Annotated in this window: 51 protein-coding genes and 1 pseudogene (2 of these 52 cut by a window edge); 28 read left to right on the top strand and 24 right to left on the bottom strand. The window is 46.9% G+C overall.

Features of this window, described 5'->3' with window-relative positions; translation table 11 throughout:
- The 6 genes from AC0KH7_RS12190 to AC0KH7_RS12165 form a co-directional block, all read left to right on the top strand.
- Positions 1-655, top strand: partial view of a FecR domain-containing protein gene (locus AC0KH7_RS12190; RefSeq protein ID WP_472373733.1) — the 3' portion only. Its footprint begins 314 nt before the window's first position; the window shows 655 of its 969 coding nt (coding positions 315-969); its start codon lies beyond the left edge, outside the window; its stop codon occupies positions 653-655.
- Positions 656-954: 299 nt separating this feature from the next.
- Positions 955-3,363 (top strand): PepSY domain-containing protein, encoded by a 2,409-nt coding sequence (locus AC0KH7_RS12185; RefSeq protein ID WP_472373732.1) that lies wholly within the window; start codon positions 955-957, stop codon positions 3,361-3,363.
- Positions 3,364-3,519: 156 nt separating this feature from the next.
- The gene (locus tag AC0KH7_RS12180; protein WP_472373731.1) at positions 3,520-5,826 is read left to right on the top strand and encodes a TonB-dependent receptor; all 2,307 of its coding nucleotides are present in this window, start codon (positions 3,520-3,522) and stop codon (positions 5,824-5,826) included.
- 239 nt (positions 5,827-6,065) lie between these two features.
- The gene (locus tag AC0KH7_RS12175) at positions 6,066-7,106 is read left to right on the top strand and encodes a cytochrome-c peroxidase (RefSeq protein WP_472373730.1); all 1,041 of its coding nucleotides are present in this window, start codon (positions 6,066-6,068) and stop codon (positions 7,104-7,106) included.
- A 38-nt stretch (positions 7,107-7,144) separates the two neighbouring features.
- Complete coding sequence (locus tag AC0KH7_RS12170) at positions 7,145-7,909, top strand: DAHL domain-containing protein (RefSeq protein ID WP_472373729.1); 765 nt, start codon at positions 7,145-7,147, stop codon at positions 7,907-7,909.
- 76 nt (positions 7,910-7,985) lie between these two features.
- On the top strand, positions 7,986-8,438 hold the full coding sequence (locus AC0KH7_RS12165) for a cupin domain-containing protein (protein WP_472373728.1): 453 nt from the start codon (positions 7,986-7,988) through the stop codon (positions 8,436-8,438).
- A 54-nt stretch (positions 8,439-8,492) separates the two neighbouring features.
- On the opposite strand, the gene AC0KH7_RS12160 is transcribed toward AC0KH7_RS12165, so the two are convergent.
- Positions 8,493-10,532 carry a M3 family metallopeptidase gene (locus AC0KH7_RS12160; RefSeq protein WP_472373727.1) on the bottom strand — a complete coding sequence of 680 codons (2,040 nt, stop codon included), beginning with the start codon at positions 10,530-10,532 and terminating at the stop codon, positions 8,493-8,495.
- 167 nt (positions 10,533-10,699) lie between these two features.
- Here AC0KH7_RS12160 and AC0KH7_RS12155 point away from each other — a divergent pair, with 167 nt between their 5' ends.
- Positions 10,700-11,137, top strand: a complete 438-nt coding sequence (locus AC0KH7_RS12155; RefSeq protein ID WP_472373726.1) for a secondary thiamine-phosphate synthase enzyme YjbQ — start codon at positions 10,700-10,702, stop codon at positions 11,135-11,137.
- Positions 11,138-11,142: 5 nt separating this feature from the next.
- The gene (locus AC0KH7_RS12150) at positions 11,143-11,379 is read left to right on the top strand and encodes a hypothetical protein (protein ID WP_472373725.1); all 237 of its coding nucleotides are present in this window, start codon (positions 11,143-11,145) and stop codon (positions 11,377-11,379) included.
- A 7-nt stretch (positions 11,380-11,386) separates the two neighbouring features.
- Here AC0KH7_RS12150 and AC0KH7_RS12145 read toward each other — a convergent pair whose 3' ends face one another.
- Positions 11,387-11,635, bottom strand: coding sequence for a hypothetical protein (locus tag AC0KH7_RS12145; protein WP_472373724.1), 249 nt, complete (start codon positions 11,633-11,635; stop codon positions 11,387-11,389).
- A 195-nt stretch (positions 11,636-11,830) separates the two neighbouring features.
- Positions 11,831-13,621, bottom strand: a complete 1,791-nt coding sequence (locus AC0KH7_RS12140) for a Na/Pi cotransporter family protein (RefSeq protein WP_472373723.1) — start codon at positions 13,619-13,621, stop codon at positions 11,831-11,833.
- A 196-nt stretch (positions 13,622-13,817) separates the two neighbouring features.
- Here AC0KH7_RS12140 and AC0KH7_RS12135 point away from each other — a divergent pair, with 196 nt between their 5' ends.
- From AC0KH7_RS12135 to AC0KH7_RS12110, 6 genes are read left to right on the top strand one after another with little or no spacing between them, the layout of a single operon-like run.
- On the top strand, positions 13,818-16,658 hold the full coding sequence (locus AC0KH7_RS12135) for a monovalent cation/H+ antiporter subunit A (protein ID WP_472373722.1): 2,841 nt from the start codon (positions 13,818-13,820) through the stop codon (positions 16,656-16,658).
- Entirely contained in the window at positions 16,658-17,074 is a 417-nt protein-coding gene (locus AC0KH7_RS12130) for a Na+/H+ antiporter subunit C (RefSeq protein ID WP_472373721.1), read from the top strand. Before AC0KH7_RS12135 ends, AC0KH7_RS12130 begins: the two co-directional genes overlap by 1 nt.
- Positions 17,071-18,588: a monovalent cation/H+ antiporter subunit D gene (locus tag AC0KH7_RS12125; RefSeq protein ID WP_472373720.1), complete on the top strand. Its 1,518-nt coding sequence runs from the start codon at positions 17,071-17,073 to the stop codon at positions 18,586-18,588. Before AC0KH7_RS12130 ends, AC0KH7_RS12125 begins: the two co-directional genes overlap by 4 nt.
- A 12-nt stretch (positions 18,589-18,600) precedes the next feature.
- Positions 18,601-19,098: a Na+/H+ antiporter subunit E gene (locus tag AC0KH7_RS12120; protein ID WP_472373719.1), complete on the top strand. Its 498-nt coding sequence runs from the start codon at positions 18,601-18,603 to the stop codon at positions 19,096-19,098.
- On the top strand, positions 19,092-19,361 hold the full coding sequence (locus AC0KH7_RS12115; protein ID WP_029939302.1) for a K+/H+ antiporter subunit F: 270 nt from the start codon (positions 19,092-19,094) through the stop codon (positions 19,359-19,361). The genes AC0KH7_RS12120 and AC0KH7_RS12115 overlap by 7 nt, the downstream gene beginning before the upstream one ends.
- A 10-nt stretch (positions 19,362-19,371) precedes the next feature.
- The gene (locus tag AC0KH7_RS12110; RefSeq protein WP_472373718.1) at positions 19,372-19,689 is read left to right on the top strand and encodes a Na+/H+ antiporter subunit G; all 318 of its coding nucleotides are present in this window, start codon (positions 19,372-19,374) and stop codon (positions 19,687-19,689) included.
- Between the two features lie 312 nt (positions 19,690-20,001).
- Here the strand turns inward: AC0KH7_RS12110 and AC0KH7_RS12105 are convergent, their stop codons facing one another.
- Both AC0KH7_RS12105 and AC0KH7_RS12100 read right to left on the bottom strand, forming a co-directional pair.
- The gene (locus AC0KH7_RS12105; protein ID WP_472373717.1) at positions 20,002-20,721 is read right to left on the bottom strand and encodes an MlaA family lipoprotein; all 720 of its coding nucleotides are present in this window, start codon (positions 20,719-20,721) and stop codon (positions 20,002-20,004) included.
- A gap of 50 nt (positions 20,722-20,771) precedes the next feature.
- Positions 20,772-21,698 carry a hydrogen peroxide-inducible genes activator gene (locus tag AC0KH7_RS12100; protein WP_472373716.1) on the bottom strand — a complete coding sequence of 309 codons (927 nt, stop codon included), beginning with the start codon at positions 21,696-21,698 and terminating at the stop codon, positions 20,772-20,774.
- A 269-nt stretch (positions 21,699-21,967) separates the two neighbouring features.
- Between AC0KH7_RS12100 and AC0KH7_RS12095 the strand changes: the two are divergent.
- Positions 21,968-22,066: pseudogene (locus AC0KH7_RS12095) on the top strand (hypothetical protein); the annotation flags it as partial.
- A 71-nt stretch (positions 22,067-22,137) separates the two neighbouring features.
- The gene (locus AC0KH7_RS12090) at positions 22,138-22,545 is read left to right on the top strand and encodes a nitroreductase family protein (protein ID WP_472373715.1); all 408 of its coding nucleotides are present in this window, start codon (positions 22,138-22,140) and stop codon (positions 22,543-22,545) included.
- 20 nt (positions 22,546-22,565) lie between these two features.
- Here the strand turns inward: AC0KH7_RS12090 and AC0KH7_RS12085 are convergent, their stop codons facing one another.
- The 5 genes from AC0KH7_RS12085 to AC0KH7_RS12065 form a co-directional block, all read right to left on the bottom strand.
- The gene (locus AC0KH7_RS12085) at positions 22,566-22,904 is read right to left on the bottom strand and encodes a hypothetical protein (RefSeq protein ID WP_029939295.1); all 339 of its coding nucleotides are present in this window, start codon (positions 22,902-22,904) and stop codon (positions 22,566-22,568) included.
- 93 nt (positions 22,905-22,997) lie between these two features.
- The gene (locus AC0KH7_RS12080) at positions 22,998-24,641 is read right to left on the bottom strand and encodes an acetolactate synthase large subunit (protein ID WP_472373714.1); all 1,644 of its coding nucleotides are present in this window, start codon (positions 24,639-24,641) and stop codon (positions 22,998-23,000) included.
- Positions 24,642-24,800: 159 nt separating this feature from the next.
- Positions 24,801-25,424, bottom strand: coding sequence for a thiol:disulfide interchange protein DsbA/DsbL (locus tag AC0KH7_RS12075; RefSeq protein WP_472373713.1), 624 nt, complete (start codon positions 25,422-25,424; stop codon positions 24,801-24,803).
- Between the two features lie 12 nt (positions 25,425-25,436).
- Positions 25,437-26,612 (bottom strand): c-type cytochrome biogenesis protein CcsB, encoded by a 1,176-nt coding sequence (gene ccsB, locus AC0KH7_RS12070; RefSeq protein ID WP_472373712.1) that lies wholly within the window; start codon positions 26,610-26,612, stop codon positions 25,437-25,439.
- A complete protein-coding gene (locus AC0KH7_RS12065) occupies positions 26,609-28,603 on the bottom strand; it encodes a cytochrome c biogenesis protein ResB (RefSeq protein WP_472373711.1) in 1,995 nt (664 codons plus the stop codon). The genes ccsB and AC0KH7_RS12065 overlap by 4 nt, the downstream gene beginning before the upstream one ends.
- Before the next feature lie 107 nt (positions 28,604-28,710).
- Between AC0KH7_RS12065 and yihA the strand changes: the two genes are divergently transcribed.
- Positions 28,711-29,343, top strand: coding sequence for a ribosome biogenesis GTP-binding protein YihA/YsxC (yihA, locus tag AC0KH7_RS12060; RefSeq protein ID WP_472373710.1), 633 nt, complete (start codon positions 28,711-28,713; stop codon positions 29,341-29,343).
- A 71-nt stretch (positions 29,344-29,414) separates the two neighbouring features.
- Here the strand turns inward: yihA and AC0KH7_RS12055 are convergent, their stop codons facing one another.
- The 4 genes from AC0KH7_RS12055 to polA all read right to left on the bottom strand — a co-directional run bounded on the left by AC0KH7_RS12055 (position 29,415) and on the right by polA (position 37,158).
- Complete coding sequence (locus AC0KH7_RS12055; protein WP_472373709.1) at positions 29,415-30,143, bottom strand: hypothetical protein; 729 nt, start codon at positions 30,141-30,143, stop codon at positions 29,415-29,417.
- Positions 30,144-30,238: 95 nt separating this feature from the next.
- Positions 30,239-31,519: a conjugal transfer protein TraF gene (gene traF / locus AC0KH7_RS12050; protein WP_472373708.1), complete on the bottom strand. Its 1,281-nt coding sequence runs from the start codon at positions 31,517-31,519 to the stop codon at positions 30,239-30,241.
- Between the two features lie 164 nt (positions 31,520-31,683).
- Positions 31,684-34,131, bottom strand: a complete 2,448-nt coding sequence (locus AC0KH7_RS12045; protein WP_472373707.1) for a methyl-accepting chemotaxis protein — start codon at positions 34,129-34,131, stop codon at positions 31,684-31,686.
- A 150-nt stretch (positions 34,132-34,281) separates the two neighbouring features.
- On the bottom strand, positions 34,282-37,158 hold the full coding sequence (gene polA, locus AC0KH7_RS12040) for a DNA polymerase I (protein ID WP_472373706.1): 2,877 nt from the start codon (positions 37,156-37,158) through the stop codon (positions 34,282-34,284).
- Between the two features lie 109 nt (positions 37,159-37,267).
- On the opposite strand from polA, the gene AC0KH7_RS12035 reads away from it, so the two are divergent.
- Both AC0KH7_RS12035 and AC0KH7_RS12030 read left to right on the top strand, forming a co-directional pair.
- A complete protein-coding gene (locus AC0KH7_RS12035) occupies positions 37,268-38,191 on the top strand; it encodes a homoserine kinase (protein WP_472373705.1) in 924 nt (307 codons plus the stop codon).
- Between the two features lie 218 nt (positions 38,192-38,409).
- The gene (locus AC0KH7_RS12030) at positions 38,410-39,159 is read left to right on the top strand and encodes a DUF4395 domain-containing protein (RefSeq protein ID WP_472373704.1); all 750 of its coding nucleotides are present in this window, start codon (positions 38,410-38,412) and stop codon (positions 39,157-39,159) included.
- An 86-nt stretch (positions 39,160-39,245) separates the two neighbouring features.
- On the opposite strand, the gene AC0KH7_RS12025 is transcribed toward AC0KH7_RS12030, so the two are convergent.
- Both AC0KH7_RS12025 and cynS read right to left on the bottom strand, forming a co-directional pair.
- Positions 39,246-39,890: a 2OG-Fe(II) oxygenase gene (locus AC0KH7_RS12025; RefSeq protein ID WP_472373703.1), complete on the bottom strand. Its 645-nt coding sequence runs from the start codon at positions 39,888-39,890 to the stop codon at positions 39,246-39,248.
- A gap of 148 nt (positions 39,891-40,038) precedes the next feature.
- Positions 40,039-40,482, bottom strand: coding sequence for a cyanase (gene cynS, locus AC0KH7_RS12020; protein WP_472373702.1), 444 nt, complete (start codon positions 40,480-40,482; stop codon positions 40,039-40,041).
- A gap of 387 nt (positions 40,483-40,869) precedes the next feature.
- Here cynS and AC0KH7_RS12015 point away from each other — a divergent pair, with 387 nt between their 5' ends.
- The 5 genes from AC0KH7_RS12015 (at position 40,870) to rsgA (ending at position 46,050) form a co-directional block, all read left to right on the top strand.
- Positions 40,870-41,409, top strand: coding sequence for an OsmC family protein (locus AC0KH7_RS12015; protein ID WP_472373701.1), 540 nt, complete (start codon positions 40,870-40,872; stop codon positions 41,407-41,409).
- A gap of 59 nt (positions 41,410-41,468) precedes the next feature.
- On the top strand, positions 41,469-42,551 hold the full coding sequence (locus AC0KH7_RS12010; RefSeq protein ID WP_472373700.1) for an acyl-CoA dehydrogenase family protein: 1,083 nt from the start codon (positions 41,469-41,471) through the stop codon (positions 42,549-42,551).
- A gap of 9 nt (positions 42,552-42,560) precedes the next feature.
- The gene (locus AC0KH7_RS12005) at positions 42,561-43,928 is read left to right on the top strand and encodes an FAD-dependent oxidoreductase (RefSeq protein ID WP_472373699.1); all 1,368 of its coding nucleotides are present in this window, start codon (positions 42,561-42,563) and stop codon (positions 43,926-43,928) included.
- Between the two features lie 213 nt (positions 43,929-44,141).
- Positions 44,142-44,807: a hypothetical protein gene (locus AC0KH7_RS12000; RefSeq protein WP_472373698.1), complete on the top strand. Its 666-nt coding sequence runs from the start codon at positions 44,142-44,144 to the stop codon at positions 44,805-44,807.
- A gap of 211 nt (positions 44,808-45,018) precedes the next feature.
- A complete protein-coding gene (rsgA, locus tag AC0KH7_RS11995) occupies positions 45,019-46,050 on the top strand; it encodes a ribosome small subunit-dependent GTPase A (protein ID WP_472373697.1) in 1,032 nt (343 codons plus the stop codon).
- A gap of 74 nt (positions 46,051-46,124) precedes the next feature.
- Here the strand turns inward: rsgA and AC0KH7_RS11990 are convergent, their stop codons facing one another.
- Together AC0KH7_RS11990 and AC0KH7_RS11985 are read right to left on the bottom strand one after the other, a co-directional pair.
- Positions 46,125-47,069 carry an AEC family transporter gene (locus AC0KH7_RS11990; protein ID WP_472373696.1) on the bottom strand — a complete coding sequence of 315 codons (945 nt, stop codon included), beginning with the start codon at positions 47,067-47,069 and terminating at the stop codon, positions 46,125-46,127.
- 92 nt (positions 47,070-47,161) lie between these two features.
- Positions 47,162-47,869, bottom strand: a complete 708-nt coding sequence (locus AC0KH7_RS11985; protein WP_472373695.1) for a hypothetical protein — start codon at positions 47,867-47,869, stop codon at positions 47,162-47,164.
- Positions 47,870-48,044: 175 nt separating this feature from the next.
- Here AC0KH7_RS11985 and AC0KH7_RS11980 point away from each other — a divergent pair, with 175 nt between their 5' ends.
- Together AC0KH7_RS11980 and AC0KH7_RS11975 are read left to right on the top strand one after the other, a co-directional pair.
- The gene (locus tag AC0KH7_RS11980; RefSeq protein ID WP_472373694.1) at positions 48,045-48,539 is read left to right on the top strand and encodes a hypothetical protein; all 495 of its coding nucleotides are present in this window, start codon (positions 48,045-48,047) and stop codon (positions 48,537-48,539) included.
- 66 nt (positions 48,540-48,605) lie between these two features.
- Positions 48,606-48,917 carry a DUF4156 domain-containing protein gene (locus AC0KH7_RS11975; RefSeq protein ID WP_472373693.1) on the top strand — a complete coding sequence of 104 codons (312 nt, stop codon included), beginning with the start codon at positions 48,606-48,608 and terminating at the stop codon, positions 48,915-48,917.
- A gap of 61 nt (positions 48,918-48,978) precedes the next feature.
- On the opposite strand, the gene AC0KH7_RS11970 is transcribed toward AC0KH7_RS11975, so the two are convergent.
- Positions 48,979-50,667, bottom strand: a complete 1,689-nt coding sequence (locus AC0KH7_RS11970) for a sigma-54 interaction domain-containing protein (RefSeq protein ID WP_472373692.1) — start codon at positions 50,665-50,667, stop codon at positions 48,979-48,981.
- A gap of 72 nt (positions 50,668-50,739) precedes the next feature.
- On the opposite strand from AC0KH7_RS11970, the gene AC0KH7_RS11965 reads away from it, so the two are divergent.
- Entirely contained in the window at positions 50,740-50,982 is a 243-nt protein-coding gene (locus tag AC0KH7_RS11965) for a Rho-binding antiterminator (RefSeq protein ID WP_472367386.1), read from the top strand.
- Positions 50,983-51,022: 40 nt separating this feature from the next.
- Here the strand turns inward: AC0KH7_RS11965 and AC0KH7_RS11960 are convergent, their stop codons facing one another.
- From AC0KH7_RS11960 to AC0KH7_RS11940, 5 genes are all read right to left on the bottom strand, one after another.
- Complete coding sequence (locus AC0KH7_RS11960) at positions 51,023-51,853, bottom strand: ABC transporter permease (protein WP_472373691.1); 831 nt, start codon at positions 51,851-51,853, stop codon at positions 51,023-51,025.
- Positions 51,850-53,106 (bottom strand): ABC transporter substrate-binding protein, encoded by a 1,257-nt coding sequence (locus AC0KH7_RS11955; protein WP_472373690.1) that lies wholly within the window; start codon positions 53,104-53,106, stop codon positions 51,850-51,852. The genes AC0KH7_RS11960 and AC0KH7_RS11955 overlap by 4 nt, the downstream gene beginning before the upstream one ends.
- Before the next feature lie 28 nt (positions 53,107-53,134).
- Positions 53,135-53,923, bottom strand: coding sequence for an ABC transporter ATP-binding protein (locus AC0KH7_RS11950; RefSeq protein ID WP_472373689.1), 789 nt, complete (start codon positions 53,921-53,923; stop codon positions 53,135-53,137).
- Between the two features lie 254 nt (positions 53,924-54,177).
- Positions 54,178-55,422, bottom strand: coding sequence for a hypothetical protein (locus tag AC0KH7_RS11945; RefSeq protein WP_472373688.1), 1,245 nt, complete (start codon positions 55,420-55,422; stop codon positions 54,178-54,180).
- 231 nt (positions 55,423-55,653) lie between these two features.
- Positions 55,654-57,027: an SLC13 family permease gene (locus AC0KH7_RS11940; RefSeq protein WP_472373687.1), complete on the bottom strand. Its 1,374-nt coding sequence runs from the start codon at positions 57,025-57,027 to the stop codon at positions 55,654-55,656.
- A gap of 382 nt (positions 57,028-57,409) precedes the next feature.
- Between AC0KH7_RS11940 and AC0KH7_RS11935 the strand changes: the two genes are divergently transcribed.
- Positions 57,410-57,671, top strand: partial view of a methyl-accepting chemotaxis protein gene (locus AC0KH7_RS11935; protein ID WP_472373686.1) — the 5' portion only. 2,042 nt of this gene lie beyond the right edge of the window; only the first 262 of its 2,304 coding nucleotides appear in the window; it begins with the start codon at positions 57,410-57,412; its stop codon lies beyond the right edge, outside the window.

Below are 57,671 nucleotides of genomic sequence, written 5' to 3'. Positions count from 1 at the left end.
GTTAGCCTTTCAAATCCTCGCCTTATCGGCACAATACCAAACCGATATCGGCCAAAACGACCGACTGCAATTGGCCGACCAATCACAAGTCTGGCTCAATACCGGCACCTGCGTCGATATCGATTACAATGCGCAACAACGCGGTGTTTACTTGAGAAACGGCGAAATCCTAGTACAAACCGCCCCGGATTATCGACCAACTCCACGTAGACTGTTCGTTAAATCGGCACAAGGTCAAATGACGGCCAGAGGCACCCGCTTCAGCGTTCGTAGCGGCTTTCAAAATACCATCATCGCGGTCTTCGACGGCCAAGTCGACATTGAAAATCTACACGGGCAAAAACAAACATTACAACCCGGTCAGCAAGTGGGTTTCACAGCCACGGCCATCGGTCTGGTTGAAAAAGCCGAGTCTTTCCGATCCAGTTGGACCAAAGGCCTGCTCGTGGTCGACAACTGGCCATTGATTGATTTCATTGAAGAATTGCAGCGTTACTCCAAACACAATATTGAACTGGATGAACGGCTGAATCAGCGTCGATTGGTCGGCACCTTCTCCACCCGAAACCTCTCACAGACATTGGAATCTGTTGCCAATGCCTTAAATCTGGATATCCATCAAAACCAACATCAGGCCTGGCAGATTTTTCCATGACAGGACGGTTTACACAGGGCATTCTGAATCATCAATAACCGTCGGACCTTTCCCATGCCACCCATACATATCGCACCCATAAACCAAACCGATAAAATGCTTATTGACGGTTCCCTTTTTCAAATCTGTTTCGGCTTTATTCAAAGATGAGCGCCAATTTGAACCCAAACCAAAGCCAATGCCTTCTTGTTTTGGACCCGTTTAACGAAAGCTTATCATGCGCCAACTTCATGGTGAATGCATTGTGAAACCGATTTCAACTGGTGCTTCGCTCGACACGCTTGCACAAGAAAAACAAAATGACATTTAAAAACGCCTGGTTCCAAATTCATTGGATCCTTGGAATCACCGCCGGCCTGATCCTGATGATTGTCGGCACCACCGGTGCAATTTTATCATTCGAACGCGAAATCGTTCACCTACTGAACACCGATTTAATAACGGTTAAACCCCAACCAAACGCCACTCGGCTATCGCCGCAAACTTTGTTGACTCGCATCCAAACAGCCCATCCCGACCGAACCGTGAACGCCCTGACGTTTTCGAAAGACCCTTTCGAAGCGGCCCGCGTTAATTTTGCATTGCCCGGCACCGGCAAACGGGCGCGACGCGGCGAAACCCGCTATGTCGATCCTTATACCGGTCAAGTACGATGGCAGGATGAAATCGGTCACGATTTTTTTCATACGGTTATGGCGCTGCATCGTTGGCTCTTACTGGATAAACCCGGCAAACAAATCGTCGGTGCTTCCACGCTTGCTTTAATCGTGCTGGTGCTGTCAGGCCTCTATCTACGATGGCCGAAGACCTGGCACCGTCTCAAAACCTGGTTAACTTTCAACCCTCAAAAAACCGGACGCGGCTTCTTATCCGATCTACATGCCGTCATCGGCACTTGGGTACTGATTTTTCTATTACTGGCTTCTTTCACCGGACTTTACTGGTCCTACGACTGGTACCGGAGTGGCCTCTATGCCATCACCGGCGTATCAAAACCGGTACGCGGCGGTTCCAAACAGGCCAAACCCTCACCCCAAAAACAACCGGCCGGGCCATCATCAACCCAAGCCAATTCAATGCAAATCGACCAGGCCTGGCAGGCATTTGAACAACACCTTGCCACAAATGGATACCGCCACGCCACTTTACGACTGCCCAAAAACACCAACCGCTACGAATTCCAATATTTTGATCCACAGCCGGCACATTCCCGCGCCCGAAACACATTAGTTCTAGAAGGAAAAAACTGGCAAGCTATCAAACACCAACGTTATGAAGATAAAGCCTTTAACGAAAAAATCATGTCCAGCATGTTACCTTTACATACTGGCGAGTTTTTCGGCCTGCCTGGACGCATTCTATTATTCATCACCGCCTTATCATTACCCCTGTTCGGCATTACCGGCTTCATGCTGTATATGGATCGTCGTAAAACCGCCAAACTGCGTCGTGAAGCCAAACAACAAGCCAACCTCAAAACCGTGCCGCTGGCACAGGCGGACACGGTGATTGTCTATGCCAGCCAAAACGGCAGTGCCGAGCGACTGGCCTGGTTGACCGGGCAAATATTACAAGACACCGACCGAGCAATCAGTCTGACCGGTTTGGGGGAATTAACGCCCGAACAACTGGCCGACAAATCCCTGATTTTATTGATTGCCTCCACCTTTGGAGAAGGCGAAGCGCCGGACAGCGCCCGACGTTTTGTCAAACACCTTGAAGCCGTAGTCGATTTCAAACCCGACCTTCAATTTGCCGTACTGGCCTTGGGTGACCGCCATTACGAGCATTTTTGTACCTTTGGTTTGGCTTTGGATAACTGGATGCGCCAAAGCGGCGCAACCGCCCTTCAACCTTGTACGACGGTCGATAAATTAAATCCGAAAAACCTCCAGGCCTGGCAGAATTTGCTGATTCAGCTCGGCGGAAATCGCGAAGTATCCTTAATCGCGGAACCGGATGAATGGCGCTTAACCGAACGCACTTTACTAAACCCCGGCAGCCAAGGCATGCCGACCTACCATTTGTGCTTTGAACCGGCCAATGCAAAAACCGTTGATTGGCAAGCGGGCGATTTGGTTGAACTTACTCTGAAAGACAACCAAACCACCGAAACACGTCAGTACTCCATCGCCTCCATTCCGGAAACCGGCGGCTTACAGCTTTTGGTACGTCAAGTGCGTTTTGAGAACAATACACTCGGAAAAGGGTCCGGTTTTCTCACGGATTCACTCACGCACGGCCAAACCGCCTATCTGACCATTCAGTCCCACAGCGCGTTTCATCTCGATACCAACCATTCCGGCCCTTTGATTTTAATCGGGAACGGCACCGGACTGGCCGGTTTGCGTGCTCATCTGCAACAACGCATCCAGCACGGCCATTATCAAAACTGGTTATTATTCGGCGAACGCAACCAAGCTTCTGATTTCTATTATCAAGACGAGTTGAATGACTGGCTAAAAAACGGTCAGCTTGAAAAACTGACCACCGCCTTTTCCCGCGAGCAGGAAGGCTATGTTCAAGATAAGCTGCGCGAGGCCGGGGAAGAGATTCAAAGCTGGGTCCAGCAAGGTGCGGTGATTTTGGTGTGTGGCAGCGCCGATACTATGGCGAAAGCCGTCGACGATGCCTTGCAAAGCATCTTATCCCCTAACGATTACCAAACGCTTTTGGCACATAACGGCTACTTGCGTGACATTTATTGAAATTTTAAACGGTTTCCACCAGGCCTGGCTGTTGTTTTGACTGAAACAATCAAACAAAAAGCACCATAAAACAGCCCACCTGGTTCCCTTTTTTAATTTTCGTACGGCTTCTCATATGGAAACGATTTACATTTACTGAAAATTAAAAGGAAAACCATGAAACCCACAACTCAGAAAAACCGTTTATGGCGCGCATTAGCACTTCATAGCGGGTTACTCGTCACCGCAGGGTCACTGGCCTTAGCGCCAACGGTTTCTTTCGCCGAAACCGCTTCCGCCGTACAAAGCTACCAAATTCCAGCCGGAAACCTATCAACCGCCCTAGCTGATTTTGCCAAAACCTCCGGTCTGCTACTCAGTGTTGACGGCGCCCTGCTTGAAGGAAAAACCACTCAAGGCTTAAATGGACAATTTTCCGTTAAACAAGGTCTCAACCAACTGCTACAAGGCTCTCAACTAAAAGCGCACTTTGACGGTGACAAACGCGTTACCATCAATTCAAAAGACTATGCCAAATCAGAAACAACACTTAGTGAAATAACAGTTATGGGTGATTTACAACAAAATTCGCCCTATTTGACAGAAATCTCATCAGAAGATATGGAAAGGTTTCAGGCAAATTCAACCAAAGATGTTTTTACAACAGACCCCTCGGTTACCGTAGGCGGTGGCGGGACTCGCCAGACACAACGCTTATATTTACGTGGCATAGAACAAAGCAATTTAAATGTCACAATTGATGGTGCAGATCAAGGGCGAGCAACACATCCGGGGCAAGGCAATTTAATTCAGGTAGATCCTAGTATATTAAAGCAAGTTGAAGTGGATACAGCACCAGCCGCTGATGCTGGACCGGGGGCATTAGGCGGCGCAATTCGTTTTACAACTGTTGACGCTCAGGATTTACTTGATCCAGGAGAAAGCATTGGCGCAAAGCTTAGCTATGGTTACGGTTCAGCTTCTGAATATAAAAACCCAATTGCAACTGTATATACTCAATTTTTAGATAATATAGGAATTATGGCACATTATAGCTCTATTAAATCTGAAGATTATCGCATGGGAAATGGCGAAAAAAACAGTAATACAGCAGAAGACGCTGATGATTACTTGGTAAAACTAAGCCTATTGGATCAAAAAGGCCATACTTTTAAAATCTCTGCTGAACGTAATGAAATAAAAGGCCAAAGAGCTTGGAATAATTCAAGTGAAATAGGCTATCTCAATGAGTATGATAAAGCCTTAGCAAATATGAAAAGAATACGAAATACGGTGGGAATAAACTATCTTTACGAATCTCAAAATCCTTTAATCAACCCAGAATTAAAACTAAATCAATCAGAAATTGAATTTAGACGAACTTCTATGGACAACCAAGTCTCAAAAGCGACAACAGACGCTTTAAAAATGAATAACCAAGTTCGAAATTTCGACCTAAGAAACACGGCTAAATTCAATTTTTTAAAAAGCGAAAACCGTCTTACAATTGGTTTTGATTATAAAGATGAAAACAGTAAAGGGAGTTTTGCATCTCCGATCGAGTTTGGTAATTCTAACTTAGGTTTATATGTTCAAAATAGGACTAAAATCAATAACTTATCTTTAAGTATTGGTTTGCGACATGATTCTTATGACGCCGATCAAGGATTTGCCAAACTAAAAGGAGACCGTTTCTCACCGAATATTTCAGCTTCTTATAAAGCATGGAATGGCTTTTCTATTTTCGGAAGCTACGGTGAAGCCGTCAGAGCTGCGGGAGCGATACCCGTCGCATATCAGGCTCTTCATTTAGCCAATCCTGATGCTAAATATAATGGCAAAACATTGGATGAAAACCCCAGCGCATTTAAACCAGAAACTTCTGTTAGAAAAGAATATGGTTTCAACTATGAAGCCAAAAATTTAATTTCTAGAGATAATATCAAATTTAAACTGTCTATATTCGATACCAAAATTGATAATCTAATTGGTGCAGAACCTCCTGGCGGTACAAATATCTATAACCTGCCTGAAATTACCTCAAAAGGTTGGGAAGCCAGAGCGGACTATCAATATCAGTCAAAATGGATGACAGCTTTAATCTACAGTGATACGAAAGTCGAAGACAAAGATGGCGATTTTTATATTTCTTCTTCATTCCAAAGAAACGCAGCTAACCCAGGTCAACGACTCGTTTGGGATAACAAATGGAACTTTACTCAAAGCCTTTTGTTCGGTTACACCTTAACAGCTTCTGCTGACGTAAAAAACTCTGGTGAACTCTACCGAAAAGGGTTTGTCGTGCATGATATACAAATGATGTGGAGCCCTAACATTTTGAAAGGCTTAGAACTTAATTTAGCAGTAAATAATCTATTTGATGAAACCTATTCCGAAACAACTACTTTAGGTGACCTTGAAAACGATGAAGTCGTTTATGAACCCGGTCGAGATATTAGAATCCAAGCCAGCTATCGCTTTTAATCATGCATTTTTAATTGAACAAGTCAGCCTTTTTGGCTGGCTTAAAAAATAGAAAACTTTGCGCGAATTTAAAACCTTAACAAAGCAGTCATTAAAAGAAATCAATGAAACACTTTTAATTAGAAAGCTATTGGTGTTCCCGAATTCATTTTATCCATTAATAACCTTCTGCATTTGGATGAGTCAAACAAATCGCGACATGCATTAATCAAATCGACATTCACTAGGAAGTTAAAAGAATGAAAATATTGTTATTTTTAATTTTTTTGGTAACCGCTAGTACCGTTAAAGCACTCACAATTCCAAAAGATAATGAAGATAAAGCTTATTGGAATTTTATTAAGGCCAAAAATGAACCCTCTTTACTTGCAACAGGAAAAGATGGCCGCTTAGCAAACTCGCCTCATCGACCATTACCAACATATAAAGAGATCAATATTAATCATAAGCAAGCTATATTAGGTCATGATCTATTTCAAGATAAAAGCCTATCACTGGACGGAACTATTGCTTGCAGTTCTTGTCATAACGGACGTTCAGGAGGAGGTGATGGTCGCCCTGTTGCCATCGGTATTAATGGACAAAAAGGTGATATTAATGTTCCCACGGTATTCAATAGTGGATTCAATTTTCGTCAATTTTGGGACGGGCGAGCGTTTGACTTGGAAGAGCAAGCTCAACAACCTGTTGAAAATCCAATTGAAATGGGACACCACTGGCCTGATTTAATAGAAAAGCTCAGACAAACCAACTACCAGGCGCGATTTAATACTTTATACCCAGATGGCTTAACTCAAGAAAACATTGGGCATGCTATCGCTCAAATGGAGCGAGGTCTAATCGTAAATAATGCGCCTTATGACTTATATCTATCCGGTGATTCAAGCGCCTTATCTAACAGTGCTCTACGAGGTTTAGAACGATTTCAAAGTTATGGTTGTATCGCTTGTCATAATGGTATTAATTTAGGCGGAAATCTTTACCATAAATTCGAATTAACCCTTTATCACCCTAAAGACCGTGAAATAACGGAAGGAATTTATTCTCGAAGTGGTCGTAAAAAAGATAAAGGAATGATAAAGGTGCCCACTTTGCACAACATCATGCGTTCCTCACCTTACTTTCACACAGGTAGTATTAACACGCTGGATACCGCTATTAAAATGCAAATAGCACAACATACAAAACGTTCTGTTAACGCTGATGACATTAAAGATATTAAGGCCTTTTTAAAGTCACTTACTGGAAAAATGCCCCCTACAATTCGAGAAATCTTTTAACAAAACAAAATATTGCATCACGTATTCGGATAAAAAACATGAAAAATTTTAATAAGCTGTTGAACCGGTTATTCATTCGTGGATATTTAATCATATTGTTCACTAGCGCTTTAAGCGCCTGTAATCAAGAGACTTTCTCAAAGGATTCCATCAACGATAAACCACCGACACAAACAATCAATCCCTCTCACCACCAAGATTATCTTGAAGCATTAAGAAAAGTAACAAGTGCCCAACCAAAATTGATTTATGAAATGAACCGCATTCAAACAGGTGAAGTTGCACACTATGATTTTTTACAGTATGAACATATCGAACTCATTCGTCATGCAAAAGCTTTAGCTCATCCTCCTGCAGCATTGCCTGAGTCAGTACGGACTGATTTAACTCAACAAGCCCAAACATTGCTGCACACATCTAATCAACTTGAATGGGTTATTGCCGATTTTTTACGTTCCCATGCGCTGGTTCTTAGTGCACGCTACAACCTTAATGACCTTATCCAACAACAGGTAACCGAAGCGAATGGAACACAACTTACCACACTATTCGAACTGAATAGCCATGTAAACCGGTATCTAATACAACAAGCCAGTGAAAACGATTTACGGAATTTTATAGACAAAATAGAACATGAATCACTTCTAAAAGTAGCTGGTTTAATATTTCAAGTTAAACAACTCATTAACGAAAAACCAAAAGAACAAACTGCTTTTAAACAGTTGGTAGAAACCTCAGTTAATCAACAGGCCTGGCAATTAGCGCAAACTTATAAACAAACAATTAATCACTTTAAAAATTGAAAATTTTAATTACATACACCTTGTCGTATTTAGTTAATTTTATTTTTACTGTCTAATTCAACCAATGGAGTTTAATGTGAAACGAATTATTTTCTTAACTTTGGCAGTATTCACAAGCTATTCTGCTATCGCAAAAAATGAATCAATGCTGCTTAACACGGTTGAAGCCAACCTAGAAAAAGTTGAAAAACACCCTAAAAGCACTGGCACCATCGCTCAACTTGCCAAAAAGACCAATGGCCATAGCTTAATGATGTTACGTTCATTTAAAAAAGGAGAAGTTGGCTCCCCACACAAGCCCGGTAACAAGGCTGTTCGGGTTGGTATCGTTATTCAAGGCACTTTATATTATGGTGTAGGCGAAACCGTTGATCCAACGAAAGAAAAAACTTATCAACCTGGCGATGTAATCTTAATGGCATCAAATGACACCTACTGGATGGCTGCGCGCGATAATGATACAAGTATCATATTTACATTTATACCACCAGAACAACTTAATCCCGCATTGCTCAAACAAATGCAATAGTCAAAAAATCAATAAACCGCCCAGGCCTGGGCGGTTTTGGAAGCTGGACTAGGACTAGGCCGCTTTGATGCCTGAATGACGCAACAAAGCATCAATTTGCGGTTCCCGGCCGCGGAAGGCTTTGAACAACGTCATCGGATGTACCGAACCGCCGGCCGATAAAATGGTGTTGCGGAACTTCACGCCGATTTCTGGATTCAGCACCCCTTTTTCCTCAAACAGGCTGAACGCATCGGACGACAAGACTTCCGCCCATTTGTAACTGAAGTAACCGGCCGCATAACCGCCCGCGAAAATATGACTGAAGCTCTGCGGAAAACGATGATACGCCGGCGGTTGAATCACCGCCACTTCATCACGTACCTGCTTGGCCAATGCCAAAATCGGCTGCGGCGCGTCCGGTTGATAATCGGCATGAGCGAGGAAATCGAACAGGGCGAATTCCAACTGGCGCACCATCATCATCGCCGACTGGAAACCACGGCTTTGCTGCAAGGCCTCGAACAAATCGGACGGCAAGGTCTCGCCGCTGTCGATGTGCGCGGTGATTTCGTCAATGCCTTCCCGTTCCCAACAGAAGTTTTCCATAAACTGCGATGGCAGCTCCACCGCATCCCACGGCACACCGTTGATGCCGGACACATCGAAATGCTCCATTTCCGTCAACATGTGATGCAGACCGTGGCCGAATTCGTGGAACAGGGTCGTGACTTCGTCGTGCGTCAAGCAGGCCGGTTTGTCGCCGACCGGCGGAGTGAAATTACACACCAGATAGGCCACCGGTGCCTGTAAATCGCCTTTCGGGTGACGCCATCGGCTGATGGCCGAATCCATCCAGGCCCCGCCGCGCTTGTTTTCACGCGCATACAAGTCCAGATAAAAGGCCGCGATAGGCTCGCCGGTGGCATTCAAAATCTCGAAATAACGCACATCGTCGTGCCAAACCGGTACCGTTTGTTTTTCCACGACCTGCACATCGAACAAGGTTTGAGTGATTTTGAACAAACCGGCCAGCACTTTGGTGACCGGAAAATACGGACGCAGTTTTTCCTGCGACAAGGACAAAGTGGCGTTTTTGAATTTTTCCGACGCATAGGTCACATCCCAAGGCTGCAAATCGTCCAGCCCAAGTTCACGACGGGCGAAATCCGCCAGCGTGGCCAATTCCTCCTCCGCTTGCGGTTTCGATTTGGTCGCCAGATCACGCAAAAAACCGATGACCTGCTCGCTGGAATCGGCCATTTTGGTCGCCAGCGACAGCTCGGCGTAATCGTTGAAGCCCAATAACTGGGCTTTTTCGTGACGCAACTGGAGAATCTTACGGATATTGTCGGAATTGTCGTATTGCGGATCGGCGGCCTGTTCGGAAGCGCGGGTGGCAAAAGCGCGATAGACTTCTTCGCGCAAATCGCGGTTGTCGGCATGGGTCATCACCGCCAGATACGATGGAAAATCCAAGGTCACCAACCAACCGGATTGTCCTTTTTGCTGCGCCAACTGTTGCAACAAGCCCAAAGCACTTTCCGGCAAACCGGCCAACTCGACTTCATCTTCCACCGATTTTGACCAGGCCTGGGTACTTTTCAAAACGTTGTTGCCGAACTGACTGCTCAGTTGAGACAGTTCCTGAGACAAGCGTTTGTACTCCGCTTGTTGGTCTTTCGGCAAATCAATGCCGGACAAACGAAAATCGCGCAGCGCGTTTTCCACCACTTTTTTCTGGGCCAACGAATAAGATTCAAACGCTTCAGACTGGGCCACTTGTTCAAATTTTTTGAACAATCCTTTGTTTTGCCCGACTTGTGTATAGTAATCGGTGATGCTTTCCAAACAGCCGGTGTAAGCCGCATGCCAGTCATCGCTGTTTTTGACCGCATCTAAATGCCCGACCGGCCCCCAAACACGTTCCAGACGATTGTCGAGCGCTTCCAACGGCTCGACAAAATTTTCCCAACTTGGCTCGGCTGGATCCTCAACCAAGGCCTCAATGGCTTGCCGGTTTTCGGCTAAAAGCGTGTCCACCGCCGGTTGAATGTGTTCCACGTGAAACGATTGAAAATCCGGTAATTGGTCGATTTGCAGCAATGGGTTCATAAACAGTCCGATGTTTTTATATAGTCAAAAAGGTTTACAGGATTATACCGTTCACGAAACGGATGAAAAACCCTAATCATTGGAATCTTAGGGGCCGATTATATTTACCCTAGGCGTTGCAAGGCTTATATGCTAGATTTAACCTATTGAAAACGAACGAACACAGAATGAAACAAAGTGGATTTATGAAAACCTATCAAACGACTTTAACCTTTAACAATCCAAACCGAGGTACCTTCAATATTACGCCGGACATCAATCAGGTGATCGGAAAATCGGGCATGAATGTCGGATTATGTCATGTGTTCTGCCAACATACCTCGGCGTCGCTGATCATTACCGAAAATGCCGACCCGACGGTACGCGAAGACATTGAATATTGGATGCAAAAACACATTGTCGACGGCGATGCCAATTATCGCCATAATTACGAAGGGGACGACGATATGTCGGGTCACATCCGCACCCTTTTAACGGAAACCAGCCATACCATCCCAATCACCAACGGGCAGTTGAATATGGGTACCTGGCAAGGCCTTTTTTTATACGAACACCGCACTGGGCGTTTTAATCGCCAAGTGGTGGTCACGCTTCAGGGAGATTAAACAAGATGATTAAGGAACCCGAGGTCAATGCTTCGCATTATGTACTGAAAGTGACTGGAAAGCATGGCTTGGTATTTAAAACCAAACACAATGATAAAGACTATCTGAAAAAAGTGGCGGAACAATTACTGGAACAGGAAGACGGCCATTTTACCGAATACGAAATCCATGTTAGCGACCACGCCAATACAGAAATGACGCAGCCGGAAAATCTGATTCACTACGTCAAACAGGATTTATAAAACCAACTTATTTGGCCTGTTCATATCCCATTTGCAACATGCAGTCTTCGTAGGACATTTGCCCGGACGTTTGACTGCGCAAATTGATTTGCGACACGCCGTTACGATCATCCCAGGCGCCCAGCGCTTCACCTTTGCAGTAATTCATATCATTACGAAATTGATCTTGGGTTTGATCGGCTTTTTTCACAAACTGTTTATTACCGCAAGCGCTCAGAGCCAATGCCGTCAATCCAATTAAGATTATGCGTTTCATGCGAATTTCCTCTTTTAAGAGAGCTTTGTACGAGTGGGGTGCGAGTAAAAAATGAGATAAAATTTTTCTGAATTAGGCGGGAAACGAAGCTAATAGCTGGCTATTAACGAGTTTTTCAACGACATTCAGGAAGATTTTAGCCATTTTTAGCCGTGCATCCACCTCATGCAAAGCTCTCTTTAAGTAATTAATTTTTCAGTTTTTATCTTGTTCCGTTGCCGTACTCATTTGATAACGTGCAATGCGTTTCGACAAGGTATGCATACGTTTGAATGCATCCACCAATTGCATTTCCAACCGAAAAATCATCATACGTTGCGCGTCGGCTTTCAGGTAACGTGCTTGGTGTTTCAAAGCTTCCTGAATCAAATGATCAATGGTCGATTTCACCGACAACACCAACATGGCTTTGTCTTCACTTTTTTCAGTGAGCGACAATAGTGCATTGTCCATCCCCTTCCCCACCTCTTTCGCCAGATTGCCGAGTAAATTCGTCATGGTTTCACTCGGTTTAAACTTGTTCTCGAAGGCTTTGTGTTTAGCGAGCACTATGCCATTATCGATGGTTTCCACCATCGATTCGAGAATATTAACCACCGTAATCAATTTCAGATAACGATTTTGCAAGGCTTCGTCCAGGTCCGCTTCACTGATTTTACCCAGATACAGCAGTATTTGATGCTGATAGCTCTTTAACCGTTCCACGTATTTATCTTCAAAGGTCAATTTATCCAACGTAATCGAATCGGCCTGGACGGCATGGTTGAAAAGACTGCTCAAGCGCTGCCGGAAACTGTCGATTTCCATTTCCACCGCATCCAGCGCCATCGTCGGTGCCGACAAAAGCCCTTTATCAAGAAACTTGGGTTTGATTTCGCGCTGGTTGGTTTCGTCTTCCACCACCGGATACAGCTTATAGACCGCCCAGACAAACAAAGGCACCATCGGCAAAAACAGTAACAAGGCGGACAATTTGAAAATCGTGTTGGCATTGGCGATTTCACGCGGGGTGTTTTCCGCTAAGGTGTCCATAGTGATGATATCCGGTGTAACCGACGGCGAAATAGACACTGTTAAATAGGCCAAAACGGAAATAAACGGCAACCAGATCAACACCCCAAGCACATTAAAGCCGACATGAATCATCGCCGAACGCACCGCATCGCGAGATTTTCCGATGGCGGCCAACATCGCCGTCACGCAGGTGCCGATATCCGCCCCCATCGACAAGGCAATCCCCGCCGGTAAGGTCAAAAAGCCGTTACTCGCCATCACAATCACGATCCCAATGGTGGCGGAAGAGGATTGCACCAGCGCGGTGAACACCAACCCAACCAGAATCCCATAAAACGGATTCTGCATTTCCACCATTAAATTCAAAAAGGGTTCGTAACTGCGTAATGGATACATGGCGTCGCTCATGACGTTCATACCAAAGAAAATCAAACCCAGTCCGAGAATCAATTCCCCCAGATGACGTGTTCGACTCAACTTACCCACAAACTGAATCACAAACCCGACCGCAATCATTAATAACGCCAGATTGGTGATTTTAAACGCCACGATTTGCGCGGTAATGGTGGTCCCGAGATTGGCTCCCATAATGACCCCGGCCGCCTGAGTCACCGTCATTAACCCAGCGGAAACAAACCCTACGACCAGAACCGTCGTCACCGAGGACGATTGAATCACCGCCGTGACCAGCGTCCCAGAAAGTGCGCCGGTCACACGATTGACGGTGAGTTTTTCCAACAATTGTTTCATGCGCTCACCGGCCACCGCCAACAAGCCTTTAATCATCAAATCGAGACCGAACAGGAACAACGCCAAACCGCCAAGCAACGACATAATCATACTTGGCCAATCCAATTCCACAACATAATCGTCCGCGGCCATGACCCAACCCGTCACACTGAGTAACAAGGTAAACAAAACGAGGGTTTTAAAATGTTGTCGGGCGTTCGAAGACAGTTCCATCGGGTTCATGACGAGATTTTCCGGCTTGAAAACTCCAATCCTATCCGAATTTTCGGCAAAGTAAACCAACTTACAGAACCCCATTGAAAATTTTTTCTGGTAACAGGATTAAAATTGGCAGAAAAACCGCTAAAACATTGACTCGCTGGCACTTTATGGTAACCTTTTCAGGTTATAAACTGCTTTTATAGTGAATCTGATTATTATGAATCTATTGGCCTTTAATCTTCCCATCGTGGTGCTTCTTCCCTTTTTCGGCGCCATTTTGGCGGCGTGGGCTTCCAAGCTGAACCGTCTGGCCGCGGCTTGGACCAGCGGCGGTGTTGCCATCCTTTCATTGGCGTTTCTGATGCCGTCGGCTTCCTTGCCGTTCCAAGGTGAAACCTTGATTCAAAGTTGGCCTTGGATTCATTCCATCGGACTGCACTTCGCTTTCCGTCTGGACGGCCTCGCCTTACTGTTTGCCCTGCTGATTCTGATTATCGGATTACTGGTTATTTTCTATGCCCGTTATTACCTGGCCGCTAAAGACTGCATGGGGCGTTTCTTCTCCTATCTGCTGATGTTCATGGGTTCCATGCTCGGGATTGTGCTGTCGGAAAACCTGATTCAAATGGTGGTGTTCTGGGAATTGACGTCCATCACCTCTTTCCTGCTAATCAGTTATTGGCAACAACGTAAAGACGCCCGTCAAGGCGCACGCATGTCCTTAGCCATCACCGGCGGCGGCGGTTTGGCCTTGCTGGGGGGCGTCTTACTATTAGGTCATGTGGTGGGCAGTTATCAGTTATCGGACGTCTTGCTGGCCGGCGATCAAATTCGCAACAGTCCGTTATATTTACCCATTCTGATATTGATTCTATTAGGTGTTTTCACCAAATCGGCCCAATTCCCGTTCCATTTCTGGTTACCGAACGCTATGGCCGCCCCAACGCCAGTATCGGCGTATCTGCATTCTGCCACCATGGTTAAAGCCGGCATTTTCCTGTTAGCGCGGTTCTTTCCCGTTTTGTCGGGCACACCAGAATGGTCTTGGTTGGTCGGCGGGGCCGGTTTAATCACCTTTCTGCTCGGCGGTTACACCGCCCTGTTCAAAAACGATTTAAAAGGCCTGTTGGCTTATTCTACCATCAGCCACTTGGGCCTAATTACATTATTATTCGGCTTCGGTACCCAACTGGCGGCCGTGGCCGCGATTTTCCACATCATCAACCACGCTACCTTTAAAGCTTCATTGTTTATGGTGGCGGGTATCATTGACCATGAAACCGGCACACGCGACATGCGTAAACTCAACGGTCTGATTAAATACATGCCGCACACCGCCGCGTTGGCGATAATCGCCTCGGCCGCCATGGCGGGTGTGCCGCTGATGAATGGGTTCCTCAGTAAGGAAATGTTTTTCCAACAGGCCGTGGAAATGTCGAATGCCGACTCCATGGCTTGGATGATTCCGGTGCTGGTCACCATCGGCGGGATTTTTTCAGTGGCTTATTCGATTCGCTTCATCCACGATGTGTTCTTTAACGGCGAACCGATTGGTTTGACCAAAACACCGCACGAACCGCCGCGTTTTATGAAAATTCCGGTCGATATTTTGGTTATTGTTTGCTTGGCCGTCGGGATTTTCCCTGCCTACACCGTCGCTCCGATTCTACAGGTGGCGGTAATGGGCACTTTGCAAACAGCGGCACCGGCTTACAGTCTGGCCATTTGGCACGGCTTTAATTACCCATTAATGATGAGCTTTATCGCCATGGCCGTCGGGGTGTTGGTGTATTTCCGTCGCGAGCGTTTCTTCGCTTTCTACAAACGCTATTTCCGCCGAATCAATGCCAAACGGTACTTTAACTTCTGGTTACAGAAATTATTTAATGCCTCGATTCGCGTTTCCCGAAGCTTCGACAAAGGCTCATTACAAAACGCTTCGGCCTGGATTATCGGAGCCTCACTGGTGATTGGTGCCTATGGCTTCTTAGCCTATCCCGGCGCTTTGTTCGGCGACCGTGCCTTACTGCCGTTGGACGGCGTGACCTTGGTCGTCGCGCTCGGATTGATGGTTATCAGTCTTCTGACCATGGTCTGGCACCGTCAGCGACTCTTGACTCTGATTGTCATCGGCGTCATCGGTTTGGTGATTTCACTCGGCTTTGTGAAATTCTCTGCGCCGGATTTGGCGTTGACCCAATTATCGGTGGAAGTGGTGACCATCGTTCTGTTATTACTGGCGTTGTATTTCCTACCGCAATACACTCCAAGACAAGCCAGCCGAGGGCGCTTATGGCGTGACGGTTTACTGGCGGCTTTCACCGGCATCGGTGTCACCCTTTTCACCTTGTCTGTATTGACACGCGATTACAGCACCATCGCCGAATATTTCCTCGCCAACAGTGTTCCGGGCGGTGGCGGCACCAATGTGGTCAACGTCATACTAGTGGATTTCCGTGGCTTCGATACCTTGGGTGAAATCGTGGTATTGGCACTGGCAGGCCTGGGCGTTTTTGCCATGCTGGAAGGCATGAAACTGCCGGCTCCGAAAAACGATATCGAGGGCCGTTTGTGGAACACCGACAAGCATCCATTAATCATGCAAACCCTGACCCGATTGCTCTTGCCGCTGATGTTGCTGGTGGCGGTGTTTATCTTCCTGCGCGGTCATAACTTACCAGGTGGCGGCTTTATCGCCGGTTTAATCGCGTCGGTGGCGCTGATTGTCCAATACCTGGCCAACGGCATTCAATGGACCAGCCAGCGCATCAAGGTTGACATGCATTGGTCCATCGGTGTCGGGCTGTTGATTGCCATTTCCACTGGATTGGTGGCGATGGGACTGGGTTATCCGTTCCTGACATCGGCCTTCACCCATCTGCATTGGCCGGTGGTTGGCGAATTCGAAGTGGCCAGTGCCATTGCGTTTGACCTAGGGGTTTTCCTGGTCGTCGTCGGTGCGACGGTCATGAGCCTGGTGCAACTCGGTAAACTCAGTTACGCCTCGCATCATCCGAATGATCCAACGGCGAATCCCGTCTGTCAGGAGGTGAAATAATGGAAATTCTTGTGGCTTTGGTTATTGGTGTTTTGACCGCCAGCGGCGTCTTTTTGACCCTCCGTGCCCGGACCTTTCCGGTGGTATTGGGCATCACTTTGCTGTCTTATGCGGTGAATGTCTTCCTGTTCACCATGGGCCGTTTGACCATCGGTTTACCGGCCGTTATTGACCCGGAACAAGGCGGTTATACCGACCCGTTACCGCAAGCATTGGTTCTGACCGCCATCGTCATCGCCTTCGGGATGACTGCCTTTTTGATTGTTTTATCCCTCAAAGCCCGCGCCGAATTGGGCAACGACCATGTCGACGGTCTGCATTTGGCACCGGATGAAGATTCTCTGGAAAATACCGTGCCACCGAAACTGCATAAAAACGGTTCCGCTTCTCATCATCAGGAGGACGGAACACCATGATGCCTTTAACGATTTATCCTTTGCTGTTGCCATTGATTGGCGGCGTGCTGCTTTTATTGGCACGTTTCGGCGGCCTCAAATTACAACGCGCTTTAAGCTTCCTGTTGACGTCAGGCCTGGTGTTTATTGCGGTTTTGTTGTTGCAAACCGCCATGGACAACTCACCTCAGGTCTATGCGCTCGGGAACTGGGTGGCACCTTATGGTATCGTACTGGTGCTGGATCAATTGTCCGCCCTGATGGTGTTGATGACGTCGATTCTCGCTATCGGCGCGCTTTGGTATGCTATGAGCACCGGCATCGATGCCAAAGGGTCACATTTCCATGTGTTGTTCCAAATCCAATTATTCGGTCTGAACGGCGCTTTCATGACCGGTGACGTCTTCAACCTGTTCGTCTTCTTTGAAGTCCTGCTATTAGCTTCCTATGGATTGATGTTGCACGGCAGCGGCCGTCTCCGCACCAAAGCCGGGTTGCAATATGTGGTCATCAATCTGATCGGTTCCACCCTATTCCTGTTCGCGGTCGGCGCGCTTTACGGCATTCTCGGCACTTTGAACATTGCCGATATGGCGGTGAAAGTGTCGCAATTGCCGGAAAGCGAGCACGCCGTAATCGCCGCCGCCGGTTTATTGCTATTGTTGGTTTTCGGCATCAAAGCGGCGATTTTCCCACTGTATCTGTGGTTGCCACAGGCTTACGCCAATGCTTCAGCACCAGTCGCCGCCCTCTTTGCGATTATGACCAAAGTGGGACTTTATGCGATTATCCGCGTGCACGGCACCGTTTTCGGGGAAACCGCACAGGATCTGGCTTTCTATTACATCCCTTGGATACTGGGCTTCGGGTTGGTCACCATGCTACTCGCTGCTTTAGGCGTCATGGCCTCCCGTGGGTTGCGCGAACAAGTGGCTTATTTGGTATTGACCTCGGTGGCCACATTATTAATCGGGATCGGTTTAAACACCGAAGCCGGCCTTTCCGCCACTTTGTATTATCTGATTCATTCCACACTGATGGCCGGTGGTTTCTTCTTGCTGGCGGATATGATTGCCCGCGGACGTGGCCATTTCGATGACCGTTTCGATTCCGGCCCGGTGATGCACCGTGCGGTCTTGCTGGGTGGTACTTTCATGTTCGTGGCCATCGCCATGACCGGCGTGCCGCCGTTATCCGGTTTCTTCGGAAAAGTCTTGATTCTGTCGGCCGCATTGTCATCGGATTGGTTCGGGTGGATTCTGGCGACAGTATTGATTTCCGGTTTGTTGATGATCATCGCTTTGGCGCGTTCCGGTTCCCTGCTGTTCTATCACACTCAACCGCACGTCGAATCGAACGGTGAACGCTGTAACCGTAACGCTTATGTCGCGGTTGCATTCTTATTGGCCGTCAGCCCGTTGCTGGTGATTTTCGCCACACCGGTAACGGCACTGACTGACTCAATTGCCCAGCAGTTGCAGCAGCCCATACTGTATATCGAAACGGTGCTCAACACCCCTGCGGTGACAGGATAAAAAGGATACGTGATGCGATTGAAGACATTATTGCCCCATCCGGTATTGAGCCTGTTTTTATGGCTGATCTGGTTATTATTGAACAATAATTTCAGCGCCGGACACATGGTGCTCGGCCTAGTGTTAGCCTTAGTTATTCCGATGATTACAGCGGTTTTCTGGCAGGAAAAAGTCTGTTTGAGCCGTCCGTGGACCCAATTACGCTTTTTCGGCATAGTGCTATGGGACATTTTGGTGGCGAATGTAGCGGTCGCCAAGTTGATTTTAGGGCCGAAAGACCATTTAAAACCGGGTTTCATTACCATTGATCTGGACATCCAACATCCGCTTGGTATCAGTTTTCTGGCCAATACCATTTCCCTGACGCCGGGCACCGTTTCCTGTGATTTGTCGGAAGACCGCAAGCAATTGCTGGTACACGCGTTGCATGTCGAAGACCCGGCCGAAACCATTCAGGAAATCAAACAACGCTATGAGCAGCCGCTAATGGAGATTTTTGAGTCATGTTAGAAACCGTTTTGGAAATCGCTTTCGTCATGGTGAGTCTGGCGTTGGTGTTGAGTTTTTACCGATTATTGAAAGGACCGGACATTCCCGATCGCATTCTGGCGTTGGACACGCTGTACATCAATTCCATCGCCTTATTGATTCTGTTTGGATTGTACTTGGGCAGTCCACTGTATTTTGAAGCGGCGTTATTGATTGCGGTGATGGGATTTGTCGGTACCGTCGCCTTAAGCAAATACCTGCTCCGCGGCGACATCATGGAATAAGGTGAGCATCATGTTGGAATATCTTTTAGCCGCGCTGATTCTCATTGGCGCTTTCTTCACACTGGTGGGCTCCATCGGGCTCTTTAAACTGCCAGATTTCTTCATGCGTCTGCACGGGCCGACCAAAGCCACCACTTTGGGGGTTGGCGCCATTTTATTGGCCTCTGTTCTATACTTCAGTCTGGATAAGGACGGCGTCAGTCTGCACGAAATCCTAGTGACCTTCTTTTTGTTCATCACCGCGCCGGTCAGCGCGCACTTAATGGCTAAAGCGGCCTTACACATCAAAATCAAACAAGTCGATAAAACCCAAAATCGTATCGATTGAATTCAAACACTAAATTACCATTAATATCATTTAACGATAAAGCTTCTGAATGTCCTCAAGAAGCTTTAAATTGATTTTCACTCCCCCTACCATATATTTTTTTATTAAATCGATTAGAGAGTAATTTACGGCTCTTAAAAGAATATGAGAGCTTTGCACGAGTGGGGCACGAGGAAAAAATGAAATAAAATTCTTCTGAATTAGGCGGAAAACGAAGCTAATAGCTGGCTATTAACGAGTTTTTCAACGACATTCAGGAAAATTTTAGCCATTTTTAGCCGTGTATCCATCTCATGCAAAGCTCTCCTATATTTATTCGAAATTGAAATCGTCCAGATCCGGGGTTGGCGGATTACCGTTATAAATGAGATTCATACGATATTGCATATAACTTTCACGCATGAAAATATATGGATCGGGTTGTGAACGGATTTCACCCATCAGAGTAATGACTTGCGTGTAATCGACAAATTTCTCGCCCAGAAAGAGCATAATACGACCGACATCGTCGGTTTCGATCAAATACGGATAAGTGGGGTTATAAACCGCATCAATACTGCCACCGACCAATTCCCGCGTGGTATAAGGCCCGAGAATCGGTACCATGAAAAAAGAGGCTTCCGACCACACGCCCCATTTATAAAGGGTTTGTCCTAAATCTTCTTTTTCGTAAGTCAAGCCGGCTGGCGTGGCGATGTCCAATATCCCAAATAACCCGAAAGTGGTATTGATCGCTAACCGCATAAAACTGGTTAACCCGGCTTCAACATTTCCCTGAAAAAACGCATTAACGGTATTCAAAGGTTCTTTTAAATTCCGGAAAAAGTTCCCGATACCGGTTCGCGCAGGGCTCGGAACATAACGGTTATAAGCGCCTGCGACGGGTTCTCCAATAGCATCGTTAAACGCCATATTAAACTGATAAACCGCCCGGTTATAGTCTTCATAAGGGTCTTGTGTGTTCATGGCCGGTTGAGTCGGAAATTCATAATCTTTGAGAATATCGTCATCGGCTTGGATTGTAATCGTCATCAAACTTAAACAGACAGCAAATAGGGCGTTTTTTAATCGAATCACAGTACTTATTCTTCTTTTAAATCCGGTTTAAGAGTACAGGGTAACTTAATACCATCGAAGGTTTCTTTAAAGGTTTGTAACACTTTATGTCTTGGAAAGCTTTTTCGCCAGGCCATGACCACTTCCCGTTTTGCAATAGGTGTTTTAAGCGGCTTGTACACCAGCAAATCGTCCTGATTTTGACAGGCGGTACAGGGTAACACGGTAATACCAGCTCCTGAAGCCACCATATAACGAATGGTTTCCAATGAGCTGCCTTCAAGTGTTTTTTGTAATGGATTACTTTGATAATTCAAATGCATCAAACTCGGGTAGGCTTCTATCACTTGATCGCGAAAACAATGACCGGCCCCCAAGAGTAAAACGGTTTCGTTATGCACTTCTTCTAAAGCAATTTCGTCCCTTTCAGCCAATGGATGATCTTTCGGCATGGCCACTACAAAATTTTCTTCGTAAAGTGGAAACACTTCGGTATTCGGTTCCGAAAAGGGCAAGGAGACAATAATAATGTCCAATTCACCACTGTGCAATTTTTTAGCCAGCTCATGAGTGTAATTTTCTTCAATGGATAAACGAATGTTTTGCGCTTTCTGATGAAATTCAGAAATCAGGTAAGGTAACAGGTAAGGCCCAATGGTATAAATCACACCTAACTTTAATTCAGTGGTTTGAGACTGTTCATCTTGGGTAATTTGCTTGATGGTTTTGGTTTTTTGAATGATTTCTTCTGCCAAATCGACCACTTGTTGGCCAATTGGCGTGATTAAGACATCGTTTTTGCGTCTTTCAAACAAATTTACATTCAGTTCGTCTTCAAGTTTTTTAATGGCGATACTTAGGGTTGGCTGACTGACGAAACAATTTTCCGATGCTTTTCGAAAATGTTTTTCTTTTGCCAATTCCACTAAATATTTCAGTTCGTTTAATGTCATTCTGATTATTCACACTTAAGTATATATTTATGTATTCTTTATTTTGTTTTGTTCTTTTTATTTCTCTTAGTGAGGCCCAATAACAAGGATAAGTTGTATTTTGATTTTGAATTCAATTTGTTAGCCTGTTTATAACCCTAATAAGAATTGGACTATTTTTTACTGTATGAGATGTGAAAGAATTGTGGATAACCGCTTGAATAAACTTTACTCAAGATTTTATTCACAATTTGTTACAGTTTATCCAAGTTTAAATACCGTAGTTATTCATGAGTTATTCTATGTCAATCTTACAGACAATTAAATCACGTCGCAGTGTTTATCAGTTCACTTCAGCTCCAGTCAAAGCGGAATGGATTGATCAGTGCCTGGAAGCCGCTATTTGGGCACCCAATCATAAAGTTACGGAACCCTGGCGCTTTTGGTACTGGGATCCGACATGCAAGCGACTTTGGCGCATATCTATGCGGATAGCCGTGCGAAGAAGCGAGCCGATCCAAAAACCGATGCCTTTAACGAAATTTATGATAAAGCGGTTTTTAAATTTCAAGCCATTCCCAAAATTGTTTTGGTAGGGCAGGTTTTAAACGCCGATCCGGTTATGTGCAAAGAGGATTACGCCGCCTGTAGCTGCGCCATTCAAAATTTTCAGTTGGCGGCTTGGGAATTAGGCCTGGGTGTGCAGTGGAGTACCGGGCCGGTTATTCAGGATAAAAGGACCTTTAATGCCTTACAAATCGATTCTAATCAGGTGGAGTTGATTGGGGCTTTGTACATGGGTAAACCGGCTTGTGTCGGGGAATCCGGTCGTAAACCGGTTGAAAAGGTGACAACATATCTGGATTGAAAACGCCAAAATTTCATGGTTTAGAAATTCAGGGTTTCTTCATCGTCGATCAGACTGATTTCCGGGTTCAAGGATTCTCGTAAAGAGCGTTTGAACAAGAGTTTATTCTGAACCGGTTGCGGCAGATCCGTGAACAGAATCAAGCGTTTTTCAATCATCAAATCAACCATATCTTCAATGACACGAACCATATCCAAATCGAGCTTGTTAAGCACTTCTTTAATGAGTTCTTCGTTCTGGGTATTTTGTAAAAACGCTTTGACTTGCGGGTCAAACACACTCGATTCGATGTAACCTTCGGTTTCCGAAAAGGTGATGTCTTGGATTTGGTTTTGGGCATCGCATTTAATGTAAATCATAGAATATCCGCAATACTGGAATGGAAAACCCTAGTATAGAGGTTCCTTTTGGATTTTTCATGAGTAAAAAATCTTATTAACTTTTTTCAGCCATCAAGATTCAATTTCCGAAATGACATTTCCAAGCAGTTCTGTTAAACGGCTGTTTTCCGAATAATCCACCGGGCAGTCAATGATGGTTACCGTATGGTTATTTAAGGCGGTTTTTAAAGCGGGAAGCAATTCATTGGCCGCGTTGATTCGAACACCGGTGGCACCAAAGGATTCAGCGTATTTGACGAAATCCGGATTTTTAAAATCAATGTAAGCGGGCCGGCCGTAACGACGGTTTTGTTTCCAGTTAATCAAACCATATTGGCTATCATTCCAAATCAGGACCACTATTGGGGTTTCACAACGCAGTGCGGTTTCGATTTCCTGGGCGTTCATCATAAAGCCGGCATCACCGGTGACAGCGACAATCGCTTTTTCGGGAAAAGCCAGTTTAGCTCCAATGGCTCCGGGAACGGCGATTCCCATGCTGGCAAACCCATTGGAAATAATGCAGGTATTGGGCACTTCGGAACGGAAAAAACGCGCCATCCACATTTTATGAGCGCCGACATCGCAAATGGCAATGTCTTCTTTATGCATCGCTGTCCGCAAATCCCAGATAATTTTTTGCGGCTTCATGGGCCAGGCATCGCTGTCGCCCATGCGATTCATTTCCTGAATCATCGATTCGCGTAATGGAAAAGGGGTTGGAACCGATTCTTTTTTCGGTAATTTTTCGGTCAGAGCTTTCAGGTTTCGACCGATGTTTCCGATTAATTCCACATCGGGAATGTAGCTGTAATCGACTTCTGCGGGGAAAGTGTCGATGTGAATGATCGTGTGTTCGCGGTTCGGATTCCATAGGTGAGGATGGTATTCGACCATATCAAACCCCACACAAATCACCAAATCCGATTCGGCAAAACCGGCGTTTTCATAGTCGCCTTTTTGCAATCCGGCGGTGCCGACCGACAACGGATTTTTGTAGTGGGGCACAGCACCTTTGGCCATAAAAGTATTCACCAATGGAATTTGGTAATGATTGGAAAAGGCTTCTAGTTGTGAAGTGGCTTTGGCACGAACGGCACCGTTGCCGACCAGAATCATAGGTTTTGATGCTTTTTGAATAATTTTGGCGACTTTATCGATGAGTTTATGATCTGCCAAACTGAGTCGTGTTTCCACAACCGGGAGAGGTTTTTCCGGTGTGGTCATTTCACTGACGTTTTCTGGAAAGTCGATAAAAGCGGCCCCGGGTTTTTCGGCTTGAGCGAGTTTAAATGCTTTACGAACCACTTCCGGCAGAATTTCCGGTTCTAATACTTGAGTGGCGTATTTGGTAATCGGTTTGAATAGATTGACCAAATCGACGACCTGATGCGATTCTTTATGCAAACGAGTGGTGGCGGCTTGACCGGCAATGGCCACGACTGGTGAATTGTCCATATTCGCATCGGCTACGCCGGTCACCAGATTGGTTGCCCCTGGGCCTAGGGTGGAAAGACAAACGCCCGCCTTGCCGGTTAAACGGCCGTAAACGTCGGCCATAAAAGCGGCGCCTTGTTCGTGACGGCAAGTAATAAAGCGGATTTTGGAATCGAGCAGGGCGTCCATCATATCCATATTCTCTTCGCCGGGAATTCCGAATACGTATTCAACTTGCTCGTTTTCAAGACATTGTACGAAGAGTTTGGAGGATTTCATTGTGTGTTCCGCTTTGTAAATGGTTAAAAATCACCAGGCCTGGTGATTTCTGAATAACTTGTTTTTTAACGATTATAAACGTAAAAACGGATGAAGCGCAAAATTCAGCTAAGAGAGGCGGGTAGAATGCCCGATTACGAGCATTCTAAAAGCTGTAGATTATTTATTGACGAGTGTGTTGACCACTTTCCATAGCCCTTCACGAGAAGAGGCCATAGGTACATCGGTCAGGTATTTACCGTTGACGATAATCGCTGGCACACCGTCAATACCGTAATCTTGGGTTTTTTGTTTGGCTTGGGCAATGGCACTGTTGACTTGGAAACTGTTGAACATTTTCTTGTAGTCTTCCGGTTTCACGCCCATCGGTTCAACAAATTTCGCCAAGGCATCGACATTGAAAATCGGCTTACGATCACGTTGGATGGCGTCGAAATAACGATTATGAAATTGTTTTTCGATGCCAAGAAATTTCGCCGTATAGTAAACCCGCGCCATAAAAACCCAATTCGGGTTATTTAAGACCGCTGGCATACGTTCGAAATGAACGTCTTTCGGTTTGTTTTTCAGCCATTTATGAAGGCTGGGTTCTAAATGATAGCAATGCGAACAACCATAATAAAAGACTTCCACCACTGTTTTTTTATGCGGTGCAATTGATTGAGGGTTGGGTACTTTTTTGTATTCAACGCCCTCAACAATCCCCATGTCGGTGTTGGCTTGCACCGACTGGAATGCTAAAACAAATAAAAAAACAGTGTAAGTAATGAATCGTTTTGTCATAAAAGACTCCGCTTACAGTTCGCCGTAAGAATGCAGACCCGACAAGAACATATTTACGCCCAGGAAAGCGAAGGTGGTGACCAATAAACCGACTAAAGCCCACCACGCCATCGGACGACCGCGCCAACCTTTCGTCATACGAATGTGCAACCAAGCCGCATAGTTCAGCCAAACAATCAGTGCCCAAGTTTCTTTCGGGTCCCAAGACCAATAACCACCCCAGGCTTCGGCGGCCCACATGGCACCCAAAACGGTGGCTATGGTGAAGAAAGCGAAGCCCAGTGCGATGGTTTTGTACATCAGGTCGTCCATTTTTTCCAAGCTCGGCATGGTTTTGATGAACGATGAATTCGGATTTTTCTGTTTGATGTTATCGGTCAACAGATAAGCCAAACCAACCATGGCGGCGATGGAAAAAGATCCGTAACCAATGAAATTGGCTGGCACGTGGATTTTCATCCAGTAGCTTTTCAGGGCGGGTACCAAGGGTTGAATCACGTGGGCTTGACGATCAAAGGTATACCAAAGCAGGAAAGCGACGGAGGCACTGACGATCAACATAACGAAAGCACCCATGGATCGTGTGCGCATTTTTTGTTCGTAATACAGATAGATTAAAGTCGTCAATACGGCGAATAGAATGAAGACTTCATACAGACTGCTGACGGGAATATGGCCGTAATCCGGGTTGATAAGATAGGATTCGCGCCAGCGAACCATCATTCCGACCAGACCGAAAGTGGCACCGGCCCAAGCCAGGAAGGACGCCACCTTGCCGACATAATCGGATTTGGAGAACAGGGCCAGGAAATAGGCGACGGTGGCTAAGACAAACAAGGCGCTCATCCACATAATGGCGGATTGACTGGACACCAGGAATTTTAAGAAAAATGCCTGTTCGTTAATGGCAATTTGATTGCCGTGGGTTTGGTAAGTCCAAACCGCGAGTAAACTCAAAGCCGCGACCGAGTAACTCAGAGGCTTAATACTTTGCCAGAAACGCCCTAAGGCGATCAAACCAATGGCGGAACCGATCAAAATGCCGATTTCGTAATTATCCATGAGTTGTCCGAAGATTTGCCAAGCATAAAAGGCTCCGCCAATGACGACGATCGCCCATATCCAATCGCTGATTGAAACCGTTCGCTTCGAGATTTCCATATTAACGGAAGAATTCATAGTATTCATGATTTCACCTGTAGTTTAGATTGTACCGCCTGTACAACATGTTCAAATTCTTTAGCCACTTCAGGCAGCTCTTTGGTATCTTTTCCGGCGATGGTCAGCGTTTTATCCGTTTCCGAATAGACCAACCAAATCCGTTTTTGTCGAACGTAGAATAAAAAGAATACCCCAATTATAAGTAATGCGCTCCCGAAATAAACGATATCTTTTCCGGGGGATTTAGTGATTTGCAGCCCAGTGGATTCGATTTGCTTAAAGGATTTCAAATCGAAAAACAGCGGCGGCCCGTAGTTTGGCAAACTGGTGATGACGGTGATGGCGTCTTCAAACCATTGTTTGTTGAAATCGGAAATATCGGCCAGATCTTTGACGTTTTCCTTTTCCAGAATCGACAGATACAAGGTTTGCAAAGCGATACTGGTTTGGTTGATGTAATACTCTTCAACTTTTTTGCGGTCTTTTTCCGGTACGTTTTGTTGAACGAATTGGCTAATGCCGTTGAACCCTTTTTGACGGAACAACACCATTAATTGATTCAACAAACGAATTTGCAAGTTATAAGTACGTTCATCAATGCTGTCCAGCCTTGGGAAGGCTTCTTCCAGCACTTTAGTCGTTTGGGTTTTATTGTTGATCAATGCCAGGAAGTTAAAGAAACGCTCTTTACTGCGTTTTTCATCGGCCGGAATAAACAGATAACGGAAAGGTTCGGCCTGGCTGGTTCGCATGCCGGTCATAAAGAACCAACGGCCATCCTGCAGGCTTGGTTGCATGAAGTTTTCATACTCCCAGGCTTTCCCTTGATCGTTACGGACTTTGAAAATAATGCTTGGACCATTGTTATGCATTTTCTTGCCGGTTTTGGCTTTTTCTTCTTCGGTGGCCGGAACGATATTAAACATCTTAAAGTCGTTTAATTCGACCCGGAAAGTGCCGATCGGTGTTTTCAGAGGTTCCACCTTATCGACGGCGGTATCCAGAATCAGCGGTTTGTTTTCCGGTGCCAATAAAGGGTGGACTTCCAGTTTCAGCAGACTGCCGCCGTCACCGAATGACGATTGGTAGATAGCGTAATTCTTATAAAACAACGGATGGTTCACAGCAATGGTTTTTTCAATCGGTTTATCCAAATCCGGTGCGGTTAGAATCAAATCCGATTCAAAGGATTTCGGCATGCCCGTGTCGTAATATTCGATTCGGAAATCTTTCACTTCCAGGGTGAAGGGCAGTTTTTGAACCAGAAACCCGCGTTCATACGGTAGGAAAAGCACATCGGATTTTTGACCTTCGGCAATATTGACGGTGCCTCGGAACGAGAAGTTTTCCGGCCCAACCCAGGATTTTTGTGGGATTTGGCTCAATGGAACCGAACGGGTTTCAGGCGCTAATTGGCCAGTTAATTCTCGGTATTTCAGCATCAGGTTGCTGTCGAATAAGGCACCGATACAGATAATGATGATAGAGATGTGGGTGAAAATATAACCGAGGCGATTCCATCGGCCTTTCAAGCCTGCAACGGTGACGCCGTCTTCACGTTGGTGGATTTTGGTTTTGAAACCCTGTTGCTTCAAAACCGCTTTGGCGGTGTCAGCGTCAAACTGTTCCGGCGTATAAGTCAGATTATGGGGTTGGTGTTTATAGGCATTGACCGACAGCGTTTCGCTGTATTGTTTCATGTCCTTGATAAAATTCGGCCCGTTACGGCTGACGCAAACGGCGGTCGACACCAGCAGGAACAACAGGACCAAAATAAACCAGGCCGCGCCGTAGACATGGAACAGGCCGAGTTGGTTGAATACTTGGGTCCAGAAAGGGCCGAATTTGATAATGTAGTCTTGAAAGGCTTGGTTCTGTTGCAGAACCGTTCCAATGACCGACGCGATGGCTAACATGACCAGCAGGGTGACCGCCAGGTTCATGGAGCCTAAAAATTGAATGAAAACCCCGGGGTTCTTCGTCCTTGAAGGGCTGGAATTACTTGATAAATCGGCCATAATAAATAATTATTCTGTATGCAGTTAGTCAAAAGATTGTAAAGTATATACCGATTGAGACCATTGATAAAGAATGAACGCCAACCAGTACGGATAATCAAAGTTTTATGCAGCATCCTCTCTACCAACAAGCCAGTTATTTAATTTCTGCGCCGAATGTTAACCATTGCCCGGAAGACACTGGCTTTGAAGTCGCGTTTGCCGGTCGTTCCAACGCCGGTAAATCCAGTGCTTTGAATGTTATTACGTCGCAGCGAGGCCTGGCGAAAACCAGTAAAACGCCGGGGCGGACTCAGCTCATCAATTTTTTTGAGTGCGATGAGGAACGGAAATTAGTGGATTTACCCGGTTACGGTTATGCCAAAGTGAATGTGAACACCAAACGGGCGTGGGAACAGAGTCTGTCTGAATACATCGAAACCCGACATGCATTGAAAGGTTTGATTTTATTGGTGGATTCGCGCATGCCACCGACCGAAATCGATTTGACGATGCTGGATTGGACCTTGTCATTGGAATTGCCGGTACACGTATTGCTGACCAAGAGCGATAAATTGAAAAAAGGCCCGGCACAGAACAGTCTGTTGAAATTCAAACAATTATTAAAAGATCAGTATCCGCATGCCACGGTCCAGCTGTTTTCGTCTTTGAAACGACAAGGTCTGGAGCAGGTCTGGTCAAAATTGGATGAATGGATGGAATACGAACGTCCGGTAAAATCCAAGGCCGAGTCATCCTAATTATCTAATTATATTCATTGTTTGAATCTTAAAAACGCCCAGGCCTGGTCATATTCAATGGAAATTGTCATTTAGAAACGATAACCGGCTTTTAATGAATAGGTGGAGACTTCACCGATTTGGTTGAATGCCACCAAAACATCCATCACCAATAGATTAATATTGACGCCAATAGCGGCTTTCGGCATGGAGACGGTTTCGTCTCGCAAATCCGGTCCCGCCGCGCCGGTGTTGTCTTCCCGCGCCTTAACGTTTCCCGTCACCATGCCTAAAGACGCATAAGGGGTGAAGTTGGCAAACCCTTTGGAAACACCGACTTCCGCGCCATAACCATTGAACGTTAAGGCATCGATACCGGTGGTTTGGGTGTAATTCGCACTGATGTTAACGGCCGGATACAAAGCGCCGCCTTCAATCAAGGCGTAACTGAGCTTGGCGCCCCAAACCTCGATATTACTGTTGAGCGCTCGGGAATAATCCAAACCGAAATTTAAATCAAATGGCAGTCCTTTGACGGCATGAAGTGTAATCGCGTCAATGCTTTTTCCGCCGTTGTCGGAGACATGATCCATCGAATCGTTTTTCAGATTGGACATATTATAGGAAATGCCGATGTCGAAGCCCGGTAAACCAAGCGGTTCGGCCGGTTCGAGGGTTTTGGTCGACAAAGCGCCGGTCAAATCCTTAGCGAAGTCCTGAAATTGTGTTTGGCTGTCGAAATTCAAAAAATCGATTTTGGCTCCGGAAGCGAATCCGACAGAAGGAATCGCTAACAGAAGGGATAGGGTTTTTTTCAACATATGTCTGACTCCGTTTTCGAGCATTATAAACAAAAACCCCCTCGTTCAAGGGAATCTTGAAGAGGGGGCTCAGACTTTTTTACTTGAACGATTTTTTAGAAGTCCAATTCAACGCCCACCGACGCCATGGCACCGGAATCTTTCTGTTTATCCGAAATGCCGCTGAAATCGGTCGTTGTTGAGGCCACGTCCAATGTCAGGAAGCCGAAGGTTAAACCGGCCGTACCGTAAGTGTATTCGGTGCCGACCATATTGCCGCGTAGCCCCAAACGGACATCCGGGATATACCAGGCGGAATTGGTGGCATAGCTGACACTGGTAGTCCACCATTGGGTGTCTTCGTTATTCAAATCGTTGGCTTTGTTCAAATCGTAGCTCCCGGCCAGCGTCCATTTACGGTTTTGGGAGAAGATTTGTGCGCCGATACGATATTGTGGTTTCAATTCGAATTTAGAATCGATGTAGTTGCTGAAGCTGGCGGACGTCGCGGCCGCGGATTTGTTGTTGATATCGAATTTAGGGGAGGTCAGGTTCATCCCGACGACTCCGATCATATAGTTCTGACCGGTCCAGTTAAGACCGATGTCGGCGGTAAAGTTACTGTCACTGGAACCGGAGTCGATGTCCTTGATGTAATCTTCGGTATTTTTGCTGCTGTTCCCCAGGTTGTCGTCGGCAATTTCGCTGAAATCCACCAGTTTTGTATTGGACATTAGGCTTAAATAACGAGCGGTGATACCCAGTGAAAGTGCACCGCTGTCGGATTTCAGTACATCAAATCCATAACTGACGGCAAACTCATCCAACTGTTTATAGCCGACACCTAAAGCGGCATCACCTGAGCTAACGGCTAAATTACCGCCATTATCATAAGCGGTGACGTCATTTTGTTTGATAAGGTAGCCTTTGGCACCGACTTGACGGGTATAGTCAAAGGATAAGCCGCCACCTAAAAAGCTGTGTTTGACCACTAGAGGTACGGTGACACCGGTAATGGCGCTGAAATTACCCTTATTGTATTTCGTCAAAAATTCATTGGTCAGGTTTTGAAGGTCGGTCGCATCTTGAAGTGTATAAGTTCCTTTATCCAAGATGGGTTTGATCTTGTCATCCAGAAAATCTTTAGAACCTTCCAAACCATCGAATTCCGCTTGGATTTGAACGGTGGCGCCCAAACCGAAACGAGCCCCTTCCATATCCGCCGCGGTCAGTGCATTATTGGCCGGGTTGGCCAATGGGCTGTAAAGGGTGTTCGGGTTGGAGGCATCCCCATAGCCAATATTGGAGGCAATCGGGGTATAGGAACTCGGTGCGGCCTGAACCGATATCGTCGTTGCCATTAAAATGGCACCGGCCAAAGGGGTAGGTTTGATCATATTTGACATTCTCCAAAGACAGTTTTCAGTTTTCAGTTTTTAATATTGTATTTTTTGTAAAAAATTTACTCTCCAAAATTTTAACCAAAAAATATCTAAAAACGAGAAAATTTCGCGGCCTTGACAAGGTTTATTGATGGACACGTATCTTTGCAGTTTTGTCATTACGATTTTTTAGGCAGTTTTAGAGGAGCTGATTTTTGGGTTTTAAAACGATCCATATCGTCTCGGAGGATATTGGCTTGTTCATTCAGACTTTCCGCAGCGGCGCTGGTTTGTTCAACTAATGCGGCGTTTTGTTGTGTTCCGCTATCGATTTGAGCGATGGCTTTATTGACTTGGCCAATCCCTTCGGCTTGTTCGCTTGAGGCTTGAGCAATCTGTTCAATCATAATGGAAACTTGTTCAACCGATTCCATAATCTGATTAAGCACTTCACCGGATTCGGTCGCCAACTGGGTTCCTTTATCAATGCGAGTGACATTTTCCTGGATTAATCCAGTAATGTTTTTAGCGGCTTCAGCGGATTTTTGGGCCAGATTGCGAACTTCGCCGGCTACCACAGCGAAACCTCGGCCATGATCACCGGCTCTGGCGGCTTCCACAGCCGCATTCAATGCCAGCAGGTTGGTTTGAAAAGCAATGCCGTCAATGAGCGTGACGATTTCGTTGATTTTATGGCTGGAATCTTGAATGGCATTCATGGCGTCGATGGTTTCATGCATCACTGTATTGCCTTGATGTGCTTTTTGCTGAACGTCCAATGCCACTTGTGCGGCTTTTTTGGAGTGGCCGGTGGTGTTTTGAACCGAACTGGTCATTTCGTCCATTGTCGCAGAGGTTTCTTCCAGTGAGGCGGCCTGTTGCTGAACACGATCACTTAAATCCAGAGCGCCGCGTGATACTTCATTGGCAGCATTATTGACTTCAACGGAAATTTCCATTGCATCGGTAACAATTTGGTTAAGTTGTTCGCTGGAGCGGTTAATGGATTGTTTTAATGTATTGAGTTGACCTTGATAATCACCATTGATGGTTTGAGTCAGGTCGCCGGATGCTTGAGCCGACATGACGGTGTTGATTTCATTGATGGCCGAATTTAACGAAGACAGGGATTCATTGACATGCGTTTTTAACCACTGCAGTTCACCTTTGGCCTCGATTTCAACACGATGATCGAATTGACCTTTTTGCATGGCGGAAAGGGTCACATTGATTTCACGGATGACTTGATCGATGGATTGTAAAGCACCTTCAACCAGCTGACGGAAACCTTCGGCGACGTTAGAATCCATTCGCACGTCAAATTGACCATTTTCAAGTGCCTGCATCACTTTGCTTAATTCATTCATCATGAATTCAACGCTTTTCGCTGAGGCATTGACGCCCTCTTTTAAAGTGGCGAGATCCCCTTGGTATTGACCTTGCATGGAACGTGAGAAATCACCATCTGCAATCGCCTTGACGGTTTGGTTGGCTTCTTTTAAAGCTTGGTTAATTTGGTTGAGCAGGGAACCGAAAGCCCGTGTCATATCGCCAACTTCATCTTGAGCATGGCTGTTCAATTCGATGTCGATTTTGCCGGTTTTTTCGACTTGTCGAATCGCCGACAGAATGGATTGAATTGGCTGAGTCACGATTTTATGCGAGGCGTGCCATAGGAACAGCATCAATATTCCCATTAATACGACAATCAGAACCAGCATTAGCAAAATGGTTTGATTCACTCCATCCATGGCGTTCACCATGTCAGGGTGATCCATGTCGATGCCGACTAAATAATACCCAATGACATCACCATCACTGTTTTTCAGAGGAGAAACGGTGATGGCTTTATTGTCTTTCAAAGTGAATTTTTTTTGAATCAGGTGATCGATGTCGAGCTGACGGAACCATTTGACGGAATCCTTGAACCAATCGTTGTGGGCTAGGTAATAGGAACCAAGTTTCGGATTATTCTGGCCTTTTTTCCAACGTTCCAGGGCTTTATCGTTTAAAACCGCTATAAAATAAGCTTGTTCTTTTTGCATTTTATGCGCAATGGAGCCGAGGCCGGAACGAATGTCCAGAACGCCGACAATGGGCGAGTTGACGTCAGTGGCATGCACCGGTACCGATGCGGTAATAAACAATCCGACACCGGAAAGATCGATTTCGGCCGAGTGCGGGACTTTTCCGGTTAGAATGGCGGAAAAATCTCTGGGCGCTTTTTTACCTTTTGCCGGGTCAGGTTGTTTGGCGAAAGAGCGCATGAAAATTCGATTTTCTTGGTCAAAAGCGACGAATGATAGCCCGTGATAATGAGTGGTGCGTTTGAAATCGTCGGAAATATTGTTGGCGATTTTATAAAGGGAACGGTCATCGCCATTGAGAAAGAATTCCCCAAGATTCGGGTTGGCGGATACCGCACTTTGAGCGATGCTCAAAGCGGTTTCGATTTTGGACTGAATCAGCATCAGCGCTTGCTCGCGTTTTTCGGTGGTGAGGTTTTCGGCGGTTGAACTTTTTAAGTCCGAACTGAATTTTAAAATCAACGACAAGCCGATGACTAAGCCGATAATGGTTACCAGCACCATACGAAACAATAATTTGGCTGAAATGCTTTTCAACATGAGTACCCTTCCTTGAGTGTTAAAAGTTTTGGAACATCATTTACAAGAGGACAATTTTAGACGGCACGTAAAAATTGGTAGTCACTATTTTTCCAGAACGCTAGTTAAATATAAAGATAACCGATAAATTAAAATGTATGACGCATTTTTTCAATGCGCTTCGTCCCAGTTTTTGCCCCGACCGATTTCAACAATCAACGGCACGTCAAGGGTTAAGGCGGATTCCATAATGGTTTTGATTTCGGCTTTCGCCGAGTCGATATCTGGCTCGGCCACTTCAAACACCAATTCATCGTGTACTTGCATCAGCATTTTGATGTCCAGTGTTGTCTCATTCAACCAGGCCTGCATTTTCACCATGGCGGTTTTAATGATGTCGGCGGCGGTGCCTTGCATAGGCGCGTTGATGGCGGTGCGCTCGGCGTATTGACGCAATTGCCCGTTTTTGGCATTGATGTCGGGCAGATACAAGCGGCGGCCCATCAGGGTTTCGACATAACCCGTTTGCTTGGCATTTTGTTTGGTGTTTTCCATATAATCCGCCACGCCCGGATAACGAGAAAAATAGAGGTTGATGTATTCCTGTGCTAGGCCACGCGAAATGTTTAATTGCTTGGCCAAGCCGAAGGCGGACATACCGTAAATCAAACCGAAGTTGACGGCCTTGGCGCTACGGCGTTGTTCGGACGTCACTTCTTCCAACGGCATATTGAAAATTTCCGCCGCGGTCGCTTGGTGAATGTCTTTGCCTTCGGCAAAGGCTTTTAACAAACTGGCATCGCCCGATAAATGCGCCATAATCCGCAGTTCGATTTGCGAGTAATCCGCCGCCAGCAGTTGGTGCCCGTCATCGGCGATGAAGGCTTGTCGAATGCGGCGGCCTTCGGGGGTGCGAATCGGAATATTCTGCAAGTTGGGTTCGGTGGATGATAAACGTCCGGTCGAGGCCACGGCTTGTTGGTAAGAGGTGTGTACCCGCCCGGTGTCCGGATTGATTTGCTTGGGTAATGAATCGGTGTAAGTGGATTTCAGCTTGGCCAGACTGCGGTATTCCAGAATCAGATTCGGCATTTCATGGCCGTCTTCGGCCAGTTGCACCAGCACCGGCTCGGCGGTGGACGGTTGGCCTTTCGGGGTTTTTTTGATGATCGGTAAATCCAGCTTTTCGAATAAGATCTCTTGCAATTGCTTGGAGGAGTTCAAGTTGAAAGGGCTGCCGGCAATCAAATGGGCTTTTTGTTCCAGTGCCGTGAGTTTTTCACCCAGTTCATAGGATTGATCGGCCAGCATCTGGCGGTCGATGCGGACACCGGTGTGTTCCATTTTCGCCAGTACCGGCACCAAGGGCATTTCAATGTCGCGGAAAACGGTTTCCAGTTTGGGCTCGGCTTGTAGTTTCGGCATCAGGGTTTGGTGCAATTGCAGGGTGATGTCGGCGTCTTCGGCGGCGTAAGGCGCGGCGGTTTCAATATCGATTTCATTGAAGGTTTTTTGTTTTTTCCCTTTACCGGCAATGTCTTCGAAATGAATGGTGGAATGGTTCAGGTATTTCAGCGCCAAATCGTCCATATTGTGGCGGGTGGCGACACTGTTGAAACAGTAGGATTCCAGCATGGTGTCGAAAGCGATGCCTTGTACGTCGATACCGGCGTTTTGGAAGAGGTGCCAATCGTATTTGAAATTCTGGCCGATTTTTTGAATGGCTGGGTTTTCCAGAATGGGTTTCAGTTTGGCGATGACGTCGTCGTAAGGCAGTTGTGTCGGGGCACCGTCGTAATCGTGGGTTAAGGGCACATAGGCTGCGAAATTCCGCCAGGCCTGGTTGTTTTTGGCGTTATCGGTTTTTTTGGCCGGTTCCGCATAAGCGAAACTGATGCCGACGATTTTGGCTTGCATTGCATTGAGCGAGGTGGTTTCGGTGTCGATGGCAAACACTTCGGCGCTTTCGAGTTTTTTCAGCCATTGGTCCAGTTCGGCCATGTCCAAAATGGTGGCATAGGGTTCGGATTCAATGGTCGCACCGTCGGCTTCCGTGGCGGCGGATTTTTGGGAATGGCCATTGGTAACGGTTTCTCGGCTTACCCCTTTGGGCGCCGAGTTCTTCGTTTGGGAGTGGGCTTTGCGGCCACTGCTCTGGCTGAAAGGCAGGTCGCCTTTCAACACCCGCGACAACCAGTTACGTAAATCAAAGCGCGCGAACAGAGTTTCCAAAGCGTCCATATCGGCTTCATGGCGTTTGATGTCGGCCAAGGCAATTGGCAAATTGCAATCGATGCGGATGGTGGTCAGTTCGCGGGAAAGTTTTAATTGGTCGAGGTTGGCGCGTAGATTTTCCCCGATTTTGCCTTTGATGTCGTCGGCGTGTGCGATCAGATTGTCGATGTCGCCGTATTCCGCCAGCCATTTCGCAGCGGTTTTCGGGCCGCATTTCGGAATGCCGGGAATGTTGTCGCTGCTGTCGCCCATCAGCGCCAGATAGTCGATAATCTGGTCGGGTTTCACGTGGAACTTTTCTTCGACTTTTTCCGGGGTCATCAAGGTGTCGGTCATGGTGTTGACCAGCGTGATGTGCTGGTTGACCAGCTGCGCCATATCTTTATCGCCGGTGGAAAGTAAAGCGTCCATTTTCGCTTGGGTGGCGTGGTGAGCCAGGGTGCCCATCACATCGTCCGCCTCAACACCGTCAATGACCAGTAACGGAATGCCCAGCGCTTTGATGATGTCGTGAATCGGCTCGATTTGAATGCGCAGTTCGTCCGGCATCGGTGGGCGGTGCGCCTTGTATTCACTGTAGAGGTCGTGGCGGAAGTTCTTGCCCTTGGCATCGAACACCACGGCGATACGCTCAGGCTGGTATTGTTCCAGCAGTTTCCCAATCATATTGATGACCCCGAAAATCGCCCCGGTGGCATGACCCTCACTGTTGGTCAAAGGCGGCATGGCATGAAAAGCACGGAACAGATAAGAGGAACCGTCCACCAGAATGAACGGGCTATCGGGGTTGAATTTGGGTAGGATCTGAGTCATTGAATGCGTTGCCTCTAAAGGATTATGCTAAAATGTCGCCGTTTAGCGGAACCGGGTTCCGTTAGGATTGAATTCTCGTAATTTTAACCTTTTCTCAGGGCGGTTTGGGATGTCTGTTTACACTGTCGTTAATCAAGCGGATTTGGAAGCGTTTTTGGCGGATTTTAACCAGGGAACACTGGTTGCGTTTGAAGGCATCAGTGCCGGCATTGAAAACACCAACTATTTTGTCGATACCACGACCGGGCGTTTTGTCCTCACCATCTTCGAACACCACAGTTTCGACGAGTTGCCGTATTTTCTCGACATCATGGCGTTTATGGCGGAGCACGCCATTCCCACTGCGCACCCTAAACCGACGCGTGACGGTTCTTATCTCAAGGAACTAAAAGGCAAGCCGGCGGCGCTGGTGGAGCGTTTGACCGGTTCCGGCGTGGAACACCCGACCTTGAAACAATGTGAAGTGATGGCGACGTATTTGGCCAAGTTCCACTTGGCCGGGCAAGATTATGACGCTTTCCGCGCCAACGACCGCGGTTTGGACTGGATGCAATCGACGTTCGAATTGATTCGTTCCCATTTACCGCAGGATGAGGTCGAGTTGATCGAATCCGAAATCGCTTACCAATCGCAACAGGATTGGACGCACTTGCCGAAAAGTGTGATCCACGCCGATCTTTTCTGTGACAATGCCTTATTCAATGGGGATGAGTTATCAGGTATTATCGACCTGTATTATGCCTGCAATTCCGCCATGTTGTATGATTTGGCGGTGATGGTGAATGATTGGTGTCGACGGCCGGATTTAACCTTGTGTGAGGAGAAAACCGCGGCGGTGTTAAGGGCCTATCAGCAAGTGCGCCCAATGACCGAACTGGAACAGCAAACCTGGCCAGCGGCGTTGCGAATGGGTGCGTTGCGTTTTTTCTTGTCGCGTTTGAAAGACAAGCATTTGCCGAGAGAAGGCGAAATGACGCAAATCAAAGACCCTAACGTTTTCAAAAGCCTGCTTCTGGCCCATCGCGCTCATTGATTTGGGCGTAAAAATCGCCTGACTTTTCTGAAAATCCAACCCTTTTCTTTTTCGGGAATTAAAAAATTCTATCGAAAAATCAGTAACTTTTGCTGGCGCTTCCGGTCTCAATTGTTATATTGATGTAACACTATATCACCGGTTCATTATATTCTAATAAATTGATACCCAATTTGTGTTTATGGGTAAAGCCCAAGCTGTCCAAAGAAGGGGGTTCTATGCACTCAGTTTTCAAAAACCTTTGGTTTCGAGACCCAAAGGAAAAACCGACTTTCATCAATGATAACGCCGTGAAAATTCGCGCCGGGATGTTGCTGATTATTCCGATTTACATGACCTATACCTTGATTGATGTGGTATTCGGTTCCAGCTGGTCGGTGATGGAAAACACCACCATGATCGATACCTTGGAAACCGATTGGAACTGGCACACCATCTATCAAGTCCAAGCCACTCAGCGGGTGTATGATTACACCATCCAAACCTGGGTATTGTTCTATGGCCTGTTTGAAATGATTGCCGGGATGTTCGTCACCACCTCGCGTTTGTCGCCGACCATTTACATCGCCTCTTTGTTGGCGAAAACGCAAAAACCGAACTGGAAACCGCTGGTGCCGAAACGCTTTGCCTGGACCATTGGCGCGTCTTTCATCACTGTTTGTTTGGTTTTCTTCAACCCAGATGTGTTCGCCAACTGGGTGAATACTCTTTTCAGCAGTAAACTGTTGCCAACCACAGAAAACTATATGTCCAACTGGATTCCGTTGATTCTGGTTTGGGTGTGTTTCGGCTTTATGTGGCTGGAAGCGATTCTCGGGTTCTGCGTGGGTTGTAAAGTACACGCTCTGTTGGTGAAAGTCGGCATTTTCAAAGAAGAATGCGAAGCCTGTAACAACATTGACTGGGACGAAATCGCCCGCAAACATGCGGAACGCCAAGCGCAGGAAGCCGCGCAAGGCAATTCTTAATGTTTTAATCATGTTTTGAAGTGAATGAAAAACCGCCAGGCCTGGCGGTTTTTTTTGTTTTCGGAAGGCCGATTTTGCAGTGGGTATTATTTCGCCGGGTCGACGTAGCCGCCGATACTGGTGTTGCAACGGAACCAACCGGCAATGCTGACGCGTTCATGTTGCGCGGGCAACACTTCGTGCGGAATCCATTCACTCATAAACACCGCCATTTTGCCCATTTCCGGCAGAATCACCGCCAGCTTTTCATCGCCTTCTTCGGCATAGAGCACTAACTCCCCGCCCCAATCCGGTTGCCAGTTCGGGTTCAGGTACAACACCGTGGTCACCATACGGTTGGCGCGGCCGCGAAAACTGTCGAAGTGTTTTTTATAGAAATCGCCGCGTTTATAAAGCGCAAAATGACATTCGTATTCGAATAGCCCTAAAAACAAGGCACGATTCAATTGGCAGCGTAATTCCGCCATTTGCGCCAAATACAGTTGTTGGGCATCGGTGGCGCCGTTGAGCCATTTGATTTGGTCACGCCGAATCGATTCGTTGATTTGATGAATGTCGCCGCGGCCGATACCGGCTCTCTGCAAGTCGCCTTGAGCATCGTAAGCTTCCACTTCGGATAATAACTGTTCACACAAAGAATCGGTTACGGCATTCGGCCATTCATACCAACCTTGTTCGACTAAGGCATCCAACAGTTCATTCAGGGCTTTGGGGGTGAGTTTCAGCGGCATAAGCGCCTCCAGAGACAAGACGAAGAATTATGCGCCGAAAAGAAAATTTTGGCAACGAAAAGATGGGCTTGAGATGGAATAAAGAAAGGAGGCAAGCTGATTGCCGGCGCCGAACGAATTCGTCGCCACGCAATCAAAAACGATTGGATTACCAGGCTTTGTAAGGCAAGAATTTACCGTTCATGGTGACAACAACACGGTCACCGGCTGGGTTTTCTTCTTTATCGATGTCCATGGAGAAATCGATCGCACTCATGATGCCGTCGCCGAATTTTTCGTGAATCAATTCTTTCATGGTTGGGCCGTAAACACCGACAATTTCGTACAAACGGTAAATTAATGGATCGGTTGGTACCGCTTTTTCCCATGATTTGTGTGGGTAGGCTTGTAAAGCCGCTTCAATATCCGCGCCCAATCCCAAGAAAGCGGCGACTTTAGAAGCGGGGCCCGCATCCAAATGGTTCATCCCCAAACAAGCGGAGGTGGTATAAACTTCACTCAATCCCGCGGCGGCGGCAATATCACTCCAACCAACGGATTTTTCCGCTTTAGCCAGGATAATCGCTTCGGTCATTTCTACTTTTGACATCATAGTCTTTGTCTCCAATAAAGAGCATCTTGTGGTTTCAGAATCGATTCTGTCGCGAACCAAGGTACTCTAAGTTAATTAAAATGCCATGACCATAATGCAAGGCTTGTGCCAATTTATTAAGTAGTTGATTTTGTTAAAAATTATCTATTTTTTGTCGTTTTCATCCTTTCTTTTTGTCAACAATTGTTAACAAATAATACCAATTGTAAAACTTTGTAAGTAATTTGTAGACATTTTCCGTTAATTTATTAATCTAAATTATGAACAATATTATATAAATATTTGAAAAATAATGTTTTGTTAAATTGTGGCATCCTTCACGCTATGACTGGGTAAGTTTCGAAGAAGTCGAAATTATTCACTTTAAAAATTTACGAGGAGTCTCAAATGAGCGAAGTCTATATCCCTTCATGTATCCGTCCAATCGATAACGATGGTTTGAACAAATTGGCCGAAGCGGGGAAAGCCGCACCGGATACCATCAAAACATTGAAGTCCAAAACCGTATTGGAAGGTCAGTTCAAAAACTTGAACTACATCCGTGATTTGGACCCGGTTGTTGTGGACGAGCCACCTGTCTTGTTGGGTGAAGACACGGCACCAAACCCATCTGAAATGGCTTTGCTGTCTTTGGGTTCATGTTTGTCGGTAGGCGTTCAAGCCAACGCAACAGCGCGTGGTATTAGTTTAACCAAATTAGAAGTCGAATTGGAAGGTGACATCAACATCACCGCTGTTTGGGGTACCGGTGATGTGGATCCAAACAAAAAATTGGGTGTCACCGAAGTGCGTGCCATGTTCACCATCGAATCACCAGAAGCCTCCAAAGAAGATTTGGAAGCGTTGGTTGCACACGCCATCAAATGGTCGCCAGTGGCCAACACTTATATGAATGCGGTGGATCTGTCCGGAAAGTTAGTCGGTTAATCACACTGTCCAGGCCTGGCGGTTTTCGCCAGGTTTTCCCACTTTGAAGGAGAATGACCATGATTAGTCAAATTGTTCAAAAAGATCTTAAGCCGTTAACAGTGGCCATTGATCATGGACAGTACACGACCGAAATTTTATCGAAAGTTGGCCAGGCCGGCGCGTTTCGACACCATATTCCATCCCTAAACAATGGCGATTTGAACCTGTTCGGCACCATTCAGGATATGGCGACCGTGTCCGAAGAATGTATGTCGACCGGCTTTATGATGTGGGCGCAGTCCGTCTGTACCTGGTACATCGAAAATTCTGAAAACGAATGGTTGAAATCCGACATCCTGCCGAAGATGGTGGATGGCGAATATTTCGGCGCCACGGCTTTGTCCAACCCGATGAAGTATTTTGCCGGTATTGAAGACCTGAAATTGTCCGCGGAAGAAACCGAAGACGGTTACATCATCAACGGCACCTTGCCTTGGGTATCCAACCTGTTGGAAGGGTCCGACAAGCACTTTTTCGGTTCGATTTTCAGCGTGCACGACCACGACAAAAACTATGAAAAAGATGTCATGGCCCTGATTCCATGTGATTTGGAAGGCTTGACCATGAAACAAATGGCCGAATTCGTCGGGATGGAAGGCACGGGAACCTATTCCCTGTTGTTCGACAACGCTTTCTTGCCTAAGAAATATTTATTGGCCGACCCGTTGAAACCCTATTTGGAAAGAATCAAAGCCGGATTCATCTTATTGCAAACCGGTATGGCCGCCGGAGTCATTAAAGGCGCCGTCAACGAAATGGAAAAAGCGAATCTGACCTTGTCCGAGATCAACGAATATCTGGACGATTCGCCGGAAGAAATAACCGAAGATTTGGAAGATGCCATCGATTTGATCGAAGCTTTGTGCGAAGACCCTTTCACGCCTGGCCAAGAATACATCAAATCGGTACTGGAAGCCCGTTTGCTGGGCGGGGAAATCTGTAAACGCGCGGCCGATTCGGTCATGCAGCACGCCGGAGCCAAAGGCTATCTGGTGGATGCCGCACCGCAACGCAAAATGCGTGAAGCGTATTTCGTGATTATCGTAACGCCATCCATCAAGCATCTTCGTAAGGAAATTGACCGCATCGAAGCGGCATAGGAGACCAAGATGAGTGAAGATTTTAAAAAGTATATTTGTAAGACATGCGGTTTGATTTACGACGAAGAGCTGGGCGATCCGGATTCCGGATTGGCGCCGGGCACGCGTTTTGAAGACATTCCGGATGACTGGTACTGCCCTTTGTGCCTGGTGAGTAAATCGGATTTCATTCCACTGGACGAAGCGAAGGCGAAATCTTCACCGGATGGTGCGCCTAAGCGCAAAGCCAGCACCCATGCCGACGTCTTGATTATCGGCGCTGGTTACGCCGGTTGGCAAGCCGCTGAAAATGTTCGTCAAGCCATGCCGGACGCCGAAATCAGCTTGCTCACCGCCTGTGACGGAACCGTCTATCCGAAACCGTCCCTGTCCATGGCCTTAAGCCAAGGGCGTACGCCGGACGACTTAAAAGAAATGACCGCCGAAGCCAAAGCCGCCGAACTGAATATGGGTGTTAAAACCCGTACCAAAGTCATGTCCATCAACACCAAGCGTAAAAAGGTCATGACCACTTCCGGCAGCTTCCAATACGACAAACTGATTCTCGCAACCGGTGCCAAAGCTCTGTCGCCAAGCGTGGACGGCAATGCCGCCCAGGACATCATGACCATCAACGACCTGCCGGCTTATAGACGTTTTCACAAGGCCCTGGAAGGCAAAAAATCCGTCACCCTTATCGGCGGCGGTTTGATTGCCACCGAGCTGGCCGAAGACCTCAGTTCACAAGACATCGAAGTCAATATGGTGGTGCGTGGCGCGCATCTCATGAGCCAGATTCTGCCGGAAGCCATTTCCCAGTCGTTGGAAGAAAAGCTGAAAAGTAAAGGCGTCAAGCTGTACAAAAACTCCGAATTGATGGACATGAACCAAGCCGAAAACGGTTATATGCTTCATACCGACCAAGGCGAATACATCGAAACGGATGTCGTGGTCGCCGCCATTGGCCTGGCACCAAATTTGGAATTGGCCAAAAAAGCCAAGTTGGAAACCAACCGCGGTATCTGCATCAACGGCGCTTGCCAAACCTCCGACCCGGACATCTTCGCGATTGGCGACTGTGCCGAAGCCGGTGGCGTGTTGCAAGCTTATTTGGAACCGATTCGTCGCCAAGCCAAAGCCATTGCCGCGCACCTGAAAGGCGAAGACACCGACCCGTTCCAAGTGCTGCCAAGCTTGATCAAAACCAAAACACCAAGCTTGTCCATTATGATCAGCCCACCATTGCACGCCACGCACGGCCAATGGGAGCAAACCATGATGGTCGGCGACAACCAACGCCTGCTTTACAAAGAAGGCGAAGATGTCTCCGGCTTCGCCCTCAGCGGCGACCTGGTTACCAGCGCCAACGCCCTTTACCAAGAGTTGTTCAGCGCGTAATTCAGATTTTAATCCGCGCCTAAAAAGCGTTAAACGTCATAAAAGGTCACTTCGGTGGCCTTTTTTATGCCTTGATGAAAATGAATGAGAGTCTCTGAAACCACCAGGCCTGGTGGTTTTTATCTATCAAAGCTAGCCGTATTACTATAGTATTTTAAATAAAAGTTTTTACTTTGAATGTTAGATTGTTAACAGAAAGAATAGGAGACAACTTTGATAAAAAAATTATCGTCAAGATATGATCAACTCGCGGACGAAATTGTTCAAATAGAAACGACTAAAACGGCTAAACGATTAGAGTTTACCGGTACTAATTATGATCAAGTTGATGAAGCTATGTTTGATGAATGGAAAGTTAAAGCTAAATCACTCATAGTTAAGACATGTGGAAGTGATAGTGAGCATATGAAAGCTTTTATTAAGGCTGAAAAGAGTCCGTCTTTTGATGATAATTACCAACAACTTAAACGCATAAAACCCGTTTTTTTAGCTGCAAAAGATGATTTTCAAGGAGGTTTTTTACTTTCCATTAAAACTTTGGTGCAGGCTGAACTGTTTGATTCTGAACTTGAGCAAGCTTTAGAGCTTTTATCCAGCGGATATAAAGGCCCTGCCGCAGTTGTTGCAGGTGTAGTTTTGGAAACAACATTAAGGGATCTTTGTACTCAAAATGGCATACCACATGCAAAGTTAGATAGTATGAATGCAGGGCTTACGAAAGCAGGTGTCTATAACAAATTGCAACAAAAGAAAATTACAGCATTAGCGGATATTCGAAATAGTGCCGCCCATGGTAATTGGAATTCATTTAATGAAGAGGATGTTAAGGAAATGATTGATGATGTTGAAAAGTTTTTATCTCATCATTTAATGCAATGAAAATAAGTGAATATATGTATTGATTTAAGGTCATTTGCTATAATAAAAACCAACCTTATATTTCTATTTCAAACGGAGGATATTGATGATTGTTGTTAAAAGCCTCCGGGTAGTTTTTTCGTAGATTTATTCTTCGCTACCCGGTCAGTGTGCCGGGGCCTTTTCAGCCCCAGAATTTGATTTCTTACAACGCTTAAGCGTTATGGGGCTTATGATGACATCACATTATTCTCTTCATCAATTAGGGTGGAAACCCTTTTTTCAACACCAACTGTCACTTGACGAGTTGGAAACCTTGATTCCGGCGCGTGTCTTCGGCGTCGAACGTTCGATTATTCAGTTATTGACCACGAAAGGTCCGTTGTCCATGACGATGACACAATCCATTCCTAATCTAGCGGTGGGCGACTGGGTTTTAATCGATGCCGAGCATCGGTTTGTTCGCTTGTTGGACCGAGTGTCGTTGTTTTCGCGAAAGGCGGCGGGCACACGGGTTGATCGCCAATTGATTTCCGCCAATGTGGACTCGGTTTTGATTGTCAGTTCTTTGAACAACGATTTTAATTTGAACCGAATTGAGCGTTATTTGGCGTTGGCGCATGAGGCTGGTGTGGAGCCGATTGTTTTGCTCACCAAAGCCGATTTGTGCGATGAGCCGGAATCGTTTGTGGAAGCGGTTCAATCGCTGGATAAGATGCTGCAGGTGTTAGCGGTGAATGCCCATGATTCGGCGACTTTACAGGCGTTGGAACTCTGGTTGTCGCCCGGCCATACGCTGGCTTTTTTGGGGTCGTCCGGCGTGGGTAAATCGACGTTGGTGAACACGCTGTTGGGCGGCGACGTTCAGGAAACCAATCGGATTCGCGAAGATGACAGCCGAGGGCGTCATACCACCACGGCACGTTCGCTGCATTTGACGGCTTCCGGCGTGTTGTTGCTGGACACGCCGGGGATGCGTGAATTGCAATTGGCGGATTATGAACAGGGCGTGGAGGAGACCTTTGCCGACATCGCCACTTTGGCGGAGCAGTGTAAGTTTTCCGATTGTCAGCACCAGTCCGAACCCGGATGTGCGGTTCGGGCGGCGATTGAATCCGGTCAGTTGGCGGAACGCCGTTTGGCGAATTACCACAAGCTGATGAAGGAGCAAGCGTTTAACGCCGTGACCTTGGCGGAAAAACGCGCGCAGGACAAGCGATTCAGCAAAATGGTCAAATCCGCCAAGCACCTCAAGCAACGATAACTTAAAGCCGTTTTACGGTTCATCTCAAAAACCACCAGGCCTGGTGGTTTTTTACTTTCTGCGTACCAATCGAGTTACATAAAGCTCAGTAATAGTGTCAGGGTCACAAGCGACAGCACGGTGGAAAAGAGCACCGTTTGTGCGGTGGTGACCGCTTCGCGTCGGTAGTATTCGGCCAGCATGAACGGCCCGGTGCCGGTCGGCAAAGCGGCTAACAGGATGGCCATCATCGCCAGTTCATAATCCATTTCAAACACGCTTAGTGCTAACCAAGCGACTAATAACGGTTGGGCAATCAGTTTGATCGCGGTCAGTTGCCAGGCGGTTTTGCGTGCCGCCGCGGTGTTGTTATTGGAAGACGCCACCGCATCCGCCAGAAAAAGCCCCAAGCTGACCAGAGCGGCCGGGCTGGCGGCACCGCTCAACAGGGTTAAAAAGGTTTCCACGCCTTGCGGCAGTTGCCAGGAGGTCAGGGCAAACAACATCCCGGCGATGGGTGAGACAATCAGCGGGTTGAGAAACACGGCTTTGAGTACGTTTTTGATTTTAAGGCGCAAGCTGGCTTCCGCTTGCAGGCCGGTTTCAATCAGGATAATCGCCAGCGCAAAGACGATACTGACCACGATAATGCTGGCAATGGTAGTTGGCACCTGACTGGACGCGCCGAACACCAGAAACAGCAGTGGAAAACCGACATAACCGGTATTGGAATAAGCGGCGGAAACACTGTCGATGCTGGCATCGGCCAGCGGCACGCCTTTTTTGAGGCGCCAGATGAGCACCAACACAAACAGGCCAACCGAACCGATGAGATACACCAGAATGAAATCGGGCAAGTAGAGTGCCGACCAGTTGCTGTTGGCCATGATGTCGAACAGTAAGGCAGGCAGCGCCAGCCACACTACGAAACGGTTCAGCTCGCTGGCGGCAGTTTGCCCCATTACGCCGGTTTTGCGGCTGATGAATCCGGCGGCGATCAGGCCGAAAATGGGTAACAGAATTGAAAGGGTTCCAAGCATGAAAACGGGTTATGTCAGTGATGAAAGCGTTAGTATAGCCAGCCTGCCGGTCTAAAGACAGGCTGAGTGGCGAAAACCGCTAGGCCTGGCGGTTATTGGGTATTCGGGCATTGATCGGAGAGAACCTTGTTAAGCTCTTCTGCGGACTTTTCAAACGTCAGTTGGCCGTTCTTGACGGTAAAAATATACAGGGTGTCGAAGTCGCTGCCGTGCCATTTTCCGAAATTGTAGTCGGCCCCATAGATGTCGTTGACGTGTTTGGCAATGTCTTTAATCCGGGTGTGTTGCCAGACGATGAGCGCGGTTTTTCCTTCGTATTGTGATGAGGTGGCGAGCTGGGCGATGGCTTTGGGTTTGTCCACCGCCACACAAAGGTTCACGCCGGTGTTAAAGAAGGTGGCGGTGGGTAAAGCGGTTTGAAAGGGTCTCAAGGAGAAAGCGCCTTTTCCGTCGGCACCGTATTTGGTGGTGAAGTGCGGTGTGGGGGAAAAGACCGCATCGATGGTTTTGAATCGGTTTTGCATCACTTGCGGAAGGTGCAAAGCCCGGTTTTCACCGCGACAATTGAGGACGCCGCGGTCATTGGCGATGGGGCGCGGCTTTTCGCCGTGCCGTGCGATGATGAGTGTCAGGTTTTGGGCCGGCGTGGCCGAGACGGTACATAGGGCGGGTTCCGAAGCGGCCGCATAGCCGATGCCGGATACAAGCAGACAGCCGGATACAAGCAGACAGCCGGATACAAGCAGACAGCCGGATACAAGCAGACAGATAGCAATGAATTGGGTGAAGAACTTGGCCATAGTGACGGTTCCTTGGTGGTTTTTAATAATTGGTTTAGAGTGAAATTAATTTTATACATTATTGAAATATAAATATGAATTAAAACGGAAGTTATTTTTTATTTACTAATTAAAACCAATATTGACTTTTATTTACTAAAAAATTAGTATTTATATGTCATGTTAGGAGCATAGAATGAATAGCACTGAATCTAAAATAGCAAAACTTAAAAATGATCTTGAACTAGCCGCTTTCATGGTAAGTAAAGGCGAACCAGAAAAAGAGACACATTCAAAAATAGTACAAAGTTTAGTCACTTTATCAGAGTTAGAAGCCTTATTAAAAAAGGCAAAATCCAGTGAAACCCAAGGTGATTTAGAAATTGAAGAAGTAAAAAAAGTTAATAGACGGCTTAAATTATGGGTAAAAAGACAGAATCAAATTAATTCAAAAATTTTGAATGCATTCTTAAAATTAGAACGCTCAGGTTTAATTCCAATAACAGAAACGGATCTTATTAATGAACTTCCCAATGAAAAGTCATTTGCAAGTAATTTTGTTCAAATGAAAATTATTGCTGAAAAAAACCATGGGAAAGTTTTTGAACAATGCGGTGATGCTATTACGCTTTGGAAGCCTGTACTTTCCAGCATACGGGAATACGAAAAGAATGTCTTTAAAGCTAAATGAATGGCATGGCATGGTTTCCTAATTTATTCGCAACTTGTCTGTTAGAACAACAAAGGGATGATTAAAATGAAAAATGTGGTATTTGTTACTTTAGTTTTAAGCTTCTTATTATCAGGATGTGCCACAAACCTAACGGCTGAAGGGCAAAAAGTGCGCATAGTCACTGAGAATCAAAAAGAAAATAATTGTGAGTTTTTAAAACTTATCTCCGTTCGAGTTGGGTTGGGGCCAGATAAACCTGGATCGGCATTAAAAAAGGCTATGAATGAAGCCGGTAGCATTGGTGCTAATGGTTTTTACCTTATTTCTGATACTGTCCATTGGGCTGAAGGTGCATCAGTTACAGGAGAAGCTCTTAAGTGCAAGGGGCTTAAATAGAGTATTTAATAAGGGTAATCGTAACCTTAGTTTTTAATATTCAAACTGAATTCTTTTCCCTTTATAACCCGAGTTTTTTCAAGCGATAACTGAATTGACGTGGTGTCATGTTCAGTAGCAGGGCGGCGCGGGTTTTGTTGCCGCGTGCCATCTCCAGTGCCTGTTTGAGTTGTTCGGACTCGTCTTCCGACACTCGCCAGTAAGCGCGTTTGTCGTCTATCGCGGATTGGCCGTTCGGAAACGCTAAGCCGTTGTTGGTGTTGGGTACGAAACCGTTGGCGGTCGCTTGACCATTCACCACTTGCGGTTCTTGTGACCAGCCTTCCAGGTTTGGGGTGGCTGGCTGCAGTTCGTTTTCCAGCGGTTTGACCTGCCCGCCGTGGATAATGGCGCTTTCTTCCTGAATGATTTTTTCAATTAACTGGGCGGAAATCAGGCGGCCTTTGTCGGCCATCAGCACGGCGCGTTTCACCACGTTTTCCAATTGACGGATATTGCCCGGCCATTCATAGCCCTCCAAAAACGCCATGGCCCCTTTGTCGTAAATGGCACTGGTGTGGTATTCCTGGTTGGCCTGGTTAAGGAAATGGCGCGCCAGAAGACGGATGTCACCGTCTCTTTCCCGAAGGGCGGGCAGTTCGATGGGGAAAACGTTCAAACGGTAAAATAAATCCAGACGGAAGCGCCCTTGGTTGACGGCTTCGTGCAAATCTTTGTGGGACGCGACTATGATGCGGGTGTCCACATGAATCGGCTTGGTGCCGCCGACGCGAGTGACGCAGCGCTCTTCCAACACGCGCAACAGTTTGGCTTGCAGGCCGAAGTCCAAGTCGCCGATCTCATCGAGGAACAGGGTGCCATTATTGGCGAGTTCGATTTTGCCTTGTTTGGTTTGGGTGGCGCCGGTAAAAGCGCCTTTTTCATGCCCGAACAACTCGGATTCCAACAAATCCGGTGGGATGGCGGCGCAGTTAATGGCAATAAACGGACCGTCCTGACGGTGCGAGGCCAAATGTAACATCCGTGAAAAGCGTTCTTTCCCCGTGCCAGATTCCCCTTTCAGCATAACGGTGACGGCGGTGTTCGTGGCGCGGCTGACTTTATTTAAAGCGGCGCGTAAAGCGGCACTTTCGCCGATAATGCCGTATTGGCTGCCTTGACCGAGCGCCATGGAACGTAACTGCTCGTTTTCTTCTTTCAGTAGCTGGGTTTGCTGCTCGATCATGGCGTTCACCGCCAGGATTTCACTGATGAACAGCGACATCAGCTTGAGAATGCCTAAGTCGCGGTCCAGTGAGCGGGGGCGTTTGCTCAAACGGTTCACCGCTAAAACGCCGACAGTGGTGCCGTTACGGACAATCGGTGTGGCGATGAAAGCCACGGTTTCCTGCGGCAGGGTGGAGCGGTCGACGGTTCGGAACAGGTAGTCGTCTTCACGGTCGATATCGGCGACAATGATGGGGCTGCCGGAGTGCATGACTTTCCCGGAAATCCCTTCGCTGATGGCGAAACGCCCTTGGGCGATTTCTTCTTTGGTCAAGCCGTAGGCATAGGCGGTGTGCAGGTATCCGGAGTTATTTTCCTGCAGTAGCACTCGGCCACGGTTAAGCCCCATTTGGCGTGAAATTAGGCTCAGGATGGTGTGAATCGCTTTTTCAGGCGCGTAAGCCTTTTCGATTTGCTCAGCCGCTTCCTTTATGACAATATATTCCGACTGGTTGGCAATATCCAGATGTTCAACGTGTTTCACAGAACCTACCCTTAAAGCGTAAACGCTTTCATATTAGCATTTTGTTTCAAAAAACGTAAATGGAGACCCTTCATGCCGATTTCCTGCCATTTGTACGACCAATTGGAAGTGGCCGCTATGCGAAAACAGACAGTACGCCTGACGTTTGAACCACCGCATTCCGAAACGGTTTTCGAAGGGGTGATTACGGACCTGTTCAGTCGGAACGGCGAGGAGTTCCTTAAAGCAAAAAACGGCGACCAGGAAAACCTGGTGCGGCCGTTGGAAGGTTTGGCGTCCATTGAGGTACTTGACGTACTCAATGGCGCGAAATAAAAAGGCAGGGGATGGAACGCCCCTGCAAAAAGTCACAATATTATTCAACATGCCATGAATAACGTTTAATCAAGGTGACAGCAATAAAATCCAGCAGATAACCAATAATGCCGATGACGACTACGATGGCCGCTAAGGCCGCATAATCCAAAGTGTCACGTGCATCGTTGATGGCATAGCCCAGACCGGACGTTACCCCAAGATATTCCGCAGGTACCAAGACAACCCAGGCGACACCGATGGCGAGGCGAATCCCGGCAAAAACATCTTGTGCGATGGCGGGCATAATCACGCGGCGTAGCATTTGATATCCGTCGGCCCCTAAGTTTCGTGCAACTTGGAACCAGTTTGGATCAATACGCTGCACACCATGTGCGGTACCGAAAACAATCGGCCAGATGGTGGCCATGGCCAGCAGGAAGATGATGGCCGCGTCCCAGGTTTCGAAAGCCAATACGGCAATCGGCATCCAAGCCAATGGGCTGATCATTCGCAAGAACTGGAATGGCATATTGGCGATTTGGCGCACCATTAAAAAGTAACCCACCAAAATCCCGGTTGGTACTCCGATGACAATCCCCCAAAAGAGACCGGCGACGATACGGTACAGACTGGAATAAATGGTTTCCCAGATGGAGCCGGTTTCAACCAGATACCAGAGTGCCGAAAACGTTGGCCCGGGTGCAAAATCCGCAAAGGCTTGCGTATCCGGGTTGGATTTGATTAAAAGACCGCCGATCCACCAGACCAGGAGAAGGATTCCCATCCCCATGCTCGCGTTGATGACACTTTGCATCCAGCCTGGCAGGCTCTTGAAACCTGCCAATGCTTGGCCGAACGACATCTTTGTTGTTGCAGCCGAATTACTCATAGTTTAAATACCTCTTTACGGTGTGTTGGGTCGGCCGGATTCACACCAGGCACTTTGTCCCAAACGTCATATTTATTCATGGCGTTGGTCACGTAATCGTAGTTGACCAGGTCTTTCAGTGCGAAGTCGATATCCAGATTGTCCATGAACGTTTTATCTCCTGTGACCAGGGTTTCTTTCAATTGTTCCATCAAGAACTTAGTCGCGGAAGGGTATGGATAAGGGTTGAAATCGATACGACCGATGTCCCAATCCGGGTGTTTGATGGCTTTTGGATCCTGGTAATCCGCCGGTGAATAATCCGTCATGGCTTTTTCGACCACTTTGGCTTTCATCGGTAGGTAACGCTTGCCTTCGCGAGACAGCATTTTCGCCACTTCTTCTTTGTTTTCCTGAGCGTATAGACCGCCGCGAACCACGGCATTCATGACTTTTTGAGACCACTCAGGTCGTTTGTCAACGTCGTCATCGTGCATACAGACAACGCAGCAAGGGTGGTTTTCCCAAATATCGCCGGTGAAGCGCAACATTTTCGCACCCGCTAGCATTTCACCCGCGGCATTGAACGGTTCCGCCACAATGTAAGCGTCGATTTTCTTCGCTGCTAAAGCCGGTGGCATATCCGGTGGTGGCATGATTTGTAGGTTCACTTGGTTCGGCTTCAACGGATCGGTTTGGTCTTGGATGACCGGTTCCAACCCGGCATTTTTCAGTGCCATTTGCAACACGATGTTGTGCATGGAGTACCAATAAGGCACGGCCACTTGCATTCCGCCCAATTCTTCAAAAGATTCCACGCCTGTGTGTTTACCAACCACCAGGCCGGAACCGTTGGTGTGAGCCCAACCGGTGATTTTGACCGGGAAGTTGTTGTTGTAGCGCATCCAGATTGGAATTGGCTTCAGGAAATGCACCAGGTTGAATTTGTGCGCCGCGAAGCCTTCGATCAATGGAGACCAGCCGCGAATCAAGGTGGGTTTTTCCACTTTCAGGCCTTCTTCTTCAAAGAAGCCCATAGCATGTGCGACCAAAAGGGCACTGGCGTCGGTGATTGGAAGGTAGCCGATACGGACCACTTCGTCTTCCGGTGGCGTCATATTGGCGAACGCCTGGCTGGATGGCAAGCTCATGGCCGCCGCTAGGCCACCGGTCGCGGCCATGCTGTCGAGAATGAATTCACGACGGCCTTTGGTCGGGTTGAATGTATAGTCGTGCTTGGATAATTCGTTATCGCAATTGCAGTATTGACACATGTTGGTTCTCCTTTAAAGCGATGGAATGTTATGCGTTCGATTCGGCGACACTTCGCTGCTTGGCCAAGTCAATCTTTTCAAATTCGTTAAATAGGTTTTCTTTCAGGGTATTGAACGCTTCCAAAGAGCGGTCGCGCGGGTAGTCGAGTTTGACTTCCATTTCACCGACGATTTCCCCAGGGTTCTGGCTCATGATGACGACGTTGTCGGCCATGGCCACGGCTTCTTCGATATCGTGCGTGACCAGAATCATGGTGATGCCCTGATTGTGGCAGATTTCGGAAACCTCATTTTGTAATTGGCTGCGGGTAAAAGCATCCAATGCGGAGAAAGGTTCGTCCAACAATAGAATTTCCGGCTCCGTTGCCAGAGAGCGCGCCAGCGCAACACGTTGTTGCTGACCGCCGGAGAGTTGCTGAACGTTTTTGTCTTTGTGTTCGGTGAGTCCGACCATGTCCAGCAGTTCTTCAACCCGTTCCTTTTTTTGGTTATAGGTGCCGGAAAACACTAGGCCCAGTGCAGCGTTTTCGCGGACCGTCATCCAAGGGTATAAAGAAGGTTTTTGGAACATCATGTTCCATTTGGCACTTGGCTTGGTGACAGTGTGTGCATTGATGCGGACGGCGCCGTCGGATGGAATGAGCAGGCCGGCGATCATTTGCAACAGTGTGGACTTACCGCAACCGCTTCGTCCGATCAAAGCCGTCAACTGTCCTTTTGGAATGGTGAGGTTGATGTTCTTTAGCGTCGGTTTGGTTTGTTTTTTAAATGTATGGGATAGTTCTGAAATCCAAACATTGGAGCCTTTTGCAGTCATAATCGAATCTTCTTTTAGCAATTAAATTTATTAATGATATAGCTTAGGTGGTGCCAACAAATATAAGTTTAATTAAATCAATAACTTAATTAAAATTTATGGCAGACTTAGGCTGAAAATGAATTGCTTTGTTAACAATTGTTAACATTTTGTAGCACTTTGTTATTTTTTGGTGCAATGGGTCAGGTGCGATGGAAAAGAAAAAGCCCGCAAAAGCGGGCTAAGTGATTTTTATCAGTCAAAATGGTGTTCTGTTAAAACTTAACTTGACCCCAGACCCACAGTTTTGTGGTGTCCACAAGGTTGTTGTTGGCAGAAGAATCTTTCGCGGTATAGTTGGCATATTTCACACCGACGGTGTAGATTTTGGCGATTTTCTTAGCCACCAATAAATCGTATTCCGAACCGTAGTCGTCGCCACCTGTGTCGGCATTGAAATCATGGTAAATAGCGGCCAACTTCAAGCCCAGTGCTTTACCGGAGACGCTTAAATAGTTATCCACCAAACCGTTGATTGGCGTACCACCGGCTGGCCCGATAAACATATCCGCCCAACCGTTGAACAGGTGAACCGTTCCTAAAGGTGTGTTGAACGCGCTTTTGCCGTCACCGCCCAGTTTTTCCTGACCGGCCAAAATCTTAGCTGGACCGACGCCGACACCCAGTTCGAAACGGGTGTAGTCACCGCCGACATCGCCTTTCGTGTCGGCGTATTTTCCTTGTGTCGCATATTCAGCGTGGTAGAAGAGTTTGAAGGTATCGCTTAATTGGGTGTTACCGGCAAAGCGTGCACCATAGGTTTCGCTGTCGGTGAGGGTTTTTAAATCATAATCCAGAAAGTAGCCGTAACCGGTGATGGTTCCGAACGGCAGGCCGGTGTATTTCGCTTGAGCGGCGTTGGATGTCATGGTTTGGTTTACGCCGACCGGGTTACGGACATTCATAAGATAAGCGTAATCAATTTCGACATCTGGAATGGCTTTGGTCTTTAAGCTGGCGGCGGTATAAACCTGTTCCGTTTGACGCCAACCCACGTTCCCCAAGAAACGATTGTCGAAAATAATCCGTTGTTGACCGACTTTGGCACCTGTTTCCTTATATTTATAACCCACCCAGGCCTGGTTCAATACGGTAATGCTTGGATCTAGAATAACGGCTCTGTTACTGTCTCCACCGGCACCTGGCCCTTTGCCCACGAAGTAATCGTTACGGTCGCCCAGTGATTCGGTACCGGACATTTCCACCATGCCGTTGAAACCGTATAAGTCGCCTGTGGTATAACCGATACGCGTTCTTTCGGTAATGGCTGTGGCATCTTTTTTGCCCGTTTGTTCAACGCCTTCGTAACGAACGCGGACATCGACATTCACTTTACCGCCGGTTAGGGCGTCGGTGAATTTGTCTGCTTGTGCTGTTTGCGAAACCGCCATGCTGGATAGTGCGATAGCCGAACTCGCGAGGATGCTCTGAATAGAGCGTGATAGAACCGTTTTTTTCATAATGATCTCCTTGTCTGAGCCTTCCATATTGCACCGGATGTGCCAGCACAAACAAAGTGAACAAAATCAATAGATTATATTTATATGCACCCAAAACTTTGTTTAATGCGATTAACAATGCAGTTCAATCACCGACAAATTGTTTGGAATTGTTAACAAAATCTAGATAAAACGGAAAGGGTGAAAACCGCCAGGCCTGGGCGATTTTAAAGGTATGGATGGCAATAAAACTTACAACAAATGTTGCCAAAAGAGATTGGCGGTCAGTGTGACGAAAGTGATGCCGAGCAAGTTAAACGCCAAGCCGTAAGTGGCCATGGTTTTCACCGAAACCGCGCCACTGCTCATGGCAATGGCGTTGGGTGGAGTGGAAATGGGTAACATAAAGGCGTAACTGGCACAGACGGTGGCGACCATCATCAACAAACGGCTGTCGAGCCCGCTTTGCTCACACACCGCTAACAGAATGGGCAAGATCATGGCAATCAAAGCCGTATTGCTGGTGATGACGGTGCTGAATGTCACCAGAAAGGCAATGATGGCGATGACCAGCCAGGTTGGGAAAACGGCGATGTGTTGTAACAGCCAGGCCAGTTGATCGGCCAAGCCGGTGGAGGTGAAGGCGCCGGCAATGGCAAAGCCAGCACCGAACAGAAAGATGATTTCGTAGGGAATTTTTTTGGTGTCCTGCCAGTTAAGAATGTCGAAGGGGGGTAAAAACAATAACAGCCCGAAACCGAGCAAAAGTCCTTTTTCATTGAATCCGTTCCAACCGAGTAATGACGTGGCCAAGGCATTGACGATCAAGATTGCGACTAAGGCCGACACCAAATAAAGCACTTTTTTCTGACCGGAGTTGAGGGGTTGCGGTTTGAAATCGGTTTTGAGGGTTTCGTTGGTGGTGCCCAGCGCCAATACCCAACCGACCACCGCAAACATGGTGGCGACCAACGGCAACACCATTAATACCCAATGTGCGAAACTGATGCCGGGAATCAAATGTTGATCGAAAAACCCGAAAAGAATGAGGTTTGGCGGAGTGCCAATCGGGGTGAGAATGCCGCCGACACTAGCGCCGTAGGCGATGGCGAGCGCAAAGCGCATTTGCAGTTCCCGCCGTTCGGTCAAAAACAGCGCCAACGGCATTAACAGCAAGGCGGTGGTGGTGTTGGACAAAAAAGCACTCAAACCACCCGAGGTGATGGATAAGGCGTAAATCATCCCCTTTGGTGTAGCGGGAAACACCGCCAACATTTTCTGGGAAATCACATGATGCAATTCCGTTTTTTCAATCGCGATGGCCAGCATAAAGCCGCCAATGAACAGGAAAATAATCGATTGGGCATAGTTCGGAGCCACTTCATTGGTGTGGGTGATGCCAAACAGCGGAAACAATACAATGGGCAGCAACGCTACCCACCCTAACGGTAAAGCTTCATTGCTCCACAAAAACACCATGGTGACCACTATGCCGAGCAGGATTGCCTGATTTAAGGTCAAAACAAAACTCAATACGCTGAAAACCAGAACGCCGAACGTTATTGCGATGAAAAGTCCTTGAAACGGTTTTGTGTCAGCGGTTGCGCGTTTTTCGTTAAGAGCCATATGTTAGTCCTATTTCGTCGCCGACTATTTTATGCCTTATGCCGATATAACTTAAAGGATTTCCATATGCTTTACCTAAAGCGCAATTTTTTTCCTGCATAAACTTAAAGAAGAAAGGCAAAATTAAAGTGACAATAATTTTTTATTTTCATAGAGTTAGTGTATTTTTTTGTAAAAAATATCAGGTTTTAAGCTTAGTGAGAGGTGATATTGTTTAGGTTCATCTATAATGTCAAGCTTAATTTAATACTAGAGGCCTTTGTTTGATACAACGTCTGATTGATAATACAGGCTGTTTTTCGTTTTATTTTTGAAGAGGCTTGTATCTTTTTAGTGTCGATTGGTTTTCTATGGTGTACTTTTTGAGTGAGCGTGTCCAGAAATGAATTCTTCCCATGGTCGAACGACCCTTCAAAACATTGGCCTATTTTTTATTGTGCTGTTGTTGGTCTATATTGCCGGTTTCGCGGTATTTTCGCATTTTAAAACCCAATCGAATCAAGCCCTCGGCGAGTTAAAGCAGGCGATTAACGATAAAGTCGCTTTGTTTGAAGACATTCAGCTTCAAATGGGTTATGGTCAGTTTATCCATAATTTCAAAAACTTAGTGATTCGCGGTGAACGTGATTATCGTTCCAGCAGCT

It is taken from the genome of Hydrogenovibrio sp. (genome assembly GCF_965140365.1).
Taxonomy (GTDB): domain Bacteria; phylum Pseudomonadota; class Gammaproteobacteria; order Thiomicrospirales; family Thiomicrospiraceae; genus Hydrogenovibrio.
This window is presented reverse-complemented; position numbering and strand designations above follow the sequence as displayed.

Bases quoted from the DNA above. Each gene is read 5' to 3' on its own strand.
- AC0KH7_RS11980 (WP_472373694.1), top strand. From the start codon at position 48,045: ATGAATAGCACTGAATCTAAAATAGCAAAACTTAAAAATGATCTTGAA.
- AC0KH7_RS11950 (WP_472373689.1), bottom strand. From the start codon at position 53,923: ATGACTGCAAAAGGCTCCAATGTTTGGATTTCAGAACTATCCCATACA.
- AC0KH7_RS12075 (WP_472373713.1), bottom strand. From the start codon at position 25,424: ATGACAAAACGATTCATTACTTACACTGTTTTTTTATTTGTTTTAGCA.
- AC0KH7_RS12135 (WP_472373722.1), top strand. From the start codon at position 13,818: ATGAATCTATTGGCCTTTAATCTTCCCATCGTGGTGCTTCTTCCCTTT.
- AC0KH7_RS11975 (WP_472373693.1), top strand. From the start codon at position 48,606: ATGAAAAATGTGGTATTTGTTACTTTAGTTTTAAGCTTCTTATTATCA.
- AC0KH7_RS12125 (WP_472373720.1), top strand. From the start codon at position 17,071: ATGATGCCTTTAACGATTTATCCTTTGCTGTTGCCATTGATTGGCGGC.
- AC0KH7_RS12185 (WP_472373732.1), top strand. From the start codon at position 955: ATGACATTTAAAAACGCCTGGTTCCAAATTCATTGGATCCTTGGAATC.
- AC0KH7_RS12140 (WP_472373723.1), bottom strand. From the start codon at position 13,621: ATGAACCCGATGGAACTGTCTTCGAACGCCCGACAACATTTTAAAACC.
- AC0KH7_RS12045 (WP_472373707.1), bottom strand. From the start codon at position 34,131: ATGTTGAAAAGCATTTCAGCCAAATTATTGTTTCGTATGGTGCTGGTA.
- AC0KH7_RS12180 (WP_472373731.1), top strand. From the start codon at position 3,520: ATGAAACCCACAACTCAGAAAAACCGTTTATGGCGCGCATTAGCACTT.
- AC0KH7_RS12170 (WP_472373729.1), top strand. From the start codon at position 7,145: ATGAAAAATTTTAATAAGCTGTTGAACCGGTTATTCATTCGTGGATAT.
- AC0KH7_RS12025 (WP_472373703.1), bottom strand. From the start codon at position 39,890: ATGCCGCTGAAACTCACCCCCAAAGCCCTGAATGAACTGTTGGATGCC.
- AC0KH7_RS12010 (WP_472373700.1), top strand. From the start codon at position 41,469: ATGATTAGTCAAATTGTTCAAAAAGATCTTAAGCCGTTAACAGTGGCC.
- AC0KH7_RS12030 (WP_472373704.1), top strand. From the start codon at position 38,410: ATGCACTCAGTTTTCAAAAACCTTTGGTTTCGAGACCCAAAGGAAAAA.
- AC0KH7_RS12105 (WP_472373717.1), bottom strand. From the start codon at position 20,721: ATGACGATTACAATCCAAGCCGATGACGATATTCTCAAAGATTATGAA.
- AC0KH7_RS12120 (WP_472373719.1), top strand. From the start codon at position 18,601: ATGCGATTGAAGACATTATTGCCCCATCCGGTATTGAGCCTGTTTTTA.
- polA (WP_472373706.1), bottom strand. From the start codon at position 37,158: ATGACTCAGATCCTACCCAAATTCAACCCCGATAGCCCGTTCATTCTG.
- ccsB (WP_472373712.1), bottom strand. From the start codon at position 26,612: ATGAATACTATGAATTCTTCCGTTAATATGGAAATCTCGAAGCGAACG.
- AC0KH7_RS11990 (WP_472373696.1), bottom strand. From the start codon at position 47,069: ATGCTTGGAACCCTTTCAATTCTGTTACCCATTTTCGGCCTGATCGCC.
- AC0KH7_RS12055 (WP_472373709.1), bottom strand. From the start codon at position 30,143: ATGTTGAAAAAAACCCTATCCCTTCTGTTAGCGATTCCTTCTGTCGGA.
- AC0KH7_RS12015 (WP_472373701.1), top strand. From the start codon at position 40,870: ATGAGCGAAGTCTATATCCCTTCATGTATCCGTCCAATCGATAACGAT.
- AC0KH7_RS12175 (WP_472373730.1), top strand. From the start codon at position 6,066: ATGAAAATATTGTTATTTTTAATTTTTTTGGTAACCGCTAGTACCGTT.
- AC0KH7_RS12115 (WP_029939302.1), top strand. From the start codon at position 19,092: ATGTTAGAAACCGTTTTGGAAATCGCTTTCGTCATGGTGAGTCTGGCG.
- AC0KH7_RS12160 (WP_472373727.1), bottom strand. From the start codon at position 10,532: ATGAACCCATTGCTGCAAATCGACCAATTACCGGATTTTCAATCGTTT.
- traF (WP_472373708.1), bottom strand. From the start codon at position 31,519: ATGATCAAACCTACCCCTTTGGCCGGTGCCATTTTAATGGCAACGACG.
- yihA (WP_472373710.1), top strand. From the start codon at position 28,711: ATGCAGCATCCTCTCTACCAACAAGCCAGTTATTTAATTTCTGCGCCG.
- AC0KH7_RS12005 (WP_472373699.1), top strand. From the start codon at position 42,561: ATGAGTGAAGATTTTAAAAAGTATATTTGTAAGACATGCGGTTTGATT.
- cynS (WP_472373702.1), bottom strand. From the start codon at position 40,482: ATGATGTCAAAAGTAGAAATGACCGAAGCGATTATCCTGGCTAAAGCG.
- AC0KH7_RS11945 (WP_472373688.1), bottom strand. From the start codon at position 55,422: ATGAAAAAAACGGTTCTATCACGCTCTATTCAGAGCATCCTCGCGAGT.
- AC0KH7_RS11940 (WP_472373687.1), bottom strand. From the start codon at position 57,027: ATGGCTCTTAACGAAAAACGCGCAACCGCTGACACAAAACCGTTTCAA.
- AC0KH7_RS11985 (WP_472373695.1), bottom strand. From the start codon at position 47,869: ATGGCCAAGTTCTTCACCCAATTCATTGCTATCTGTCTGCTTGTATCC.
- AC0KH7_RS12150 (WP_472373725.1), top strand. From the start codon at position 11,143: ATGATTAAGGAACCCGAGGTCAATGCTTCGCATTATGTACTGAAAGTG.
- AC0KH7_RS12090 (WP_472373715.1), top strand. From the start codon at position 22,138: ATGCAAGCGACTTTGGCGCATATCTATGCGGATAGCCGTGCGAAGAAG.
- AC0KH7_RS12080 (WP_472373714.1), bottom strand. From the start codon at position 24,641: ATGAAATCCTCCAAACTCTTCGTACAATGTCTTGAAAACGAGCAAGTT.
- rsgA (WP_472373697.1), top strand. From the start codon at position 45,019: ATGATGACATCACATTATTCTCTTCATCAATTAGGGTGGAAACCCTTT.
- AC0KH7_RS12110 (WP_472373718.1), top strand. From the start codon at position 19,372: ATGTTGGAATATCTTTTAGCCGCGCTGATTCTCATTGGCGCTTTCTTC.
- AC0KH7_RS12065 (WP_472373711.1), bottom strand. From the start codon at position 28,603: ATGGCCGATTTATCAAGTAATTCCAGCCCTTCAAGGACGAAGAACCCC.
- AC0KH7_RS12145 (WP_472373724.1), bottom strand. From the start codon at position 11,635: ATGAAACGCATAATCTTAATTGGATTGACGGCATTGGCTCTGAGCGCT.
- AC0KH7_RS12035 (WP_472373705.1), top strand. From the start codon at position 37,268: ATGTCTGTTTACACTGTCGTTAATCAAGCGGATTTGGAAGCGTTTTTG.
- AC0KH7_RS12155 (WP_472373726.1), top strand. From the start codon at position 10,700: ATGAAACAAAGTGGATTTATGAAAACCTATCAAACGACTTTAACCTTT.
- AC0KH7_RS11955 (WP_472373690.1), bottom strand. From the start codon at position 53,106: ATGTGTCAATACTGCAATTGCGATAACGAATTATCCAAGCACGACTAT.
- AC0KH7_RS12085 (WP_029939295.1), bottom strand. From the start codon at position 22,904: ATGATTTACATTAAATGCGATGCCCAAAACCAAATCCAAGACATCACC.
- AC0KH7_RS11965 (WP_472367386.1), top strand. From the start codon at position 50,740: ATGCCGATTTCCTGCCATTTGTACGACCAATTGGAAGTGGCCGCTATG.
- AC0KH7_RS12130 (WP_472373721.1), top strand. From the start codon at position 16,658: ATGGAAATTCTTGTGGCTTTGGTTATTGGTGTTTTGACCGCCAGCGGC.
- AC0KH7_RS12100 (WP_472373716.1), bottom strand. From the start codon at position 21,698: ATGACATTAAACGAACTGAAATATTTAGTGGAATTGGCAAAAGAAAAA.
- AC0KH7_RS11960 (WP_472373691.1), bottom strand. From the start codon at position 51,853: ATGAGTAATTCGGCTGCAACAACAAAGATGTCGTTCGGCCAAGCATTG.